At 74.3% G+C, this 54,388-nt stretch carries 55 protein-coding genes, 1 pseudogene and 1 riboswitch (1 of these 57 cut by a window edge); of the genes and pseudogenes, 27 read left to right on the top strand and 29 right to left on the bottom strand.

Features of this window, described 5'->3' with window-relative positions:
- Positions 1–352, bottom strand: partial view of a DUF4231 domain-containing protein gene (locus ABZ449_RS21930; RefSeq protein WP_360348270.1) — the 5' portion only. Its footprint begins 572 nt before the window's first position; 352 of the gene's 924 nt are visible here — the first part of the coding sequence; it begins with the start codon at positions 350–352; its stop codon lies off the left edge, out of view.
- Positions 353–483: 131 nt separating this feature from the next.
- Between ABZ449_RS21930 and ABZ449_RS21925 the strand changes: the two genes are divergently transcribed.
- The gene (locus ABZ449_RS21925; protein WP_360348267.1) at positions 484–933 is read left to right on the top strand and encodes a VOC family protein; all 450 of its coding nucleotides are present in this window, start codon (positions 484–486) and stop codon (positions 931–933) included.
- A gap of 89 nt (positions 934–1,022) precedes the next feature.
- Here ABZ449_RS21925 and ABZ449_RS21920 read toward each other — a convergent pair whose 3' ends face one another.
- Positions 1,023–2,483: an NCS2 family permease gene (locus tag ABZ449_RS21920; protein ID WP_360348264.1), complete on the bottom strand. Its 1,461-nt coding sequence runs from the start codon at positions 2,481–2,483 to the stop codon at positions 1,023–1,025.
- A gap of 176 nt (positions 2,484–2,659) precedes the next feature.
- Between ABZ449_RS21920 and ABZ449_RS21915 the strand changes: the two genes are divergently transcribed.
- From ABZ449_RS21915 to ABZ449_RS21905, 3 genes are all read left to right on the top strand, one after another.
- Entirely contained in the window at positions 2,660–2,986 is a 327-nt protein-coding gene (locus ABZ449_RS21915; protein ID WP_360348261.1) for a DUF2530 domain-containing protein, read from the top strand.
- Between the two features lie 52 nt (positions 2,987–3,038).
- On the top strand, positions 3,039–5,588 hold the full coding sequence (locus tag ABZ449_RS21910) for an HAD-IC family P-type ATPase (RefSeq protein ID WP_360348258.1): 2,550 nt from the start codon (positions 3,039–3,041) through the stop codon (positions 5,586–5,588).
- A 103-nt stretch (positions 5,589–5,691) separates the two neighbouring features.
- A complete protein-coding gene (locus ABZ449_RS21905; RefSeq protein WP_360348255.1) occupies positions 5,692–5,955 on the top strand; it encodes a hypothetical protein in 264 nt (87 codons plus the stop codon).
- Here ABZ449_RS21905 and ABZ449_RS21900 read toward each other — a convergent pair.
- Together ABZ449_RS21900 and ABZ449_RS21895 are read right to left on the bottom strand one after the other, a co-directional pair.
- Complete coding sequence (locus tag ABZ449_RS21900) at positions 5,919–9,215, bottom strand: molecular chaperone Hsp90 (RefSeq protein WP_360348252.1); 3,297 nt, start codon at positions 9,213–9,215, stop codon at positions 5,919–5,921. The two genes, ABZ449_RS21905 and ABZ449_RS21900, sit on opposite strands and share 37 nt — an antisense overlap.
- 197 nt (positions 9,216–9,412) lie before the next feature.
- Positions 9,413–10,294 (bottom strand): DUF3027 domain-containing protein, encoded by an 882-nt coding sequence (locus tag ABZ449_RS21895; protein WP_360348326.1) that lies wholly within the window; start codon positions 10,292–10,294, stop codon positions 9,413–9,415.
- Positions 10,295–10,917: 623 nt separating this feature from the next.
- On the opposite strand from ABZ449_RS21895, the gene ABZ449_RS21890 reads away from it, so the two are divergent.
- The 4 genes from ABZ449_RS21890 to ABZ449_RS21875 all read left to right on the top strand — a co-directional run bounded on the left by ABZ449_RS21890 (position 10,918) and on the right by ABZ449_RS21875 (position 14,505).
- A complete protein-coding gene (locus ABZ449_RS21890; protein ID WP_360348323.1) occupies positions 10,918–12,228 on the top strand; it encodes an MFS transporter in 1,311 nt (436 codons plus the stop codon).
- A 73-nt stretch (positions 12,229–12,301) separates the two neighbouring features.
- On the top strand, positions 12,302–12,850 hold the full coding sequence (locus tag ABZ449_RS21885; protein WP_360348249.1) for a hypothetical protein: 549 nt from the start codon (positions 12,302–12,304) through the stop codon (positions 12,848–12,850).
- A gap of 10 nt (positions 12,851–12,860) precedes the next feature.
- The gene (locus tag ABZ449_RS21880) at positions 12,861–13,661 is read left to right on the top strand and encodes a futalosine hydrolase (RefSeq protein ID WP_360348246.1); all 801 of its coding nucleotides are present in this window, start codon (positions 12,861–12,863) and stop codon (positions 13,659–13,661) included.
- Positions 13,654–14,505, top strand: coding sequence for a 1,4-dihydroxy-6-naphthoate synthase (locus tag ABZ449_RS21875; protein ID WP_360348243.1), 852 nt, complete (start codon positions 13,654–13,656; stop codon positions 14,503–14,505). Before ABZ449_RS21880 ends, ABZ449_RS21875 begins: the two co-directional genes overlap by 8 nt.
- A 49-nt stretch (positions 14,506–14,554) precedes the next feature.
- Here ABZ449_RS21875 and ABZ449_RS21870 read toward each other — a convergent pair whose 3' ends face one another.
- Positions 14,555–14,938 (bottom strand): cold-shock protein, encoded by a 384-nt coding sequence (locus tag ABZ449_RS21870; RefSeq protein ID WP_360348240.1) that lies wholly within the window; start codon positions 14,936–14,938, stop codon positions 14,555–14,557.
- A 470-nt stretch (positions 14,939–15,408) separates the two neighbouring features.
- Between ABZ449_RS21870 and ABZ449_RS21865 the strand changes: the two genes are divergently transcribed.
- Positions 15,409–15,648 carry a hypothetical protein gene (locus ABZ449_RS21865; RefSeq protein WP_360348237.1) on the top strand — a complete coding sequence of 80 codons (240 nt, stop codon included), beginning with the start codon at positions 15,409–15,411 and terminating at the stop codon, positions 15,646–15,648.
- 51 nt (positions 15,649–15,699) lie between these two features.
- On the opposite strand, the gene ABZ449_RS21860 is transcribed toward ABZ449_RS21865, so the two are convergent.
- Entirely contained in the window at positions 15,700–16,329 is a 630-nt protein-coding gene (locus ABZ449_RS21860) for a haloacid dehalogenase-like hydrolase (protein WP_360348234.1), read from the bottom strand.
- 99 nt (positions 16,330–16,428) lie between these two features.
- On the opposite strand from ABZ449_RS21860, the gene ABZ449_RS21855 reads away from it, so the two are divergent.
- The 4 genes from ABZ449_RS21855 to ABZ449_RS21840 all read left to right on the top strand — a co-directional run bounded on the left by ABZ449_RS21855 (position 16,429) and on the right by ABZ449_RS21840 (position 20,394).
- Positions 16,429–17,463 (top strand): iron ABC transporter permease, encoded by a 1,035-nt coding sequence (locus tag ABZ449_RS21855; protein WP_360348231.1) that lies wholly within the window; start codon positions 16,429–16,431, stop codon positions 17,461–17,463.
- On the top strand, positions 17,460–18,518 hold the full coding sequence (locus tag ABZ449_RS21850; RefSeq protein ID WP_360348228.1) for an iron chelate uptake ABC transporter family permease subunit: 1,059 nt from the start codon (positions 17,460–17,462) through the stop codon (positions 18,516–18,518). Before ABZ449_RS21855 ends, ABZ449_RS21850 begins: the two co-directional genes overlap by 4 nt.
- Positions 18,518–19,336 (top strand): ABC transporter ATP-binding protein, encoded by an 819-nt coding sequence (locus tag ABZ449_RS21845; RefSeq protein ID WP_360348226.1) that lies wholly within the window; start codon positions 18,518–18,520, stop codon positions 19,334–19,336. The genes ABZ449_RS21850 and ABZ449_RS21845 overlap by 1 nt, the downstream gene beginning before the upstream one ends.
- Before the next feature lie 71 nt (positions 19,337–19,407).
- Entirely contained in the window at positions 19,408–20,394 is a 987-nt protein-coding gene (locus ABZ449_RS21840) for an iron-siderophore ABC transporter substrate-binding protein (protein WP_360348223.1), read from the top strand.
- A 7-nt stretch (positions 20,395–20,401) separates the two neighbouring features.
- Here ABZ449_RS21840 and ABZ449_RS21835 read toward each other — a convergent pair whose 3' ends face one another.
- A complete protein-coding gene (locus ABZ449_RS21835) occupies positions 20,402–21,250 on the bottom strand; it encodes a helix-turn-helix domain-containing protein (RefSeq protein WP_360348220.1) in 849 nt (282 codons plus the stop codon).
- Positions 21,251–21,315: 65 nt separating this feature from the next.
- Between ABZ449_RS21835 and ABZ449_RS21830 the strand changes: the two genes are divergently transcribed.
- Entirely contained in the window at positions 21,316–21,903 is a 588-nt protein-coding gene (locus tag ABZ449_RS21830) for a TIGR03086 family metal-binding protein (RefSeq protein ID WP_360348218.1), read from the top strand.
- 131 nt (positions 21,904–22,034) lie between these two features.
- Here the strand turns inward: ABZ449_RS21830 and ABZ449_RS21825 are convergent, their stop codons facing one another.
- A complete protein-coding gene (locus tag ABZ449_RS21825) occupies positions 22,035–22,910 on the bottom strand; it encodes a LysR substrate-binding domain-containing protein (RefSeq protein WP_360348215.1) in 876 nt (291 codons plus the stop codon).
- Between the two features lie 136 nt (positions 22,911–23,046).
- On the opposite strand from ABZ449_RS21825, the gene ABZ449_RS21820 reads away from it, so the two are divergent.
- Positions 23,047–23,415, top strand: coding sequence for a nuclear transport factor 2 family protein (locus tag ABZ449_RS21820; RefSeq protein ID WP_360348212.1), 369 nt, complete (start codon positions 23,047–23,049; stop codon positions 23,413–23,415).
- Between the two features lie 133 nt (positions 23,416–23,548).
- Here ABZ449_RS21820 and ABZ449_RS21815 read toward each other — a convergent pair whose 3' ends face one another.
- The 4 genes from ABZ449_RS21815 to ABZ449_RS21800 form a co-directional block, all read right to left on the bottom strand.
- Complete coding sequence (locus ABZ449_RS21815) at positions 23,549–24,349, bottom strand: hypothetical protein (RefSeq protein WP_360348209.1); 801 nt, start codon at positions 24,347–24,349, stop codon at positions 23,549–23,551.
- Positions 24,350–24,479: 130 nt separating this feature from the next.
- A complete protein-coding gene (locus tag ABZ449_RS21810; RefSeq protein WP_360348206.1) occupies positions 24,480–24,893 on the bottom strand; it encodes a VOC family protein in 414 nt (137 codons plus the stop codon).
- A 72-nt stretch (positions 24,894–24,965) separates the two neighbouring features.
- Positions 24,966–26,015 carry an acyl-CoA desaturase gene (locus ABZ449_RS21805; RefSeq protein ID WP_360348320.1) on the bottom strand — a complete coding sequence of 350 codons (1,050 nt, stop codon included), beginning with the start codon at positions 26,013–26,015 and terminating at the stop codon, positions 24,966–24,968.
- A gap of 254 nt (positions 26,016–26,269) precedes the next feature.
- On the bottom strand, positions 26,270–26,875 hold the full coding sequence (locus ABZ449_RS21800) for a TetR/AcrR family transcriptional regulator (protein ID WP_360348203.1): 606 nt from the start codon (positions 26,873–26,875) through the stop codon (positions 26,270–26,272).
- Positions 26,876–26,944: 69 nt separating this feature from the next.
- Between ABZ449_RS21800 and ABZ449_RS21795 the strand changes: the two genes are divergently transcribed.
- The gene (locus ABZ449_RS21795) at positions 26,945–27,817 is read left to right on the top strand and encodes an alpha/beta hydrolase (RefSeq protein ID WP_360348200.1); all 873 of its coding nucleotides are present in this window, start codon (positions 26,945–26,947) and stop codon (positions 27,815–27,817) included.
- 96 nt (positions 27,818–27,913) lie between these two features.
- On the opposite strand, the gene ABZ449_RS21790 is transcribed toward ABZ449_RS21795, so the two are convergent.
- The gene (locus ABZ449_RS21790) at positions 27,914–28,576 is read right to left on the bottom strand and encodes a helix-turn-helix domain-containing protein (protein ID WP_360348198.1); all 663 of its coding nucleotides are present in this window, start codon (positions 28,574–28,576) and stop codon (positions 27,914–27,916) included.
- A 135-nt stretch (positions 28,577–28,711) separates the two neighbouring features.
- Positions 28,712–29,485: an SDR family NAD(P)-dependent oxidoreductase gene (locus ABZ449_RS21785; RefSeq protein WP_360348195.1), complete on the bottom strand. Its 774-nt coding sequence runs from the start codon at positions 29,483–29,485 to the stop codon at positions 28,712–28,714.
- 143 nt (positions 29,486–29,628) lie between these two features.
- Between ABZ449_RS21785 and ABZ449_RS21780 the strand changes: the two genes are divergently transcribed.
- A complete protein-coding gene (locus tag ABZ449_RS21780; RefSeq protein WP_360348192.1) occupies positions 29,629–30,264 on the top strand; it encodes an NAD(P)H-binding protein in 636 nt (211 codons plus the stop codon).
- A 98-nt stretch (positions 30,265–30,362) separates the two neighbouring features.
- On the opposite strand, the gene ABZ449_RS21775 is transcribed toward ABZ449_RS21780, so the two are convergent.
- Complete coding sequence (locus tag ABZ449_RS21775; RefSeq protein WP_360348190.1) at positions 30,363–31,289, bottom strand: hypothetical protein; 927 nt, start codon at positions 31,287–31,289, stop codon at positions 30,363–30,365.
- A 160-nt stretch (positions 31,290–31,449) separates the two neighbouring features.
- On the opposite strand from ABZ449_RS21775, the gene ABZ449_RS21770 reads away from it, so the two are divergent.
- Entirely contained in the window at positions 31,450–33,951 is a 2,502-nt protein-coding gene (locus tag ABZ449_RS21770; RefSeq protein WP_360348187.1) for a helicase C-terminal domain-containing protein, read from the top strand.
- Positions 33,952–33,962: 11 nt separating this feature from the next.
- On the opposite strand, the gene ABZ449_RS21765 is transcribed toward ABZ449_RS21770, so the two are convergent.
- Positions 33,963–34,217, bottom strand: coding sequence for a hypothetical protein (locus ABZ449_RS21765; protein WP_360348185.1), 255 nt, complete (start codon positions 34,215–34,217; stop codon positions 33,963–33,965).
- 108 nt (positions 34,218–34,325) lie between these two features.
- On the opposite strand from ABZ449_RS21765, the gene ABZ449_RS21760 reads away from it, so the two are divergent.
- Both ABZ449_RS21760 and ABZ449_RS21755 read left to right on the top strand, forming a co-directional pair.
- On the top strand, positions 34,326–34,727 hold the full coding sequence (locus tag ABZ449_RS21760) for a hypothetical protein (RefSeq protein ID WP_360348182.1): 402 nt from the start codon (positions 34,326–34,328) through the stop codon (positions 34,725–34,727).
- An 82-nt stretch (positions 34,728–34,809) separates the two neighbouring features.
- Complete coding sequence (locus ABZ449_RS21755; protein WP_360348179.1) at positions 34,810–36,447, top strand: DNA repair helicase XPB; 1,638 nt, start codon at positions 34,810–34,812, stop codon at positions 36,445–36,447.
- A gap of 60 nt (positions 36,448–36,507) precedes the next feature.
- Here the strand turns inward: ABZ449_RS21755 and ABZ449_RS21750 are convergent, their stop codons facing one another.
- On the bottom strand, positions 36,508–36,669 hold the full coding sequence (locus ABZ449_RS21750) for a hypothetical protein (RefSeq protein WP_360348176.1): 162 nt from the start codon (positions 36,667–36,669) through the stop codon (positions 36,508–36,510).
- A gap of 334 nt (positions 36,670–37,003) precedes the next feature.
- Here ABZ449_RS21750 and ABZ449_RS21745 point away from each other — a divergent pair, with 334 nt between their 5' ends.
- A complete protein-coding gene (locus ABZ449_RS21745) occupies positions 37,004–39,055 on the top strand; it encodes an AAA family ATPase (RefSeq protein ID WP_360348173.1) in 2,052 nt (683 codons plus the stop codon).
- A 99-nt stretch (positions 39,056–39,154) separates the two neighbouring features.
- Here ABZ449_RS21745 and ABZ449_RS21740 read toward each other — a convergent pair whose 3' ends face one another.
- The 3 genes from ABZ449_RS21740 to ABZ449_RS21730 form a co-directional block, all read right to left on the bottom strand.
- Positions 39,155–39,841, bottom strand: a complete 687-nt coding sequence (locus ABZ449_RS21740; RefSeq protein WP_360348170.1) for a copper homeostasis protein CutC — start codon at positions 39,839–39,841, stop codon at positions 39,155–39,157.
- A 147-nt stretch (positions 39,842–39,988) separates the two neighbouring features.
- Positions 39,989–40,945, bottom strand: a complete 957-nt coding sequence (locus ABZ449_RS21735) for a hypothetical protein (RefSeq protein WP_360348167.1) — start codon at positions 40,943–40,945, stop codon at positions 39,989–39,991.
- Positions 40,942–41,322, bottom strand: coding sequence for a PadR family transcriptional regulator (locus ABZ449_RS21730; protein WP_360348164.1), 381 nt, complete (start codon positions 41,320–41,322; stop codon positions 40,942–40,944). Before ABZ449_RS21730 ends, ABZ449_RS21735 begins: the two co-directional genes overlap by 4 nt.
- A gap of 66 nt (positions 41,323–41,388) precedes the next feature.
- Here ABZ449_RS21730 and ABZ449_RS21725 point away from each other — a divergent pair, with 66 nt between their 5' ends.
- Positions 41,389–42,102: a hypothetical protein gene (locus tag ABZ449_RS21725; RefSeq protein WP_360348161.1), complete on the top strand. Its 714-nt coding sequence runs from the start codon at positions 41,389–41,391 to the stop codon at positions 42,100–42,102.
- 46 nt (positions 42,103–42,148) lie between these two features.
- Here the strand turns inward: ABZ449_RS21725 and ABZ449_RS21720 are convergent, their stop codons facing one another.
- The 6 genes from ABZ449_RS21720 to thrC all read right to left on the bottom strand — a co-directional run bounded on the left by ABZ449_RS21720 (position 42,149) and on the right by thrC (position 47,116).
- Entirely contained in the window at positions 42,149–42,322 is a 174-nt protein-coding gene (locus tag ABZ449_RS21720; RefSeq protein ID WP_360348158.1) for a hypothetical protein, read from the bottom strand.
- 40 nt (positions 42,323–42,362) lie between these two features.
- Entirely contained in the window at positions 42,363–42,719 is a 357-nt protein-coding gene (locus ABZ449_RS21715; RefSeq protein ID WP_360348155.1) for a hypothetical protein, read from the bottom strand.
- 113 nt (positions 42,720–42,832) lie between these two features.
- Positions 42,833–44,455, bottom strand: a complete 1,623-nt coding sequence (groL, locus tag ABZ449_RS21710) for a chaperonin GroEL (RefSeq protein WP_360348152.1) — start codon at positions 44,453–44,455, stop codon at positions 42,833–42,835.
- 348 nt (positions 44,456–44,803) lie between these two features.
- Positions 44,804–45,007 carry a cold-shock protein gene (locus ABZ449_RS21705; protein ID WP_030289665.1) on the bottom strand — a complete coding sequence of 68 codons (204 nt, stop codon included), beginning with the start codon at positions 45,005–45,007 and terminating at the stop codon, positions 44,804–44,806.
- A gap of 522 nt (positions 45,008–45,529) precedes the next feature.
- Positions 45,530–45,808: a MoaD/ThiS family protein gene (locus tag ABZ449_RS21700; protein WP_360348149.1), complete on the bottom strand. Its 279-nt coding sequence runs from the start codon at positions 45,806–45,808 to the stop codon at positions 45,530–45,532.
- A gap of 27 nt (positions 45,809–45,835) precedes the next feature.
- Positions 45,836–47,116: a threonine synthase gene (thrC, locus tag ABZ449_RS21695; RefSeq protein WP_360348146.1), complete on the bottom strand. Its 1,281-nt coding sequence runs from the start codon at positions 47,114–47,116 to the stop codon at positions 45,836–45,838.
- Between the two features lie 16 nt (positions 47,117–47,132).
- Positions 47,133–47,268, bottom strand: a riboswitch (SAM riboswitch).
- Between the two features lie 111 nt (positions 47,269–47,379).
- On the opposite strand from thrC, the gene ABZ449_RS21690 reads away from it, so the two are divergent.
- Entirely contained in the window at positions 47,380–48,417 is a 1,038-nt protein-coding gene (locus tag ABZ449_RS21690) for a glucosyl-3-phosphoglycerate synthase (protein ID WP_360348143.1), read from the top strand.
- A gap of 62 nt (positions 48,418–48,479) precedes the next feature.
- A complete protein-coding gene (locus ABZ449_RS21685) occupies positions 48,480–49,946 on the top strand; it encodes a trehalose-6-phosphate synthase (RefSeq protein ID WP_360348140.1) in 1,467 nt (488 codons plus the stop codon).
- On the opposite strand, the gene otsB is transcribed toward ABZ449_RS21685, so the two are convergent.
- Positions 49,933–50,772, bottom strand: a complete 840-nt coding sequence (gene otsB / locus ABZ449_RS21680; protein WP_360348137.1) for a trehalose-phosphatase — start codon at positions 50,770–50,772, stop codon at positions 49,933–49,935. The two genes, ABZ449_RS21685 and otsB, sit on opposite strands and share 14 nt — an antisense overlap.
- Positions 50,773–50,823: 51 nt before the next feature.
- On the bottom strand, positions 50,824–51,060 hold the full coding sequence (locus ABZ449_RS21675) for a DUF3263 domain-containing protein (protein ID WP_360348134.1): 237 nt from the start codon (positions 51,058–51,060) through the stop codon (positions 50,824–50,826).
- Positions 51,061–51,162: 102 nt separating this feature from the next.
- On the opposite strand from ABZ449_RS21675, the gene ABZ449_RS21670 reads away from it, so the two are divergent.
- Entirely contained in the window at positions 51,163–51,513 is a 351-nt protein-coding gene (locus ABZ449_RS21670; protein ID WP_360348131.1) for a cupin domain-containing protein, read from the top strand.
- 63 nt (positions 51,514–51,576) lie between these two features.
- On the opposite strand, the gene ABZ449_RS21665 is transcribed toward ABZ449_RS21670, so the two are convergent.
- Positions 51,577–52,857, bottom strand: coding sequence for an extracellular solute-binding protein (locus ABZ449_RS21665; RefSeq protein WP_360348128.1), 1,281 nt, complete (start codon positions 52,855–52,857; stop codon positions 51,577–51,579).
- 368 nt (positions 52,858–53,225) lie between these two features.
- On the opposite strand from ABZ449_RS21665, the gene ABZ449_RS21660 reads away from it, so the two are divergent.
- Both ABZ449_RS21660 and ABZ449_RS21655 read left to right on the top strand, forming a co-directional pair.
- Positions 53,226–54,173, top strand: coding sequence for an ROK family protein (locus tag ABZ449_RS21660; protein ID WP_360348125.1), 948 nt, complete (start codon positions 53,226–53,228; stop codon positions 54,171–54,173).
- A pseudogene (locus ABZ449_RS21655) lies at positions 54,170–54,388 on the top strand (N-acetylglucosamine-6-phosphate deacetylase); the annotation flags it as partial. The gene ABZ449_RS21660 and the pseudogene ABZ449_RS21655, both read left to right, overlap by 4 nt.

Below are 54,388 nucleotides of genomic sequence, written 5' to 3'. Positions count from 1 at the left end.
CGTCGAACGGCCGGGCCCGGACGGTGTACTTCCAGGCCAGCGTCTTGACCGACTCGGCCGCCGCCCGGGCCTGGTACCAGCGGCCCTGCGGGTTGCTGCGGCGAAGCCGGGACCAGAAGTACCCGGCCACCAGGAAGGCGGCCACCGAGAGCATCGGCCAGGCGTCGAACTCTCCCTTGTCGTCCGGGCCCGGGAACGACCCGATCAACGCCGCGACCACCAGCATCGCGATCAGTCCGCGGTACCAGCGCAGTGTCTCGCGCTGCCCGTCCAGCGAGGCCTTGTCCGCCGTCCAGAACAGCTCCGGCAGCAGCTGCGCCTCGACGCCCCCCGGCGGATCCTGTTGCACCATCGGTCGAGTCCCCTCCCCCTTCTCCGTCCAGCCAGTATTCCCACCGCCAACTCGCCTACACGGGTGCCTTTTTGACAACTTCTGACGGTTGATCGTTGCCCGGCCGTCCGGTAACCGGTAGAAACGGTTACATGCCGCTGCACTGGAAGCTCGTCATCGACTGCGCCGACCCGCACCGCCAGGCCGCCTTCTGGGCCGCCGCCCTGGAGTACACGACGGAGGACCACGGCGCGCTGATCACCCGGCTGCTCGCCGCCGGCGCGATCGGCCCGGAGGCCGTCACCGAGCTGGACGGACGCCCGGCCTGGCGCTCCCTGGCCGCCGTCCGCCACCCCGAGGACCCGTTCGACCCGGCCTCGGACACCGGCCTCGGCCGCCGTGTCCTGTTCCAGGCCGTCCCCGAGCCCAAGCAGGGCAAGAACCGCCTGCACCTCGACGTCCACCCCGGCCCGGGCGAGCGCGAGGCCACCGTCGCCCGCCTCGTGGCCCTCGGCGCCACCGTCCTGCGGCAGGTCGAGGAGCCCGGCGGCTCCTGGACGGTCATGCGGGATCCCGAGGGCAACGAGTTCTGCGTCCACTGACCGGAGGACCGCCGCGGGATCCGACCGGGAAACGCCGGAGCCCCGCCCTCCCGGAACCGGGAGGGCGGGGCTCGGTCGACGTCGCGGCGTCAGAGCAGGCCGAAGGCCGGCATCAGGTAGTAGAAGGCGAACACCGCCGCCACCGCGTACATCGGGACGGGGACCTCACGGCCGCGGCCGGCGGCCAGGCGCATCACGCAGAAGGTGATGAAGCCCATGCCGATGCCGTTGGTGATGCTGTAGGTGAACGGCATCATCACGATGGTCACGAAGGCCGGGATCGCGATCGTGTAGTCGGCCCAGTCGATCTCCTTGATCGAGTTGGCCAGGATCAGGAAGCCGACGGTGACCAGGGCCGGGGTGGCGGCCTGGGCCGGGACCATGGTGGCGAGCGGGGTGAGGAAGAGCGCCACCACGAAGAGCAGGCCGGTGACGATCGAGGCGAAGCCGGTGCGGGCGCCCTCGCCGACGCCGGCGGTGGACTCGACGAAGCAGGTGTTGGCGGAGGACGAGGTGGCGCCGCCGGCCGCGGTGGCGATGCCGTCGACCATCAGGACCTTGTTGATGCCGGGCAGGTCGCCCTTGGCGTCCAGCAGGTGGGCCTCGTCGGCCACGCCGAGGATGGTGCCCATCGCGTCGAAGAAGCACGACATCAGCACGGTGAAGACGAAGAGCAGGCCGGTCAGCACGCCGACCTTCTCGAAGCCGCCGAACAGGCTGACCTTGCCGACCAGTCCGAAGTCGGGCGCGGAGACCGGGTTGCCGGGCCAGGTCGGGACGGTGAGGCCCCACTTGGCGGCCGGGACGTCGGCCACCTTGTCGATGAGCACGGCCAGCGCGGTGGAGACCGCGATGCTGATCAGGATGGCGCCGGGCACCTTGCGGATCAGCAGGACCAGGGTGAGCAGCAGGCCGACCACGAAGATCAGCACCGGGAAGCCGAGCAGGTGCCCGTCGCCGCCGAGCTGGAGCGGGACGGTGGTGTGGGCGGCGTCCGGGATGCGGCTGACGAAGCCGGAGTCGACCAGGCCGACGAGGCTGATGAACAGACCGATGCCGATCGCGATGGCCTTGCGCAGGCCGAGCGGGACGGCGTTCATGACCCGCTCGCGCAGCCCGGTGGCGACCAGCAGCATGATCGCGAAACCGGCCAGCACGACCATGCCCATGGCGTCCGGCCAGGTCATCTTGGGGGCCAGCTGGAGCGCCACGATCGTGTTGACGCCGAGGCCGGCGGCCAGGCCGATCGGGACGTTGCCGATGACGCCCATCAGCAGCGTGGTCAGACCCGCGGTCAGGGCGGTGGCGGTGACCAGCTGGGCGCTGTCGAGGTGGGCCCCGGTGACGTCCGTGCCGCTGGCCAGGATGATCGGGTTCAGCACCAGGATGTACGCCATGGTGAAGAAGGTGGCGACACCACCGCGGATCTCGCGCGGCAGGGTGGAGCCTCGCTCGCTGATCCGGAAGAAGCGGTCGACGGCGCTCGTGGGGGGCTTCGGCGCGGCGTCGGCGGGTTCGGGCGACTCGGTGGTCGGCTGGACCACAGGCATGCGTGCGTCCTCTGTGGGGGAGCTGAGGAGAGGGAGGGGGACGCCCAGGGCGACGGTGGCTGGGCGCAGATCTTTAAGTATGGTTTCCCGATCGCACACGCGCTATCTTCGCGCGTAGAGCCAGCAGGCGGTCCGGACACCCCACAACTGCCCCACCGCACCGTACGCTAGGCCCCATGCCCAAGACGCCACTGCACCCCTCGCCCCCTCCGCTGGAGGCCAACGACGTCGCCATCGTCGGCGGCGGCACGGTGCTGTGGTTCGTCGCCTTCCTCGCCCTGCTCCCCTTCCAGGGCACCCTCTCCGCGCACGGCCACGGCACCTGGCCCTGGATCTGCCTCTCCGGCGGCCTGCTCGGCCTGATCGGCCTCTGGTACTGCCGCGCCCGGCGGGACGCCATCGCCCGCGGCCGCGCCGCCGAGGCGGCCGAACCCGCGCCGGGGCACACGGCCGAACGGACGACCGAGGGCAACGGTCAGAACCCGGCCACCCGGTCGGACTGAACAGTCCTTTAGTAGCACGCACCGGACATAAGGCACCCGTAGAGTCGGTGCCATGACGCAGCCTGCCCAGCCAGCGGAAGAGCGGTCGACCGACGCAGACCGCCCGGACGGAGCGCACCCCCTCGGTCTGCTGCCCGGCCGGCGCGGCGGCCTGACGGCCGCGGAAGTGGCCGAGCGGGTCACGAAGGGCCAGGTCAACGACGTTCCGGTCCGGTCCAGTCGGTCCACCAGGGAGATCGTCCGGGCCAACGTCTTCACCCGCTTCAACGCGATCATCGGCGTGATGTTCGGGATCATCCTGATCGTCGGTCCGATCCAGGACGGCCTGTTCGGCCTGGTCATCGTGGCCAACACGGCGATCGGCATCATCCAGGAACTGCGCGCCAAGAAGACCCTGGACAGCCTGGCCCTGATCGGCGAGGCCCGCCCGCAGGTCCGCCGGGACGGCTCCGCCCGGCAGATCGGCGTCTCCGAGATCGTCCTCGACGACACCGTGCTGCTCGGCATCGGCGACAAGGTGATCGTGGACGGCGAGGTCACCGAGGCGGACGGCCTGGAGATCGACGAGTCGCTGCTCACCGGCGAACCCGACCCGGTCCTCAAGCAGCCCGGCGACCAGGTGATGTCCGGCAGCTTCGTGGTGGCCGGGGCCGGCGCGTTCACCGCCACCAAGGTCGGCCGCGAGGCCTACGCGGCCCAGCTCGCCGAGGAGGCCAGCAAGTTCACCCTGGTGAAGTCCGAGCTGCGCTCCGGCATCGACAGCATCCTGCGGATCATCACCTACCTGCTGATCCCCACCGCCCTCGGTCTGATCATCAGCCAGCTGGCCGTCGAGGGCCGGGACTGGAAGGAGGCCGTCCGGCGCATGGTGGCCGGCATCGTGCCGATGGTCCCCGAGGGGCTGGTGCTGCTGACCTCGGTCGCCTTCGCGATCGGCGTGGTCCGGCTCGGCCGCAAGCAGTGCCTGGTCCAGGAGCTCCCGGCGATCGAGGGTCTGGCCCGGGTGGACACCGTCTGCCTGGACAAGACCGGCACCCTCACCGAGGGCGGCATGGACGTGATCGACCTGCGGGTGCTCTCCGACGGGGAGCCCACCGCCGTCGCCCCGGAGACCATCAAGCACGCCCTGGCCGTGATGGCCGGCGCCGACGCCCGCCCCAACCCGTCCATGCAGGCGGTCATCGACGCGTACGGACGCGGCGACGGGCCCGCCGACGGTTCGGCGGACGGTTCCGCGGGCGGTTCGGCGGGCGGTTCCGCGGGCGGTTCCGCGGGCGGTTCCGCGGGCGGTTCCGCGGGCGGTTCCGCGGGCCGCGACGGCTGGCGGGTGATCGAGGCGATGCCCTTCTCCTCCGCCCGCAAGTGGAGCGGCGTGCAACTGCTGGAGCCGCAGGGCGGCGAGGCCAGCTGGCTGCTCGGCGCGCCCGACGTCCTGCTGCCCGCCGGGCACCCGGCGCTGGCCGAGGTGGACGAGCTGGGCGCCCAGGGCCTGCGGGTGCTCCTGCTGGGCCGCACCCCCGTCCCGCTGGACTCCCCCGACCCGGCGGCCGACCTCACCCCGCTCGCCCTGGTGGTGCTCCAGCAGCGGCTGCGCTCGGACGCCGCCGAGACGCTGCGCTACTTCGAGGGCCAGCGGGTCCGGGCCAAGGTCATCTCCGGCGACGCGGCGGTCTCGGTCGGCGCGGTGGCCGGCCACCTGGGCCTGCCCGGCGCCGACCACCCGATGGACGCCCGCGCCCTGCCCGCCGACCCGCAGGAGCTCGCCGAGACCGCCGACCGGACCAGCGTCTTCGGCCGGGTCACCCCGCAGCAGAAGCGCCTGCTGGTCGGGGCGCTGCAGTCCCGCGGCCACACCGTGGCGATGACCGGCGACGGCGTCAACGACGTGCTGGCGCTCAAGGACGCCGACATCGGCGTGGCGATGGGCACCGGCTCCGACGCCACCAAGGCCGTCGCCCAGATCGTGCTGCTGAACGACTCCTTCGCCTCGCTGCCGTCGGTGGTGGCCGAGGGCCGCCGGGTGATCGGCAACATCGAGCGGGTCGCCTCACTCTTCCTGGTGAAGACGGTCTACTCGGTCCTGCTGGCGCTCCTGGTGATCTTCACCCATTCGCCGTACCCGTTCCTGCCCCGGCACTCCACCGTGCTGTCCTCGCTGACCATCGGCATCCCGGCCTTCTTCCTCGCCCTCGCCCCCAACAACGAGCGGGCCCGCACCGGCTTCGTGAAGCGCGTGCTGCGGCTGGCGATCCCCGGCGGGGTGATCGCCGGCACCGGCACCTTCGTCGCCTACTCGCTCGCCCGCGCCAACCACGCCACCGACCTCAAGGCCGACACCAGCGTGGCCACCCTGACGCTCTTCCTGATCGCCATCTGGGTCCTCGCCATCGTCGCCCGCCCGTACAACTGGTGGCGCCTGCTGCTGATCGGCAGCATGGGCGGCGCCTTCGCGCTGGTCCTGCTGGTGCCCCCGCTGAAGAGCTTCTTCGACCTCTCCCTGGTCGGCTACCGCGACCCGCTGGTGGGCGTCGCCATCGCGGTGGTCTGCGGCATCGCCCTGGAGATCGCCTGGCGCTTCATGAAGCGCCGCGGCATGGAGTGACGGCCCGGGCGGTCGGCCGCGCCACGGCGTGACGAGCCCCCTCACACCCCCGCGTGACAAGCCCCCGCGCGCACCCGATGACGGCCCCGGAAGGGGGTGCCGGATGGCACGCGGAGACGGGGACCTGGAGGCGTTCACCGCCTTCCCGGGCGGGCTGCTGGCGGCCGGACCGGCGGCCCTGGCGATGGCGGGGATCGCTCTGGCGGTGCGACCGACACCCACGCTGCGGACCGCCGCGCTGGTGACGCTCGGCACGGTCCGGCTGACCACCACCGTCTACCGGCGGCTGCGGTCGCGCACCGGCCGGGCGGCCGGTGCGCGGCGCGCGGCTCAGCCCTCGAAGTCGCGGGCGGCCGAGAGCTCGTAGGCGCGGTCCGGCTCGCTGAGGGCGGCCAGCACCTCGAAGCGGCGGTGCCACTGCCCGACCGACCAGGCCAGCCCGGCGGCCAGGCCCTCCGGGGTGGCCGCGTGCAGCAGGCCGGGCACCGGCGGGACCTCGAACTCGTCGTCCTCGTCGTCGGCCTCGGCCAGCTCCGGGTCGTACGGCGGCTCCGGGGCGTCCGCCCCGGTGTCCCAGCGCCAGTCCACCGCCGCCTCGCCGCCGTCCGGCCCGACGACCAGCAGCTCCTCGTGCTCCTCGTAGGCGACCGGGCAGCCGGGCAGCAGCTCCCGCACCACCGCCGGGACCCGGTGCAGCACGCCCTCGGAGAGCACCCGGCCGCCCGCCACCTCGCTGGCCAGCGACACGTGCAGCCGCTCGGCGAGGTCGGCGGCCAGCGCCGGGGCGACCGGCAGCAGCGGGTACGGGTGCAGCAGCTGGACCAGGTCGGGGGCGTCGGCGACGACCGCCTCGGTGGCGTCCACCACCACGGTGTGGGCCGGCCGGCGCCCGGTCGCCGGGTCCAGCGGCGGCAGCGCCCGCACGATGTCCAGCGGCTCGATCCGCTCGCGGTCCACCCGGGCCAGCGCCGTGTGGATGCCGTGCAGCTGGCGGTGGCCGACCTCGACGTCCGGGTCGGTCATCCGGTCCAGAACCTCGTCCGGCCCGTGCGGCTCGGCGAGCAGCGCGGCCAGCGTGGTGCGCACCCCGAGCGCGTGCAGGAACTGCTCGTCCAGGGTGGTGCGGGCCTCGTCGTACAGGCCGCGCAGCAGCGGGTCGGCCCCGGCGGCGCGCAGCCCGGCCGGCTCGCGGCCCGCCAGCACCGGGTGGTCGCGCAGCCACCACGCGGTGTACGGCGGCAGGTCGGCGTACGAGCCGTCCGGCAGCAGGGTGCGCACCGGGGCGACCACGGCGTCCCGGTACGGCGGGCGGGCCAGCGCCGCGAGCGCCTGCGGCCAGGCGTCGTCGTCCACCAGGTCGAGGTCGCGCACGGCCAGCAGCTCGGCGGCCACCGGCGGGACGCCGACCGCCTCGTCGGCCTGCAGCGCCTCCAGCGCGTCCTCGGCCCACTCGGCGAGCCCGTCGGGCGCCTCGTCCAGCAGGCCGGTGGGGTGGCCGCCGGCCGCGCGGTCGGCGGAGACGGTGGGGTCCAGCCGCTCCAGGTCGTCCGGGTCGAGCACCACGTCCTCGGCGCGCACCAGCACGAACTCGGCCAGCACGCCGACGGCGGCGAGCACCTCCGGGCCCCAGCGCTCCAGCAGCTCGTCGTCCACCCAGCCGGCGTCCTCCTCGCGGGCGAGCGCGGCGAACGGGCTTCCGGGCAGCACGAGCTCGCCGGCGCGGGCGGGCTCGCCCTCGTCGTCGAGCAGCGCCAGCCGGGCCAGCCAGGGGTGGGCGCCCGGCTCCGGGGCGGCGGCCTTCACCAGGGCGAGGACGGCGTCGGCGAGTTCGAGCGCCGCGTCCAGGTCGTCCTCGGCCAGCTCGTAGGAGCGGGCGACGGCGGCCCGCACCTCGGGGGTGTCCAGCACCCCGGCCGGGGTGGCGGTGCCGGCGCCGAGCTTGGCCAGCAACGGGTGGGCGGCATCGGGGTGGGCCAGGCGCAGGTCGAGCGCGGCGAGCGCGCCCGCCAGCGACTCGGGGTACCCGGGGAAGGCCGCCCAGTCGGCGTCCTCGGAGGGCAGCAGGACGCGCCGCGGCCCGGTGACCGTCCGCCCGTCGGCGAGCGGGACGGGCAGCGCGCCGAGCGCCTCCGGGTCGGCCGCGCCGAGCGACGCGTACAGGTTGCGCCACCAGGCGGGCTCGCGGTCCAGGCCGCCGAGCTGGTCCACCACCTCGGCCAGCGGCACCCGGCGCACGTTCAGCACCCGCAACTCGGTGCGACGCTCCAGGCCGGCCGGCAGCAGCCCCGGGAAGATCGGCGAGAGCGCCTCGACCACCGAGCCGTCCGCGCCCTCCAGCAGCGTCGCGTCGCGGGGCCGCAGCGCGGGCGTGCCCTCCTCGACCGGCGCCGGGTGCGGCAGGAACGGCGTCCCGGGCAGCCGGGAGAGCACCGCGGCGCGCAGCGCGTTGTCCAGCGCGCCCTGGCCGAGCGGGGCCGGGACGAGACCGAGCGAGCCGAGGTCGGCGCCGCGGGCGCGCAGCAGCTCGGCGTAGCTGTCGGCGGCGCGCTCGGTGAGGAAGTCGGCCAGCGGGCCGGGGGCGGCGTGCCGGCGCGTGGAGTCCAGCGGGTAGGAGGCGATCAGCAGCGCGGGCAGGCCGACCGGCTCGTCGCTGGGGGTGGGCGCGTGCAGCACGGAGGCGATCCCGGGCCGCTGCGGGGCACCGTCCGGGCCGACCGGGACGGCCCAGGTCACCGTCCAGTACGGGCGGGCGCGCTCCTCGGTGGGCCGGTCGACCAGCAGCTCGGCCGAGAGCGTGCCGGAGGCCCCGACGGTCTGCCAGACCGTCTGCCGCGGGCGGCCGCCCGCGTCGTCGGTGACGGTGACCTCGGTGACCCCGTCCGGGCGGGCCTCCGCGGCGTCCCGGGTGAGGGTGCGGGTGCCGTCCGGGGTCTCCACCACGACCTCGCGCAGGCCGGGCAGGGTGAGCAGCAGCGCGTCGTCGATCCCGGCCAGCAGACGGCGGGTCAGGTCCTCGGCGGCGGCGTCCCGCAGCGGCAGCACCACCACCGTGTCGTAGCCCGCCGGGGCCGGGCCCTCGGCCGCGAACGGCAGCCGCAGCAGCGGCACGTGGCCGTCCCGGCGGCGCAGCTCGTCGGTCAGCTCGGGCTGGGCCGCGGCCAGCGCCCGCGCCTCGCCGAGCGACCAGCGCACCCCGCCGGTGGCGCTCAGCACGGCCGGCTCGTCGGTGACCGCGAGGACGGCGGCGAAACCGACCCCGAACCGGCCGACGGCGGGCGTCTCGCCGCGCTTGGAGGAGGCACGCAGGGTGGACAGCGACTCGACCGCGGCCGCGTCCAGCGGGGCGCCGGTGTTGGCGGCGGCGAGCACGCCGTCGGCGAGGGTCAGCCGCAGCCGGCCGGGGCCCTGGCCGGCGCGGACCGCGGCGTCGGCCGCGTTCTGCGCCAACTCGACCACCAGGCGGTCGCGGTAGCCGCCGAGCGCCAGCTCCTCCTCGGCGTTGGCGTCCTCCCGGAACCGGGCCGGCGAGGCGGCCCAGGCGGCCAGCACCCGTCGGCGCAGCGCGGCGCTGCCGAAGGGGTCCGCGAGGTGCTCGTCCGTGCCGCTGCCGATGATCCGAGGTTCCACTGGACCTGCCGCCTTCCGCTGCCCTGTTCGTCGTAGGGCATTCTTCCCTGCCCCACTGACTGCTCCCGACCACCGGCCGCGCCGGTGGCGGCCCCGGACGGCCCTTTCCGCAGCCCGCCCGCCGTCCGCGGCCGCCGCCCGGAAAGCACCGCGGCCCGCGCCGGTCGTTGACCGGGCGGGCCGCGGGAGCCCGGGGCTCAGGAGTGGCCGAGCTCCTCGGCCGGGGCGTCGGGCTCGACGGAGCCGGAGGCGCGGTCGGGGTGCAGCGGCAGCGGCTCGACCACCAGCTCGTCCAGGATCAGCTCGGACGGCGCCGGCGGGGCCGGGATGACGGCCGCCTCGGAGTGCCCGCCGCAGCCGTACGCGAAGGAGACGATCTGGCCGTCGGCCGGGCCGAACTCGTTGCCGCACACGCCGAAGGCCTGTCCGAGCGAGCCGCCGATCGGGACCAGGAAGCCGCAGCTCGCGCACGAGGCCGGGGCGGCCTGCGCCATCGGGGTCTGCGGGCCGTGGGTCTTCTCCCAGCGCTCGGCGGCCAGGTGCAGGCCGAGCCGGGAGAGCACCCGGCTGCGGCCGAGGCCCAGCTCCTCGGCGACGGCGTCGATCCGGGCGCGGGCCGGGGCGGGCTGGACGTGCGGGTCGGTGACGACCAGGTCCTCGTCCTGCGCCAGGGCGACCGCGGAGTTCGGCGCGGGCTCGTCCTCGCCGGTCCAGCCCGGCTCCAGCCGCAGGTCGTCGGCGCCGGTGGGCAGCAGGTCGCCCGGGCCCATGTCGCCGGGGCGCAGCCGGTCGCTCCACGGCACCCACTCGGGGGCGAGCACCGCGTCGGGGCCGGGCAGCAGCACGACCTCGTCCAGGGTGACGTTCTTGGCGCGCGGCGCGCGGGCGACGGTGACCGCCCAGTGCCAGCCGCGGTAGGCCGCGTCGAGGCACTCGAAGGTGTGGGTGACGACGCGGTCGGCGTCCGCCTGGACACCCAGGTGCGGCCCGACGGCCTCCGCACCGACGGCCTCCTCGGCGGCCTGACGGGCGAGTTCGACGGCCTCGGCACAGAGCCGGTCGGGGGTACGGCTTCGCATCGCAGCACTCACGGCGTCGATTCTCTCCCAGTTCTTCTGTCGCCCACGGCGTGTTGCCTGTTCCGTCGCGGCTCGGTGTCCCTCGTCCATTCTGCGCGACCCGGAGCCCCCTCGGGTACCGGCCGCGCCGCTCGACCGGCCTGCCGGCGCCCCGGCGCCCCGGCGGGTCGACCCTGGGCAGGCTACCCGTCGGTCGGCACCCCGGCACAGTCCGGGGCGGACACGGCCCTTCCGGGGCCGCGCCGAGCGGAGCCCGGTCCCGCGTCGGTTCGGCGATTCTGGGGCAGGATGGGCTTGTGGCGGACCACGACCCGTCGCAGCACGCACTGCGCGCCCCACAGGCCGGCAGCCCCGACCAGGCGGACTCCGTGCCGCGACAGCAGCCTCCGGTCCCCGGCGCGGGCGAACCGCAGCCGGCGGACGGTCCCGAGGCGCCCGCCGCCCCCGCGGCCCCGTCCACGGCCGAGGCCCCCGAGGCCCCCGATCGGGCCCCGCGGGAGCTTGACGCGGACAAGGGCGCGGACCGGGGCGCGGACGGGGCCGAGGAGGAGGGCGAGGCCCCCGAGCCCCGTCGGCACCTCCTGGTCCGCACCGCCTCCGCCGCCGGCACCCGCACCGGCAAGGTGGTGCACGGCACCGGCCGCCGGATCCGCCGGGCCACAGCCGCCGAGGGCGCGGGCGAGTCCGGCCTCGCCAAGCTGATCGAGCTGCACGCGCTCAACTCCTTCGGCGACATGCTGATCACCATCGCGCTGGCGTCCACCATCTTCTTCTCGGTGCCCACCGGCGAGGCCCGCGGCCGGGTCGCGCTCTACCTGCTGATCACGATGGCCCCGTTCGCCCTCCTGGCCCCGGTGATCGGCCCGCTGCTGGACCGCCTGCCGCACGGCCGCCGGGCGGCCATGGCGATGGCGATGCTGGCCCGGGCGGTGCTGGCCTGGACGATGGCCGGGGTGATCGTCGGCGGCGGCATCGCGCTCTACCCGGAGGCGCTCGGCGTGCTGGTCGCGTCCAAGGCGTACGGCGTGGTGCGCAGCGTGGTGGTGCCCCGGCTGCTGCCGAGCCGGCTGTCCCTGGTGAAGGCGAACTCCCGGGTCACCCTGGCCGGGCTGCTGGCCACCGGCGTGGCGGCCGGGGTGGGCGGGCTGCTGCACCTGATCGGGCCCGGCTGGCCGCTGCGCGGCGCCTTCCTGGTGTTCGTGATCGGCACCCTGATGGCCTTCCACCTGCCGCCCGCGGTGGACTCCGCCAAGGGCGAGCAGCGCGCCGTCCTGCACGCCGAGGTGCACGGCGAGGGCTCGCACCTGATCCACCACAAACCGCCGCCGGTCAAGGCCTCGCTGCGCACGGTCGGCCCCTCGGTGGTCCTGGCGCTGCGGGCGATGTCGGCGATGAAGTGGCTGGTCGGCTTCCTGGTGCTGTTCCTGGCGTTCCTGCTGCGGGAGGAACCGATCGGCGGGCTGCAGCCGACGGTGGCGCTGGGCCTGGTGGCGCTGGCGGCCGGGACGGGCAACGCGCTGGGCTCGGTGCTCGGCTCCTGGCTGCGCACCCGGGGCCCGGAGGCGACCGTCACCGCGATGCTGCTGCTGGCGACCTGCGCGACGGGGGCGGCCGCGCTCTGGTACGGCGTGGTGACGGTGGTTCTGGTCGCCGCGGTGGCCGGGATGGCGGCCTCGCTGGGCAAGCTGGCGCTGGACGCGCTGATCCAGCGGGACGTCCCGGAGGCGGTGCGGACCTCGGCGTTCGCCCGTTCGGAGACGTTGATGCAGCTGTCCTGGGTGGCGGGCGGCGCGGTCGGCATCCTGCTGCCGCTGAACGGGAAGCTGGGCCTGTCGATCGCCGCCGGGGTGGTCGGCCTGGTGCTGCTGTGGACGCTCCGCTCGCTCCTGCGGACGGGCCCGCGGCGGCATCCGGCGGCGCCCCGGGTGGCCTGAGCCGGCCGGTGCGGCAACACGCGGCGCGGACCCCCGCGTCGCGTGATCGGCCAGGCCCGGTAGATTCTGACGCATGAGCCTCAATTCCCGTGCCATCGCCGCCCTCGGCGCCGTCGTCGTGGTCGGCGCCGCCACGGTGGGCACCTCCGTCGCCATCGCCGCCGACCAGACCGAGCACGTCTCCCACCGTGCCACCCTCACGGTCGGCAACTCCTCGATCGTCGCGGACCCGCTGTGCTGGAACGCCGGCAGCCCGCTCACCGAGGACCAGCAGCAGAAGTGCCAGGAGGACGCCACCAAGGCCCTGCACGACGGCACGCTGCCCTCCTCGGACGTCACGGGGAGCGACCGGGTCGGCGTCGGGGTCTCCCCGAACGTCGCCGAGACGGGCTGGTGGGCCTTCACCAACGGCGGCTCGGCCAACCAGGGCGGTCGCTTCAGCCTGTTCTCGGCCGCCAAGGGCCCGACCTGGTCGGGTTCCCAGTCGGCGAACAAGGTGCTGAACTCCAGCGGCAAGACCGTGGTGACCGTGGTCGAGGGCGACCCGAACCAGGAGGCCCCGATCGCCGTCTGGTACTTCCAGCTGAACAGCACGGACACCGCGGCCAAGGACAACGGCTGACGGTCCCGCGATGACCGCGCACGCCGTCACCGACGGCCGGGACGAGCGGTCGGGCCCCGCGCGGGCCCGGCTGCTCGTCGTCGTCGCGGTGGCCGCCGAGGCCGAGGCCGTGCTGCGCGGCCTGCCCGGTGCGGCCGCCGCGCTGCCGCTGCCCGGCGGCACGCTGCACCGGGCCGAGCAGGTGCCGGTGGACGTGCTGGCCGCCGGGGTCGGCCCGGCCGCCGCCGCGGCCGCCGCCTCCTGCGCGCTGGCGGCCCATCCGTACGCCCTGGCCGTCTCGGCCGGGATCGCCGGCGGCTTCGCCCCGCTCGCCCCGGTCGGCTCCACCGTGCTGGCCGACGCGATCGTGGCCGCGGACCTCGGCGCCGAGACCCCCGAGGGCTTCGCCGACGTCACCGAGCTGGGCTTCGGCACCGTCCGCCACACCCCGCCCCCGGCCGCCGTCGCGCTGGTCGCGCGGGCACTGGGCGGCCCGGGCCTCGCGGTCGGCCCGGTGCTGACCGTCTCCACCGTCACCGGCAGCGCCGAGCGGGCCGCCGAACTGGCCGCCCGCCACCCCGGCACCGTCGCCGAGGCGATGGAGGGCTTCGGGGTGGCCGAGGCCGCCGCCCGGTACGGAGTTCCGGCCCTCGAACTGCGCACGGTGTCCAATCCGGTGGGCCCGCGCGACCGGGCCGCCTGGCGGATCGGCGAGGCGCTGGCCGCCCTGGAGCGGGCGTTCGCCGCACTGCCCGTCCACGAACTGGCCACGCGGCACCGACCGGAAACGACCGCGCGGCACGAACCGATCGAGGAGGCCGGCCGTGGCTGAACGGCTGAGCATCGCGTACTCGCCCTGTCCGAACGACACCTTCGTCTTCCACGCCTGGGCGCACGGCCTGGTGCCCGGGGCGGACGCCCCCGAGGTGACCTTCGCCGACATCGACGTCACCAACGGCCAGGCCGAACGCGGCGAGCTGGACGTGCTGAAGATCAGCTACGGCGCGCTGCCCTGGGTCCTGGAGGAGTACGCCCTGCTGCCCTGCGGCGGCGCGCTGGGCCGCGGCTGCGGCCCGCTGGTGCTCACCCTGCCGGGCGTGGCCTCCCCCGCCGACCTGGCCGGGAAGACCGTCGCGGTGCCCTCCGAGCGCTCCACCGCCTACCTGCTGTTCCGGCTCTGGGCCGCGCGGGCGGTGCCGGGCGGCTTCGGCGAGATCGTCGTCCTGCCGTTCCACGAGATCATGCCCGCCGTCCGGGACGGCCGGGTGGACGCCGGCCTGGTGATCCACGAGGCCCGCTTCACGTACCGGCAGTACGGCCTGCACAGCCTGGCCGACATGGGCGAGGCCTGGGAGCAGGAGACCGGACTGCCGATCCCGCTGGGCGCGATCGTCGCCAGGCGCTCGCTCGGCGCCGAGCGGCTGCGGGCGATCGCCGACGCGATCCGCGCCTCCGTCCGACAGGCCTGGGCGGACCCGGCGGCGAGCCGCGAGTACGTGCTGGCGCACGCCCAGGAGATGGACCTGGACGTGGCCGAGCAGCACATCGGGCTGTACGTCACCGAGTTCAGCGAGGACCTCGGCGAGGAGGGCTACGCGGCCGTCCGCGCGCTGCTCACCCGGGCCGCCGCGGAGGGGCTGGTGCCCCCGCTCGACCCGGGTGCGCTCGCGTTCTAGCCGTCGGCCCGTTCCGGCCGGCGGCGCGTTCCGGCCGCCGGCGCGGCGGTCAGACGTCGAACTGGTCGGCCACCGCGCGCAGCAGGCCGGCCAGCTTCTGGCCGGTCGGCTTGGCGGGGTAGCGCCCGCGCTGGAGACCGGGCAGCACCGCGTCCAGCGTGGTGATCAGGTCCTGGACGATCGGTGCCATGTCGTCGGCGCTGCGGCGCTGGGCGGCGGCCACCGAGGGCAGCGCGTCCAGCAGCTGCACGGCCATCGCCTGGTCCCCGCGGTGCCCGGCGACCACGCCGAACTCGACCCGCTGGCCCGGCTTCAGCGACGTGACACCGGCGGGCAGCGCCTTGGTGTGGACGAAGACGTCGCCGCCGTCGTCGCGCGACAGGAAGCCGAAGCCCTTCGTCTCGTTGAACCACTTGACCTGGCCGGTGGGCATCTCGAACAGTCCTCGAATGGGTGTGAGGGATCCCGGCCCGGGCCGGGGATCACTGGGTGGTGGGAAAAGCGACCGGCCTCGGCTCGGCGCCCGTGGGCGCCCACGGCCGGCACGCGGTCAGGAGCAGACTAACCGTCCGTCACTGCCTCATCCGCGTTCCGCGAGGGATCCGCGTTCCGAGGCCCGGTCGGGGCGGCGGGAGCGGGATCTCGCGGTCACGGGAAACCCGGCGCCGGAACGGCCGGGGCGCGGCTCCGCGCGGTCCATCGGCTCACACCCCCCGGGTCTTCGGACGCGGAGCGCACCTGTAGCGCCCCTCGGCACCCCGTGCATACCCCCGCTCAACAGGGATCAAAACGTTCAGCTGCCGGGAAACTGCGCAACGTGACCGGCCCGCTCCGGTGGGAGCCCCCGGCCGCCGCTCTGCCAGACTGGTGGCAGTCCCGACCGGCCCGGAGGAGTGAGCAGACGTGAGCAGCCAGAGCGCCGACCCCGGCGACGTGTACGTCAAGGCCGGGGCGATCGTCTTCGGTCTCGGCGCACTCGCCACCCTGGTCACCTTCGTCCCGCTGTTCCTGCACCTGACGCCGCTGCCGACGGCCGCCTACTGGCTGAGCATGCTGATGCCGGCCGGCTTCCTGGCCGCGCTGACCGGGCTGCTGCTGAACGCCCGGGCCCAGCGCCGGCGGAGCGCACCCGTCGGGTCCTGAGGACGGCCGCGGGCCGCCGAACCGCCGTGGGCCGCTGCCGGCCGCCGGGCTCTAGCGTTCGGCCAGGTGCGCGGCGAGCCAGTCCGGGAAGCCGGTGAGGTCCGCCAGCACCACGTCCGCACCCGCCTCGCGCAGCTCCTGAGCGCTGTACGGGCCGGTGGGCACGCAGACCGCGACGGCGTCCGCGGACCGGGCGCCCCGGATGTCGCCCAGGTGGTCGCCGACGTAGACGCTCGCGCCGTGCTCGCGCAGCGCCTCGCCCTTGGTCTCCGCCCACAGGTCGCCGATCACGGTGTCCGCGGCCAGCCCGGCGTGCTCCAGGTGGAGGCGGGCGTTCGGCTCGTACTTGCCGGTGATCACGGCGACCCGGCCGCCGTGGGCGCGGACCGCCGCGACGGCGGCGTGCGCGCCGGGCAGCGCCACGGTCGGGCCGAAGGCGTGGTCGCGGTAGAGCTCGCGGTAGCGGTCGGCGACCCGCTCCACCTCGTCCTCCGGGAACCAGTTGCGGATCTCGTCCAGCAGCGGCGGGCCGAGCCGGGTGACCACCAGGTCGACGTCGATGTGGGTGCCGGTCTCGGCGGAGAGCGCCAGGTAGGTGGCGCGGATACCCGGCCGGGTGTCCAGCAGCGTCATGTCGAGGTCGAAGCCGACGGTGAGCGGAGCGGGTGGGGTCGCGGGCATGCCGTCAGGCTACCCAATCGGTACCGCGGATCACGAGGCGATTTGCCCGGGCTTCGCAGCTGAACTTAGGTTTGCCTGAGTTGTCTGCGGAGAGGGCCCATGACCGACACCAGCGCACCGCCCCGCGCGCCCCACCGCGCGCCGCGGCGCCGCATACCGTGGCTCGCCGCCGCACTCGCCGTCCTGGCCGCCGCGGTGCTGCTGAGCCTGGCGGTCGGCAGCCGGACCATCCCGTTCGGCGACACGCTCGACGCCCTGCTGCACGGCGGCGACACCGCCAACGCGGTGGTGATCCGCGAGCTGCGGGTGCCGCGCACGGTCGTCGGACTGGCCGTCGGCGCGGCGCTCGGCCTGGCCGGGGCCGTCATGCAGGGCCTGACCCGCAATCCGATCGCCGACCCCGGCATCCTCGGCGTCTCCCAGGGCGCGGCGGCCGGGGTGGTGGTCGCCATCTCCGGCTTCGGCGTCTCCACGCTCACCGGGTACGTCTGGTTCGGCTTCGTCGGCGCCGTGATCGCCACCGTGCTGGTGTACGGGCTCGCCGGGCGCGGCCGGGGCGGAGCCACGCCGATCAAGCTGGCGCTGGCCGGATCGGCGATGTCCGCCTTCATCGCCTCGCTCAACACCCTGGTGCTGACCACCGACGCGGCCACCATGGACCAGTTCCGCTTCTGGCACGTCGGCTCGCTCTCCGGGCGGACCTCGGACGTGGCCTGGCAGCTGCTGCCGTTCCTGGCCGTCGGCACGGTGCTGGTGGTCGCGGTGGCGCGCGGACTGGACGCGCTGGCACTCGGCGACGACACCGCGAAGGGGCTGGGCGCCAAGACCGGCCTGGTCCGGGCGGTCGGCGCGCTCGGCGCCACCGTCCTGACCGGTTCGGCGGTCGCGGCGGCCGGTCCGATCGCCTTCATCGGCCTCGCCGTCCCGCACGCGGCCCGCGCGGTGGCCGGCGCCGACCACCGCTGGATCCTCGCCTTCTCCGCCGTCCTCGGCCCGACGCTGCTGCTGCTCGCCGACACCCTCGGCCGGGTCCTGTTCCCGCCGTCCGAGGTCCCGGCGGGCGTGATGACCGCGCTGGTCGGCGTCCCGGTGCTGGTGGCCCTGGTGCGCCGCCGGAAGGTGGTGGCGGCATGAGCGGGCTCGCGGGTCCGGTCTCCCTGCGCGGCTACTCCGTCCTCCGGGCCGGCCGGGCGTCGTTCCTGGTGCACCGGCGCTCGGTGGCCGCCGCCGTCGGGCTGCTGGTGGCCCTGGCGGCGACCGCGGTGGCCTCGCTCTGCCTGGGCGAGTCCACCGTCCCGCCGGGCGAGGTGGTCAAGGTGGTGCTCGGGCAGCCGAGCCCGCACGAGCTGGTGGTCGGCGAGTTCCGGCTGCCCCGGGTGGTGGTCGGGCTGCTGGTCGGCCTGGCGCTCGGGCTGGCCGGGGCGCTGATCCAGACCGTCGCCCGCAACCCGCTGGCCAGCCCCGACGTGGTGGGCGTGACCTGGGGCGCGACCGCGACCGTGGTCGGCCTGATGGCGTACGGCGTGGTCGGCTCGACCGGCCAGGCACCGTACGCGGCGGTGGCCGGCGGCCTGGTGGCCGGGCTGCTGGTGTACGCGCTGGCCTGGCGGCGCGGCCTGCACGCGCAGCGCTTCGTGCTGATCGGCATCGGCATCAGCGTCGCGCTGTCCTCGCTCACCTCCGTCTTCCTGACCAAGGGCGACGGCTTCCAGGCCCAGGCGGCCAAGGTCTGGATGACCGGCAGCCTGAACGGCGCCGGCTTCGACCAGGCCGGCCGGCTCGCCTGGGTGCTGCTCGCCGCCCTGCCGGTCGCGCTGTGGGCCGCCCGCGCCCAGCGGTCGATCTCCTTCGACGACGCGACCGCCGTCGGCCTCGGGCTGCGCCTGGACCGGATCCGCCTCGGCATGGCGCTGCTGGGCATCGTGCTGGCCTCGTGCGCGGCCGGGGCCGCCGGGCCGGTGGACTTCGTCGCGCTGATGGCCCCGCAGATCGCGCTGCGGCTGGCCCGCTCGGCGCAGATCCCGCTGTTCTGCTCGGCGCTGACCGGCGCGCTGGTGGTGGTCCTCGCCGACCTGATCGCCCGGCGGCTGCTGGCTCCGACGGAGCTGCCGGTGGGCGTGGTGACCGGCATGGTCGGCGCGCCGTACCTGATGTGGCTGCTGATCCGATCCCGCCGTGGAGGTTCCTGATGTCCGATCACCGTCTGGAGGCCCGGGGCCTCACCCTGGCCTACGAGGCGCGCACGGTCGTCGAGGGCCTGGACGTGGCCGTTCCGGACGGGCGGGTGACGGTGATCGTCGGCCCGAACGCGTGCGGCAAGTCGACCCTGCTGCGGGCCCTCGGCCGGCTGCTGAAGCCGGTCCGGGGCGCGGTGCTGCTGGACGGCGAGGAGCTGGCGCGGATCCCGACCAAGCGGATCGCCCAGCGGCTCGGCCTGCTGCCGCAGTCGCCGACGGCCCCCGAGGGCATCTCGGTGGCGGACCTGGTCGCGCGCGGCCGCCAGCCGCACCAGAGCTGGTGGCAGCAGTGGTCGCCGGAGGACGAGGCGGCGGTCGCGGAGGCGCTGGAGCGCACCTCCACCGCCGAGCTGGCCGAGCGGAGCATGGACGAGCTGTCCGGCGGCCAGCGCCAGCGCGCCTGGATCGCGATGGCGCTCGCCCAGGGCACCGACATCCTGCTGCTGGACGAGCCGACCACCTACCTGGACATCGCGCACCAGGTGGAGGTGCTGGACCTGGTCCGCCGGCTGAACGTCGAACGCGGCCGGACGGTCGTCGCGGTGCTGCACGACCTCAACCAGGCCGCCCGGTACGCGGACCACCTGGTGGCGATGCGGGACGGCCGGGTGGTGGCGCAGGGCCCGCCCGGGGACGTGGTGACGGCCGAGCTGGTGCGGGAGGTGTTCGGACTGGACTCGGTGGTGGTGCCGGACCCGGTGACCGGCACGCCGCTGGTCGTCCCGGGCGCCCCGTGGGCGGCGCTCACCCCCGACGGCACCCACGCTTAACGGCACTTTAGCTGCGATTTCGGACATAATCGACGGCGCCCCACCCGCCCCGCGCCGCCAGAGGACCGCCGATGCCCCGGATCTCCCGCCGCACCCTCCTCACCGGACTCGGCGCGGGCGCGCTCGCGGCGGCCACCGGCTGCACCACCCGGCGGTCGGCCCCGGAGACCGCCGACGGCCTCGCCACCGGCTCCTCGCCGTCCCCCGCCCCGGTGCCGCCGGTGACGGTGAACGCCGCCACCGGCCCGGTGGTGGTGCCGGGCGCACCGATGCGGGTGGTCGTGCTGGACACCGACGTGCTCGACTCCGCGCTCACCCTCGGCATCACCCCGGTCGGAGCCGCGCTGCCGGGCCGCGACACCAGCTACCCCGAGTACTGGCCGGCCTCCCGGACGGCCGGAATCCGGCTGGTCGGCCAGGCCGGCGCACCCGACCTGCCGACCGTCCGGGCGCTGCGGCCGGACCTGATCCTCTCCAACCAGACCCGCGACGGCGACCACTACGAGCAGCTGCGGGAGATCGCCCCGACCGTGCTCACCCAGACCGCCGGGGCGCCGTGGAAGACCGACTTCCAGCTGCACGCCCAGGCGCTGAGCCGGGAGGCCGCCGCGGCGGCCTTCGCCGGCGCGTACCAGAAGCACGCCGGGCAGGTGGCGCAGGCGCTGGCGGCGGCGAAGCTGTCGGGCCGCAAGGTGAGCCTGGTGCGGTTCGTGGAGGGCGGCGGCATCCGGCTGTTCGGGCGGCAGAGCTTCCCCGGGACGGTGCTCTCCGACGCCCAGGTCGGCCGGCCCGACGCGCAGAACGTCGACCAGTCCGACTTCGAGATCCCGCCGGACCAGCTCGCCAGGGCCGACGGCGATCTGCTGCTGTACGCGACGTACGGCGATCCGGAGCTGTCGGGCGCCAACGCCGCGCTGGCGAGCCCCGGTTGGCAGGCGCTGGGAGCCGTCAAGGGGCACCGGGCGTTCCCGGTGGACGACCAGCTCTGGTTCCGGGGGATCGGGTACACCGGGGCCAACTACGTGCTGGACGAGCTGCAGCGCTTCCTGGGTGCGTAGCCGGGGTTCAGCGCGACCCCGCGTAGCGGGCCGGGGAGACCCCGACGGCGCCGGTGAAGTCCCGGGTGAGGTGCGCCTGGTCCGCGTAGCCCAGCTCGGCGGCGAGCGCGGCCAGGTCCAACCCGCCGACCGCGGCGGCGCGTTCGGCGGCCTCGTGGAGGCGGGCGCGGCGCAGCACCCACTTCGGGGAGGCGCCGACGTACTCGGCGAACAGCCGCTGCAGCCGGCGAACGGTCAGGCCCAGCTCGGCGGCCAGCTCGTCCACCCGGCACAGGTCCGGCGTGCCCGTGATCCGGTCCACCATGGCGGCGACCTCGGCGGCGACCGGGTCGGGCGCGGGCAGCCGGGGGCGCAGGAAGGCGTCGGCGAGCGCGGCCGGACTGCCGGGCGCCGCGAGGACCTCCGTGTTGACCCGGTCGACCACGGGCCCGAAGTACTCGGCGGCGGGCACGGAACGGTCGGCGAGCCCGCTCACCGGGTGCCCGGCGAGGGCGCGGAAGGCGCCGGGACGGAACCGCGCGCCCAGCACGTGCCCCGCGCCCTCCAGCCGGCGGACGAAGAGCGAGCGGTCCACGCCGTACACCCGCGCTCTCGGCGCCTCGAAGACCAGGTGGACGTTGGGGTGGGCGAGCACCTTCTGTTCGTACGGGGGCAGGCCGCGCAGGTCCCAGCGGACCAGCCAGTAGTACTCGACGAACCTCGCCACGGCCTGGTCGGGCGCGAGCCGGTCCACGGTGATCAGCTCGGCCGCCCGGGCGGGGTGGAGCACGCCGCGGCCGAGGTCGGGAGAGGCGGGTGCGCCCGGGGGGACCGGGGTGACCGGTGCGCCCGGGGAGGCCGGGGAGTCCATGCCCATGCCGCCAGGCTAGTCGTCGCGTTTCTTCAAGACCCGCCGGTGCGGCCCGGCCCAGAATCGGCGCCATGAACGCCCACCCGATGCACCCGTTCCTGACCCGCGCCGCCACCGCCGCGGCCGGTGTCGCCGCCGCCGTCCCGGCCGACCAGCCGCTGGACGCGGCGACGCCCTGCGCGGAGTTCGACACCCGCGCGCTGATCAACCACTGGGTGCTCTACACCTCGCACGGCCTGGAGCACCGGGCCCGGCGGGTCGAGCTGCCCGAGGAGCTCGGCTCGCGGGACTTCGCCGCCGACGCCGACTGGCGCACCGCCTACGCGGCCCAGCTGGAGCGCGCGGTCGCGGCCTGGGCGGACCCGGCCGCCTGGGAGGGGGACGTGGACCTCGGGGGCGCCCCGGTGCCGGCCGTCGGGATCGCCCGGATGCTGATCCTGGAGCTGCTCTTGCACGGCTGGGACGTGGCCCGGGCGACCGGCTGGCGGATCGAGGTCGACGAGGAACTCGCCCTGCTGACCGGGGAGATCGTGGCGGAGAACGCCGAGCTCTACCGCCGGTACGCGGGCTTCGCCGAGTCGGTGGCGCTGCCGGAGGACGCCTGCGCGTGGGACCGCGCGCTGGCCGCCTCCGGCCGCGACCCGCACTGGAAGGCCTGAGCCCCGGCGGACCGTCCGTCGACCGCGACCACCCGGAGCCGGCTCGCCCCCGCGGCGGGGGCCGCCGCGGCCGGCCGAGCCGAACCCGCGCACGGGCGCGGAGCCGGGCGTGCGACCCGCGCCCCGGACGGTCAGTCCGACCGCAGCGCGACGGCGATCCTCGCTCGCAACAGCCGTACGGCCGGGGACTGTTGGTCGCGGCGGGCGACCAGGCCGAGCCGGGCACGGGTGGCGGCGTCGGCCAACGGGACGGCCCGCAGCCCGGCGCCCGCGGCGGAGGACGCGCTGAGGACGGCCACGCCGGCGCCGCGCTCGGCGAGCCGGAGCAGGGCGACCGGGGAGCTGGCCTCGATGTCCACCCGCGGGTCGAGGCCGAGCCGCCGGCAGGAGTCCTGGTAGGCGGCGCGGATGCCGGTGCCCGGGGAGAGGCAGAGGATCTTCTCCCCCCGAAGGTCCGCGAGTCGGAGCCGCGCCCGGTCCAGCGGGTGCCCGGTGGGGACGACGGCGGCGATCGGCTCGTCGACGGCGACGGTGGCCTCCAGACTCGGGGAGACCTCACCCGCGTAGCCGATCAGGGCCAGGTCGAGCGAGCCGGCCAGGACCTGTGCCTGGAGGTCCTCGGAGTGCCCCTCGTGCAGGCTGAGTTCGATGCCGGGATGACTGCGGCCGAGATCGGCGACGGCGTCCAGGAAGGGCGGGATCGAGCATCCCGTGATCATGCCGAGCCGGACCCGGCCGCGGACGGCGTCGGCGAACTCGGCGGCGGTGTGCTGGATGGCGTCGAGGGTGGCCAGGGCGTTCTTCGCCAGCGGCAGGACCGCCTCGCCCACCGCGGTGAGGCGCACCTGTCGGCCGGCCCGGTCGAGCAGCTGCTGGCCCAGTTCGCGCTCCAGCTTGGCCACTTGGGTGCTGATGCCGGACTGGCTCACGTGCAGCCGGGCAGCGGCGGCGGTGAAGGTGCCCTCGTCGACCACGGCGGCGAAGTAGCGCAGCTGGTGCATCTCCATGACCGGTGACGATATTCGACCCGGCGCTCCATCCGCTCGACCGATCACCCAGCGCACTTTTATCATAACCAGTAGAGATGAGAGCCATCTGATTCATCTGTTGGACGGATGACTTCGGCGGCCGGAGGATGGAGGCATGACGACGACGAAGACCGCGCGTGAGCTTGCCGAGACCTACTTCACCGCCTGGGAGGCGGGCGACTTCGAGACCGTCCGGGGACTGCTGGCCGAGGACGTCGACTTCGTCGGCGCACTGGGGACGGCCTCCGGGGTGGAAGAGGCGCTGGCCGGGCTGAAGGGGCTCGGGCAGGTGTTGGAGAAGATCGACGTGAAGGTCCGGGTGGCCGAGGGCGACGAGGTGATCACCTGGTTCGAGCTGTGCACGAGCATCGCTCCGCCGGCGCCCACGGCGAACTGGATGCACGTCGAGGACGGGAGGATCGCGCGGATCCGGGTCACCTTCGACCCGCGCGGCCTGCTGGCCGGCTTCGAGCGGAAGGCCTGAGCACCGACCGGCCTGAGGACCGACCGGCCTTAAGCCCGACCGGGCCTGATCCACACGAGGATCGAGGATCGGCAGGCCGGCGAAAGCACCGGCAGCGGGCAGCGGGCAGCGGGCAGCGGGCAGCGGCGGGGCCCTACCCGCTCTGCCCCTGCGCGTACCTGGTCGTGAAGCACAGCACCGCCACGTACCGGCCCTCGGCCGACTTGGTGACCTCGCCCGGCCGCACGGGCTGCCAGGTCAGGTACTCGGACCGCTGCCCCTCGTCGTTCCGGTAGCGCCGGCGGCCGTACTCCTCGTACCAGTAGTCCTCGCCGAAGGTCAGGAGTTCGGGACCCGGCACCAGCGCGACGCTCACGCCCAGTTCCGTCCGGACCGCCTCGCCGCCCGCCGCCCGCTCGAACTCCACGGACGGGGAGATCGGCCTGGCCGCCGCCTCCGCCACCTCCTCCGGGGTCGGGTCGGCGGGCGGCTGGTGGACGTACTCGTCGGCCGCCACCAGACCCGGCCACCGCTGCGAGCTCCGCCAGCCCTGCCCGTCCAGGTACCGGTCCAGATCGGCCAGCCGGGAGCGGACGTCGCCGCCGTCGAAAGCCAGGTAGACGTTCACGGTCCGCTCGCAGGCCACCGGCAGCCACTTGCCCCGGGCCCACAGGTCACCGCGGTAGTCCGTCCGGCAGACGTCGACCGTCGACCTCCCCAGGCCCTGGGCCCAGGGCAGCAGTTCGGGCAGCCGGTCGATCCGGCCGGCCATCCGCTCCTCGGCCACCCGGCGGGCCTCCCCGGTCGCCGGGTCCTGCGCCAGCCCCGGGACGTCCGGCGGGGCGGGGATGGCCGTGGCACGGTAGAGCCGCCACCCCGCCCAGCCGCCGAACACGACCGCCAACCCCAGGACCGCGATCATCACCCATCGCAGCCAGAACCGAACCACACCCACCTCCGGACTCCGCCCACTCCGTCCGGGCATCGTACGGGCGCGAACGCGGAGCCGGACGGTCGGTGCCGCCGGGCAGCGGGCCCGTACGGGAGCGTCGGCGGCTCCGACCTCCCGTACGGGCCACCGGCGTTCAGGCCTTGCCGTCGCCCTGCCAGGCGGCCCGCTGGCGCAGCGCGATCCGGTTCCCGTCCGGGTCGACCGCCTCGATCCGGACGCCGAAGCCGTAGTCCTCCGGCTCCGGCTGCTCGAACGTCACACCGCGCTCGCGCAGCAGCTCGAAGTCCGCCCGCAGGTCGTCGAATTCGAGGAAGACCGGCCCGGGCACACCGGCCTCGGGCTGCCGACCGGCCGGCAGCCCGGCCGAGGCCGGGTGCGGCCACAGGACGATCTCCAGCGCGCCGCCCGGGACGGCCACGGTGAGGAACCTCCCGTCCGGGCCCGGGTGGTCGATCCGCTTCTCCAGGCCGAGCCCGTCGACGTAGAACCCGAGGGCGCGGTCCTGGTCGGTCACGTAGACCGTCACGTACATGATGTTCTTCAGCACCGTGCTGTTCCTCCGTACCGTCGGTGGTGTCCTGCTGCTCCACCGACGGATGCCGGCGGGCCGATGTGACGGTCACCCGCCGGACCGGATCGGCTCTCCCGCCCGGTGCAGGTGGGCGAAGATCTCCCGGTAGGAGCGGAACAGGCCCACCTCGCAGTACGGGACGCCCTTCTCGGCGCAGAACTCCCGGGTGATCCGGGCGGCCCGCCCGAGCGCCGGGGTCGGCATGCTGGGGAACAGGTGGTGCTCCACCTGGTAGTTGAGGCCGCCCATCACCGCGTCGACGACCGCCCCGCCGCGCACGTTGCGCGAGGTGAGCACCTGGCGGCGCAGGAAGTCGAGCTTCATCCCGGGCGTCACCATCAGCATGCCCTTGTGGTTCGGGGCGAAGACGCAGCCCAGGTAGACGCCGAGCAGCGCCTGGTGGACGGCGAGGAAGGCGACCGCCTTGCCGGCCGGGAGCGCGGCGAACACCAGGCCGAAGTAGCCGACGAAGTGGACCACCAGCAGCACGCCCTCCAGCACCGGGCGCTTCATGACGGGGCCGCGCAGCGCGCGGAAACTGTTGAAGCTGAGGTTGAGGCCCTCCAGCAGGAGCAGCGGGAGGAACAGGTACGCCTGCCGGCGGCCGATGAACCGGGCGAGGCCGCTCGCCTGCCGGGCCTGCCGCCTGGACCACACCAGGAGTTCGGGGGCGACGTCCGGGTCCCGCTCCTCGTGGTTCGGGTTGGCGTGGTGGCGGGTGTGCTTGTTCATCCACCAGCCGTAGCTCATGCCCATCAGCAGGTTGGCGGCGATCCGGCCGCCGATCTCGCTGGGCACGCGCCGGTCGAAGACCTGCCGGTGCGCCAGGTCGTGGGAGAGCAGGCCGATCTGGGCGAAGACGACGGACATCGCGGCCGCCAGTCCGAGCTGCCACCAGGTGTCGCCCAGCGCGAACAGGGCGTACCAGCCGCCGAGGAAGGCGGCGAGCACCAGGCCCGCGCGGACGGCGTAGTAGCCGGGGCGCCGGTCGAGGAGTCCCTCGGCGGCTATCCGGCGGGTCAACTGGGCGAAGTCGCTGCCGCCGCTCCCCGACCGGGGGAAGGGGGCTTCGGGCGCTTCGGGCGCTTCGGTCGTCATCACGGGCTGCGCGGGCATGCCCCGAGTCTGCTGGCGGCCGGCCTGCCGCAGAACGGGGAAAGCACCCGTCCCGTACGGGTGTTAACCCCCCTGCCGCGAGGGGTGCCGGCCCACGGTGCCGGCCCACGGTGACGGCCCACGGTGACGGCCCACGGTGACGGCCCACGGTGACGGCCCCCGCCGATGGGTCGCCGCGACGACCCGCCGCGACGACCCGCGCCGAGTGGGCCGCCGATGGGCCGCCGGGTGGGCCGTCAGCCCGCTTCCGGACGCCCGAACAGCTCGTCCAGGTGGTACGCGAGGACCGCGAGCGCCTGCTCGCCGGTGCGCTGACCGCCCAGGACGCTGGAGCCGAGCCCGTTGACCATCGCCAGCAGCCCGGCCGCGACCACCTCGACGTCCCGCTCCGGCCCGATCTCCCCTGCCTGCTGCGCCGCACGGAGCTGCTTGGCGAGGAAGCCCTCCAGCACGACCGGCGGCTGCGCGGCCTGCTTCTCCAGCACCTCGGGGTCGCCGAGCACCAACGCGTAGTACGCCGCGTACGTCCTGGTGATCCGGCGGCTCTCGGCGTCCGTCGGCAGGATGCAGGACAGGACCGCCGTCACCACCTCCCGGGGGGCGCGCGCCGGGCCGATCCACTGCTCCATCCGGGCCTGGAGCTGGGTGCCGAGCCTGGCCAGGGCGTCCAGCAGCAGCCCCTCCTTGGTCGTGAAGTAGTACTGCACGAGCCGCAGGGAGACGCCGGCCTCCGTCGCGACCGCCCGCATGCTGGCGGACTGCAGGCCCTGGGTGTCGGCGATGCGCAGCAGGGCCTCGGCGATCTGCCGGCGGCGTTCCTCGTGGTCGACCTTCGCGGTCATGTTCCGGCCTCCGTACGTTCGACCCGCTCTCTTGGTACACCCGTATCATGCATGTGATACACATGTACCATGCGAATCAGCGAGTTCAGGAACGGCAAGGCCGAAGCCCGCTTCCGCACCGCCTACGAGCGCGCGCTGACCGACCTGCGGCCCCGGCCGTGGACACCGCTCGACGTCCCCACCGGCTACGGCACCACCCGCGTCTACCGCACCGGCCCCGCCGACGGACGGCCGATCGTGCTGCTGCCCGGCTCCGGCGGCAACGCACTGATGTGGCACGCCCACCTCGACGCCCTCGGCGCGCGGCACCCCGTGATCGCCGTGGACACCGTCGGCGAACCGGGCGCCAGCGTGCAGAGCGCCCCCGTCGCGGACGGCCACGACGCCGCCGCCTGGCTGGAGGAACTGCTCGCCGCCCTCGACCTGCCCGCCGCCCACCTGGTCGGCTGCTCCTACGGCGGCTGGATCGCCCTCAACCACCAGATCCACCACCCCGGCCGGGCCACCGGGCTCACCCTGGTCGACACGGCGGGCCTGGCCGATCCCGGCCGCCGCTTCTACACCTGGCTCGTCCTCGGCGGTCTCGCCGCCACGGCCCCGCGCCCGCTGCGCCCCCGGCTGGCCCGGCTGGTCGGCAACAGCGCCCTCCTGGAGACCGAACTGATGGCCCTGGTCCGCGCCTCGATGGGCTTCCGCCGCCGGCTGCCCCCGGCCACCACCCTCACCGACGAGGAACTCGGCCGTCTCAGCGTCCCCGCCCTCTTCCTCCTCGGCGAACGCAGCGCCCTGCACGACTCCCGGGCCGTCGCCGAGCGCCTGCACCGGCTGGTGCCCGCCGCCCGGGTCGAGATCGTCCCCGGCGCGGGGCACTCGCTGCCCACCGACGACCCGGCGGCGGTGACCGCCGGCATCCTCGGGATGGCCGCGCGGCAGGCCGGCTGACCGGGACGGCACGCCGCCGGCGCCGAGGCCACCGGCACCTGTACGGCCACGCTTCGACGCCCGGGAGCCCGGGCGGCCCGGGCGGCCCGCCGTCCGCTACGGCCGCTCCGCCGGCCCGCCGAGGGCGGCGCGGACCAGGCGGATGACGGCCGGGGTGGCGACGGTCAGATCGCCGCCGCCGTCCGGCGCACCCGCCGGCCCCCTCGTCCCCGTGCCCGTCCCCGTCGTCTCCGTCGTCTCCGCCGTCTCCGCCGCCAAGGCGTCGTAGGTCTCGAAGGCGGTGAGGACGAAGAGCAGGCTCGCCGCGTCCGGCGGGGCGGCGGGCAGGCGCCCGGCCAGGACGGCGGCACCCTCACGGCGGCGGGCGTCGCGGTCGGCGATGACCCGGCCCACCTCCTCGTCGAGCGCGGCGAGGGCCCGCAGCCGCCGGGTGCAGACCCGGTCGACCGCCCAGAAGCCGCCCATCACCTCGACGAAACGGTCCACCGCCGCCCAGGGGTCGGCCAGGGTGAAGGCCTCGGCCAGCCCGGCCATCCCGCCTTGGGCGGCGAGGGCGTCGCAGACCGCCTCCAGCAGGCCCGCCTTGGAACCGAACTGGTAGTAGACGGTCGCCCGGGCGACGTCCGCACGGCGGGCCACGGCGTCCAGCGAGACCCCGCCGGTCTCGGCCAGGTGCGCGCGGGCGGCCGCGACGATCCGGGCGCGGGTCTCGTCGACCTCCGCCTGCCGCTGTCCCATCCGGTAGGACCGGGGGCTCATCCCGCTCGCCTCCACTCGTTCCGCTCGTCCGCGTGAACTGGCAGTATCGCCGATCGGTCCACCCGGGCCGGGCCGGGCGCCGGTGAGCCCGCCGGGGCGGCCCGGAGCCCACCGGGGCCCACCGGGGCCCACCGCTCAGAGCATGATCCGCCCGCCGCTGACGTCCAGGGTCTGCCCGGTGATCCAGGAGGACGCGTCGGAGCCGAGGAACAGCGCGGCCGAGGCGACGTCCACCGGCTCGCCGAGGCGGCCCAGCGGGTGCGCGGCGGCGACCGAGGCCTGCACCTCGGGCGGCATCCGCTCGGCGGTCCGCTCGGTGCGGACGGCACCCGGCGCGATGGCGTTGACCCGCACGCCCTCGCCGGCGACCTCCAGGGCGAGGTGCCGGGTGAACATCAGCACGCCCGCCTTGGCCGTGGCGTACGCGGCGGAGGCGCCGCTGGGCAGCCGGCCCGCCGTGGAGGCCATCGTGACGATCGAACCGCTGCCGCGTTCCAGCAGGCCGGGCAGGAAGGCCCGGACGGTGAGGAAGGTGGCGGTGAGGTTGCCGTCCAGCACGGCCCGCCAGTGCTCCTCGGTCTCGCGGACCGTCGGCACCGGGTAGCCGTCACCGCCCGCGAAGGCGGCCAGGACGTCGACCGGGCCGAGGTCCTGCTCGATCCGGGCGGCGGCGGAACCGAGCGCCGTCGCGTCCGTGCAGTCGGCGACCAGCCCGAGCGACCGGGCGCCCTCCGCCCGCAGTTCCCCGGCCGCCGCCGTGAGCGCCGCCCCGTCGCGGCCGAGGACGGCGACGGCCGCGCCCTGCCGGGCGAAGGCGCGGGCGGTCTCCGCGCCGATGCCACGGCTGCCGCCGGCGACGACGACCACCCGGCCGTCCAGATCGGGGTACCGAGCCTGACGAACTCCCATGTCCCATCGCTCCTTTGGACTTGCACTCGCGGTGTGCTGTGGTTCACTTGATTTCATTCATACAGTCCGTCTGAATGAATGGCAAGCACCACGAGCACCGCGGGCACCGCCCCCGTACCAACGGGAATTCCCAGGAGGAACCGATGAAGATCGCAGTCGTGGGCGCCACCGGACGCACCGGTCGCCTGGTGGTCGACCTCGCGCTGGCGGCCGGGCACACCGTCACCGCCGTCGCCCGTGACCCCGCCCGGCTACCGGCCCACGCGCACGGCACCGCGCTCACCGCGCAGGCCGACGTCAGCGAACCCGGCTCCCTGCACGGCCCGTTGAACGGCCAGGACGTTGTCGTCGCCACCCTCGGCAGCACCGGCCGCGGGCCCACCACCGTCTTCTCCGACGGCGCCCGGGAGCTGACCGCGGCGGTACGGGCCGGCGGCGCCCGGCACCTGGTCACGATGAGCTCGGCCGGCCTGGACACCAGCCGGCTCCCGTTCGCCCAGCGGGCGGTGAGCAGGCTGGTGGTCGACCGGCTGTACCGGGAGATCCACCACGACCTCGCCCGGATGGAGGCGGTGCTCGCCGGCTCCGACACCGCCTGGACGGTCGTCCGGGTGCCGATGCTCAAGGACGGACCGCCGTCCGCGGGCCCGCAGGTCTCGTACGACCGGCCGCTCCCCCGCGCCGGCACCGCCACCCGCGCCACGGTCGCCCACTGGATCGTCGGCCACCTCGGCGACCCGACGACCTTCCGCCACCTCGTCCACCTCGCCGACGACTGAACCGACGAGTGAACGACGCCGACGACCGGACCGGCGGGTGAACCGGCCACCGCGCGCCACCCGCACGCCGCCGTGGACGGCGCGCAACCGCCCCCGGCTCAGCCCTGCTGCTGCGGGCGGCGGCGCATGGCGAGCAGCAGCAGGACCACCGCCGACAGCACCGCGGCCAGCCGCAGCACGGTCGGGGCCGACGACCAGCTGATCTGTCCCAGCGGCGAGCCCGACTGGAGCCCGCCGCCCTGCCCCCCGGCCTGCTTGGCCTGCCGCATGGAGTAGAGGGTGGTCGCGCTCATCGTGATCAGCGGGATGCCGAGGATCACGAACTTCCGCGTCAGGTCGGAGATTTGGCGCGACAGGTAGCCGAGGCCCCAGCCGGCCAGCATGGCCGGGAGGAAGCCGGAGACCGCCCCGCCGACCATCAGGGCGCAGGAGAGCAGGAGCAGTGGAGAGGGCTTGCGGGCGGGCGCGTCCTTCTCCCCCTCCTTGCCCTTGCCCTTGCTCTTGCCCTTCGTCTTCGTCTTCGTCTTGCCCCCGGCCTTCCCCGCCGGGGCCTCGGGCGGCGCGGGAGGAGCGACGGGGGCCGGCTTGAACAAGCCCCTGCGCGGCTTCTTCCGCAGGTCGGCGGCGGGCGCGGCCGGCTCGGGCGCGGGCTCGGCCTCCTCCCCGGTGCGCTGCTCGGGGATCGGCTTCGGCGCGGGCCTCGGCCCGTCCGAGAAGTCGAAGAGCGTCATCGTCCACGGGCCGGTGCTCGACACCGTCGTCGGCGGGGGCGCGTCCGCCCGCTCCTCGACGGCGCTCTCCGGCAGGTGCAGGGGTACGGACGGGATGCCGGCCGCGCTCGGCGCCGGCGGGTCGTACACGCTGTCGGGGTCGGGGTGGGGACCGGGGTCGAAGTCCGGCACGGGCCCCGGGGCGGACGGACCCTGCGCGGCGCCGCCGGAACCGGAGCCCGCGTCGGCCTCCGGGCCGGCGCCCGAGCGCTCGCTCCACGGCCCGCTCTTGCGCCACCACTCGCCGTCCGTCATCACCGACCACCCCGCCTCGCCCGTACCGGCCGCCCACCGAACCGCCCTCGGCGTGACGCTACCCACCCCGCCCCCGCCCGCGCGAGTCCATCCGCGGGTACGGCGATGCGGCGGGACGAGGGACACCCCCTCGTCCCCGCGCCCGACTAACCTAGGTCGAATGACCACACAGCAGGGCCCTCAACGCCGGGGCAGGTCCGCCACCGGCCCGCGCACCCTCGCCGAGGAACTGCGCGCCCGTCCCGACGACGCGCTCGCCGCCCTGCTCCGCTCCCGCCCCGACCTGCTGAACCCCGTCCCCGGCGACCTCACCCAGCTGTCCGCCCGGCTCTCCTCGCGGGCCTCCGCGCTGCGCGCCCTGGAGCGGCTCGACCGCTTCACCCTCCAGGCCGCCGAGGCGCTGGCCACCGCCCCGGACGGCACCTCGCTGAGCACCGTCCGCACCCTGCTGACCGGCCCCACGAAGGTCAAGCCGCACCCCGGCGCGACCCCGCTCACCCCGGCCGACCGCTCCGCCGTCGCCACCGCCCTGCCCCGCGCGATCGCCACCCTGCGCGACCGGGCGCTGCTCTGGGGCCCGGACAACGGGCTGCGGCTGGTCCTCGCCGTACGCGAGGCGCTCGCCCCGACGGCCGGCAACCCGGGCCGCACCGGCCTCGGCCCCACCCTCGCCGACGCCACCGTCGGCATGTCCCCGGCCCGGCTGCAACAGCTGCTCGCCTCGGCCGGGCAGCCCGCCACCCCGGACCCGGTCAGCGCCGTCGCCGCGCTCACCGCGCTGCTCACCGACCGCGCCCGCTGCGCCGCGCTGCTCGACACCGCGCCCGAGGCCGCACTGCGCCTGCTGGAGCGGCTGGTCTGGGGACCGCCCACCGGCACCGTCCCGGACGCCGCCCGCCCGGTCACCGCCGAGGACGCCCAGAGCCCGGTCGAGTGGCTGCTCGCCCGCGGCCTGCTGCTGCCCACCAGCCCCGGCAGCGTCGTGCTGCCCCGCGAACTCGCCCTGCACCTGCGCGGCGGCCGCACCCACCGCACCGTCGAACCGGTCCAGCCCGAGCCCGCGCCCGCCGCCGCCCCGCGCGACCCCCAGGTCGTGGACAGCGCCGCGGCCGGCCAGGCGCACACCGCGGTCAAGACCGTCGAGGAGCTGCTGGACGGCCTGGGCCTCACCCCGCCGCTGACCCTGCGCGCCGGCGGCCTCGGCGTCCGCGACCTCAAGCGCACCGCCCAGGCCCTGGAGAGCACCGAGCAGCAGACCGCCTTCTGGCTCGAACTCGCCCACACCGCGGGACTGCTGGCCCCCGACGGCGAGGTGGACGAACGCTGGGCCCCCACCCCCGGGTACGACACCTGGCTGCACCTGGACACCGCCGAGCGCTGGTCCGTCCTGGCCACCGCCTGGCTCGCCGCCACCCGCGTCCCCGCCCTCAGCGGCACCCAGGACGGCCGCGGCAAGCCCCGCGCCACCCTCGGCCCCGAACTCGACCGCACCCTCGCCCCGTCCGTCCGCCGCGCCGCCCTCGCCCTGCTCGCCGAACTCCCGCCCGGCACCCCGGCCACCGCCGAGGAACTGCTGCCCACCCTGCGCTGGCAGCGCCCGCTGCGCGGCGGCCCCACCGGCCCGGACGGCCGCGACCTGCGCGACGAGCTCACCGCCTGGACCCTCGACGAGGCCGAACTCCTCGGCATCACCGGGCGCGGCGCCCTGGCCGCCCCCGCCCGCGCCCTGCTCACCGCCGAGTCCGACCCGGCCGAGGTGCTCGCCCCGCTGCTCCCGCAGCCGCTGGACCACGTGATCCTCCAGCCGGACCTCACCGCGATCGCCCCGGGCCCGCTGCTCACCCCGCTCGCCCAGGCCCTCGCCCTGTGCGCCGACATCGAGTCCAAGGGCGGCGCCACCGTCTACCGCTTCACCCCGGCCTCGGTGCGCCGCGCCCTCGACGCCGGCCGCACCGCCACCGACCTGCGGTCCTTCCTGGAGCAGCACAGCCGCACGCCCGTCCCGCAGCCGCTCGCCTACCTGATCGACGACGTCGCCCGCCGGCACGGCGTCCTGCGGGTCGGCGCCGCCTCCTCGTACCTGCGCTGCGACGACCCGTCCCTGCTCGGCGAGGTGCTCGCCGACCGCCGCTCCGCCGACCTGCGGCTGCGGCTGCTCGCCCCCACCGTCCTCGCCTCCCAGGCCGCCCCGGACGTCCTGCTCGCCACCCTGCGCAGCATGGGCTACGCCCCGGCCGCCGAATCCGCCGAGGGCGACGTGCTGATCACCCGCCCGGACAGCCACCGCACCCCTCCCCGGGCGGCCCCCGTGCCCGTCCCCGACGGCCCGCCCGCCCCCGACGACACCCTGCTCGCGGCCGCCATCAAGGCCATCCGGGCCGGCGACCGCGCGGCCACCGCCATCCGCCGCGAGCCCGCCCCCGACCCGCGCCGGCTCCCCCGCACCGCCGCCGCCGAGACCCTGGCGGCCCTCCAGACGGCCGTCCTGCTCGGCGAGCGGATGTGGATCGGCTACCTCAACGCCGAGGGCATCGCCAGCCAGCGCATCATCGACCCGGTCAAGGTCGAAGGCGGCTTCGTCACCGCCTTCGACCACCACGCCGACGAACTCCGCACCTTCGCCCTGCACCGCATCACCGGCGTCGCGGAACTCGACGAGTGAGCCCGGGGCCCTCAGTGGCCCTGCTGCGCCTCCTTCATCTTGTCCTGGATCGCCTTGTCCGCCACGCTGCCGATCTGCCCCTGCCCGACCGGCATCGAACCCCCGGTGACGGTCTCCGCCAGCAGGAACCCGGGCGCCGCCAGCAGACCGCCGGGCCCCTCGCCGATGCCCGCGAGGGCGTGGGCGGAACCGGCCGAGGAGGCGGTGGCCGCGAAGGCCGAGCCCATCAGGGCGAGGGCGGTGAGAACACGCTTCGACTTCTTCATGGCCAGCTCAACGAGCGAGCACTCACCGTGGTCACTCGAAGTCATTGACGGGCCCGACCCATCGGCGTAGTCCGGAAGCAGGGGGTTCCCGACAAGGAGGCACCCACCATGCTCGGCGATCGGATAGCGGAACTCACCACCACGGAAACCGGCCGACGGGTCCTCCCCACGGTCGGCGGTCCCGCGCTGGAGGTCTCGATGACCGGCACCGGCCAACTGCTCGGCCACCAGGTCCGGGAGTTCGCCAGCTACGAGTCCGAACTGCGGCCCGACGGCTCGCTGTTCGGCGAGGGCCAGGGCGTCGGCATGACGGACAAGGGCGAGACGTACAGCTGGCACGGCAGCGGCATCGGGCACTTCACCGAGGGCGGCGCGGTCAGCTGGCGCGGCAGCATCTACTTCGAGAGCACCGCCGACGCGTTCCTGCGCCTCAACGACCTGGTCGGCCTGTTCGAGTTCGACAACGACCCCCAGGGCAACGGCAAGGCCGTCCTGTTCGAGTGGAAGTAGCCCGTCCACGTTCCCGGCGGAATGCGCGACACTGGAGGGTCTGCGTCAAACCACCCTGTCAGCCAGTGGAGGGCTTCCCCGCGTGAACGACGGACCGCTCATCGTCCAGAGCGACAAAACTCTTCTCCTGGAGATCGACCACCCCAGGGCCGCCGACTGCCGTCGCGCCATCGCGCCGTTCGCGGAGCTGGAGCGGGCACCCGAGCACGTGCACACGTACCGGGTGACACCGCTCGGGCTGTGGAACGCGCGGGCGGCCGGGCACGACGCCGAGCAGGTGGTGGACGCCCTGGTGACGTACTCGCGCTACCCGGTGCCGCACGCGCTGCTGGTGGACGTGGCCGACACCATGGGCCGGTACGGACGCCTCCAGCTGCTCAAGCACCCGACCCACGGACTGGTGCTCACCACCACCGACCGGCCGGTGCTGGAGGAGGTGCTGCGCTCCAAGAAGATCGTCCCGCTGGTCGGCCCCCGGGTCGACCCCGACACCGTGGTGGTGCACCCCTCGGAGCGCGGGCAGATCAAGCAGGTGCTGCTCAAACTCGGCTGGCCCGCCGAGGACTTCGCCGGGTACGTGGACGGCGAGGCGCACCCGATCCACCTGGAGGAGGACGGCTGGCAGCTGCGCCCGTACCAGGCGCAGGCCGTCGAGGGCTTCTGGCACGGCGGCTCCGGCGTCGTCGTGCTGCCCTGCGGCGCCGGCAAGACGCTGGTCGGCGCGGCCGCGATGGCGCACGCCAAGTCGACCACGCTGATCCTGGTCACCAACACCGTCTCGGCCCGCCAGTGGAAGCACGAGCTGGTCAAGCGCACCTCGCTCACCGAGGACGAGATCGGCGAGTACAGCGGGACGAAGAAGGAGATCCGCCCGGTCACCATCGCCACCTACCAGGTGATGACGACCAAGCGGAAGGGCGTCTACGCCCACCTGGAACTGTTCGACGCCCGCAACTGGGGCCTGGTGGTCTACGACGAGGTGCACCTGCTGCCCGCGCCGGTGTTCAAGTTCACCGCCGACCTCCAGGCCCGCCGCCGGCTCGGCCTGACCGCCACGCTGGTGCGCGAGGACGGCCGCGAGGGCGACGTGTTCAGCCTGATCGGCCCCAAGCGCTTCGACGCTCCGTGGAAGGAGATCGAGGCGCAGGGCTACATCGCGCCCGCCGACTGCTGCGAGGTGCGGGTCACCCTGACCGACTCCGAGCGGCTCGCCTACGCGACCGCCGAGCCGGAGGAGCGCTACCGCTTCTGCGCCACCACGGCGACCAAGCGGCGGGTGGTGGAGGCGCTGGTCCGGAAGCACGAGAAGGACCAGACGCTGATCATCGGCCAGTACATCGACCAGCTGGACGAGCTCGGCGAGGCCCTGGACGCCCCGGTGATCAAGGGCGAGACCAGCAACGCCCAGCGCGAGAAGCTCTTCGACGCCTTCCGGAACAAGGAGATCAGCGTCCTGGTGGTCTCGAAGGTCGCGAACTTCTCGATCGACCTGCCCGAGGCCACCGTGGCCATCCAGGTCTCCGGGACCTTCGGCTCCCGCCAGGAGGAGGCCCAGCGCCTCGGCCGGGTGCTGCGCCCCAAGGCGGACGGCCACGCGGCGCACTTCTACTCGGTGGTCGCCCGGGACACCGTGGACCAGGACTTCGCCGCCCACCGGCAGCGCTTCCTGGCCGAGCAGGGCTACGCGTACCGGATCATCGACGCGGACGACGTGCTGTAGGGCGGTTCGGCATCGGGCACCGTCTCGGTACCGGACACCGTCCCGGTACCGGGCAGCGCCTCAGTACCGGACACCGTCGCGCCCGAGGAAGATCACGCGCGCGGCGGTGTCCAGGGCGATGCCGACGTTGCGGACGGCGGTGCTCAGCGGGTTGCGGTGACGCCCGGAGACGGCGGTGGCGCCGGCCGGGCCGGATCGGGGGTTGCGGTTCGTGGTGCTCATGTCTTCAACGGTAGGCACCCGAGCGGCCGACGGCATCACTCCAAAGGCCGTATCCGCAGGTGCGCGGGTCGTCCTGGGGGTGTACGGCGGCCACCGACGCCCCTCAGGGAGGAACCCCGAGCCCCTCCGGGGCCCACCCCGAGACCCGCCGGGCTGGAACCCCGGGGCGGACGGGTCTAAGATCGTCCGTCTGCCCCCTCCCGAACCGTGGTACCTGCTGAAGTCCCGCAGGCAGCCGGGGGAGGTGCCGACCGCACGGCAACCGGTCGGCGCACCCACCGTGAGCTCCTACGATCCGCTGCGCCCGCCACCGGGACAGCCGGGAAGGTTCGCCGTGCCCGCCACCCCCACCACCGACCCCCTCCAGCGCGAACGCGACCACCTGGCCTCGTCCCGGGCCGCGCTGCGCGCCATGCGCGAGGACGTCGAGTCGCTCGACATCCGCGACGTGACCGGCACCTGGGTCACCGCCCTCGTGCTTCAGAACCAGATCGAGGCCAGGATCGCCGCCCTGGCCGACCTCTCGCACACCCCGCTGTTCTTCGGCCGCCTCGACTACCTCCACGCGATCAGCGAGGAACTGAGCGAGGGCAGCGGCGGGGAGAGCTTCTACATCGGCCGCCGGCACGTCCACGACGCCGACGGCGACCCGATGGTGATCGACTGGCGCGCGCCGGTCTCCCAGCCGTTCTACCGGGCCAGCCGCACCGAGCCGATGGACGTCGAGCGCCGCCGCCGCTTCGGCTACACCGGCGGCGAGCTCACCGCCTACGAGGACGAGCACCTCAGCGATCCGGCCGAGGGCGACACCACTTCCGCCCTGCTGGCCGCCGAGATCGAGAAGCCCCGTGTCGGCCCGATGCGCGACATCGTCGCCACCATCCAGCCCGAGCAGGACGAGATCGTCCGCTCCGACATCACGGGCACCATCTGCGTCCAGGGGGCACCCGGCACCGGGAAGACCGCCGTCGGCCTGCACCGCGTCGCCTACCTGCTGTACGCGCACCGCGAGCGCCTCGCCCGCACCGGCACCCTGGTGATCGGGCCGAACAACGCCTTCCTCTCCTACATCGAGCAGGTGCTCCCCGCCCTCGGCGAGCTGGACGTCGCCCAGGCCACCGTGCAGCAGTTGGTCGGGCACGTCGAGGTGAGGGGCGAGGACGACCCGGAGGCCGCCCGGTTGAAGGGCGACGCCCGGATGGCCGAGGTGCTGCGCCGGGCGGTGCGCTCGGGCATCACGCTGCCCGCCGAGCCCTGCGTGGTGGTCCGCGGTTCCCGCCGCTGGCGCGTGCCGGTGTACGAACTGGTCCAGATCATCGAGGAGTTGAAGGGCCGCGAGGTCCGCTACGGCGCCGCCCGGGACGCCCTGCCGCAGCGCATCGCGCACACCGTGCTGCTGAAGATGGAGCAGGGCGGCGAGGCCCCGGACGACCGGGTGCAGGACGCGGTGGCCCGCAACAGCGCCGTCAAGGCGGTGGTCAAGGAGTGCTGGCCGGCCGTCGATCCGGCGAAGCTGGTCCTGCGGCTGCTCTCCGAGCCGGAGTTCCTCGCCGAGTGCGCCGAGGGCGTGCTGACCCCCGAGGAACAGCGGGCGGTGCTCTGGCCCAAGCCCGGCCGCTCGGTGAAGACCGCCCGCTGGACGGCGGCCGACGCCGTCCTGGTGGACGAGGCGAACGACCTGGTGCAGCGCACCCCCTCGCTCGGGCACGTGGTGCTGGACGAGGCCCAGGACCTCTCCCCGATGCAGTACCGCGCGGTCGGCCGCCGCTGCACCACCGGCTCGGCGACCGTCCTCGGCGACCTCGCCCAGGGCACCACCCCGTGGGCGACGGCGAGTTGGCCGGAGGCGCTGCGCCACCTGGGCAAGCCGGAGGCGCACATCGAGGAGCTGACCAAGGGCTTCCGGGTACCGGAGGAGGTCATCGCGTACGCCTCCCGGCTGCTCCCGGCGATCGCCCCCGGCCTGGCCCCGGCCTCCTCGGTCCGCGAGGCCCCCGGATCGCTGACGATTCGTCACATCGCCGACGGGGAGACCACGGAGGCCGTCCTGGCGGCCTGCCGGGAGGCGCTGGAGCACGAGGGCTCGACCGGCCTGATCGCCGCCGACGCCCGCATCCCGCAGCTCGCCGAGGCGCTGACCGCCGCGGGCCTGCCGCACCTCTCCCCCGGCACCGAGACCAGCGCCCAGGCCCGGCTCACCCTCGTCCCGGCCTCGCTGGCCAAGGGCCTGGAGTACGACTACGTGGTGCTGGACGAGCCGGCCGCGGTGATCGCCGGGGAGCCGGACGAGCGGACCGGCCTGCGACGGCTGTACGTGGCGCTGACCCGCGCCGTCTCCGGGCTGACGGTGCTGCACGGCGAGCCGCTGCCGGAGCAGTTGCGGTAGGGCGCGCAAGGGCCGGCCGGGGGGCCGGCCCTTGCGCACGGGCACGCGGCGCGGGCACCCGTCACCCGACGCGGGCACCCGTCACCCGTCACCCGACGCTCAGGCGTCGATCAGCGCCCGCCACTCGGCGACCTTGGCCGCGTCCACCGGCGTCCGCCAGCCGTCGACCCGCACCGCGCCGCCGACGTGGAAGGCGTCGAAGCCCTCCGCCCGCAGCTCCTTCAGGTGCTCGGCCCGCAGGCCGCCGCCGATCAGGATCCGCTGCCGGTATCCGGGCTCGCCGGCCCGGGCCAGCTCGGCCGACAGCACCTCGCGCCCTGCGTCCACCCCGGCGGCCGCGCCGGAGGTGAGGAAGGTGTCCAGGCCTGGCAGCCCGCCGACGGCGGCCCGCAGGGCGGCCCGGTCGGCGCTGTGGTCGATCGCGCGGTGGAAGGTCCAGCGGCAGCCGGTGATCGCCTCGGCGACGGTCGTGGTGGCGGCCAGGTCGACGGCGCCGTCGGCGTCGAGGAAGCCGAGGACGAACTCCTCGGCCCCCTCGGCCCGCAGGGCGGCGGCCCGGGCGCAGAGCTCGTCCATGTCGCCGGGGGCGAAGCCGTCCCGGATCCGCAGCATGACGCGCAGCGGGATGCCGACGGCGGCCCGGATCCGGCCGAAGTCCTCGACGGAGGGGGTGAGCCCGTCGGCGGCCATGTCGGTGACCAGTTCGAGCCGGTCGGCGCCGCCCGACTCGGCGGCCTGGGCGTCCTGGGGCGTCAGCGCGATGACTTCGAAAATTGGTCTAGACATATTCGACAGCCTGCCACATCCACCGGGCCCCGGCGACTCCCGGGGACGACCAGGGGGCCGATCCGGTCACGCCGGAACGGCCCCCTCGACAACAGCCCCTTCGAGCTCCCGGTCACAGAGGACTTCTGCTCACGGAAGCCCTCCCGGTCACGCGGGCTCGTGGACCCCGGTGACCGCCTCCCGCCGACCGAACCGGTGCACCGCCACCGCCACCAGCACCAGCACCGCCACCGTCGGCATCGCCGCCGGAAGCAGGTGCGAGACCCCGCGGGACTCGCGCCAGATGTTGAACAGGCAGCCGGGCCCGGTCAGCACCAGCGTCGCCACCCCCACGGCCGCCGTCGTCACCCGCCCGCGCAGCCCGGCGAAGGCCAGCAGCAGCGGGCCGATCAGCAGCAGGACGAACCACGGCAGGCCCAGCGGGAAGGTGGTGTCGTCCCAGCTCTGGACCCCCGCCAGCAGCCCGCCCACGGCCACCGAGGCGAGCGCCAGGGCACCCGTGCGCCAGGTCGGCCGGGGCAACAGGTCGGTCGGCGCAGCGACCAGCAGCAGCGCGGCCACCACGAACGGCAGCGAGGCCATCCCGATGTAGCCGATCCACCACACGTCGAAGGAGGAGACCCACACGGCGTCCGCCAGGTCGTAGAGCCCCACGGCCCCCAGGACCAGCGCGGTGCACCGCACCGCCGTCCACCGCCCGAGGAGCACCGCCACCAGGAGCAGCGCGGCGGCCACCGGCCGGCAGAACGCCGCGACGTAGACCTTGTACGGGTCGTCCCAGGAGAGCCAGACGGCGATCCGGTCCGAGGTGACCGTCCAGGCCACCAGCGTGGCACCGGCCACCGCGCCGGCGAGCATCGGCGCCAGCAGCGCCAGCAGCCGCCCGGCCGCCGAGGCCCCGGTCAGCCCGAGCCGCACCCGCAGCCCGTACCCCGCCAGGCCGAGGAGCTCCCGGGCGACCGCCAGCCGGCCGCCCTCCGCGGCCGTGTCGGCGAACACCTCGGCCAGTTCCTCGCCGCGCTCGCGGCGGTAGCGCTCCGGGTAGAGCTGGAGCGCGGCCCGCAGCACCGCCGACGGCGCCGCGCCGATCGCCGGCGTGCTCATGAGAGGCCTCCCGCCGCGGGCCGCCCCTGCGACCCGGCCTTGCGGGGCAGCATCGAGCGGAGCCGGCTCAGCCGGCGCTCGGCCTCGGTGGCCACCGCCCGCAGCCGCTCCGCCTCGGCGGCCAGCGCGTCCCGGCCGGCCTCGGTCAGCGCGTAGCTGCGCCGGGCGCGGCCGTCCACCACCTCCTCGGCGGCGACCTCGATCAGGCCCTGGCCCAGCAGCCGGTCGAGCGCCCCGTAGAGGGTGCCGGTTCGCATCTTGACCCGGCCGTCGGAGATCGCGGCGATCTCCTGGATGAGCGCGTAGCCGTGGCGCGGGGCGTCGGCCAGTGCGGTGAGCAGCAGCAGCGTGGGCTCCTGCATGGAGCGTTCTGTCATACGACTACATATATCGTCAACCTACCTATGGGTCCAGCACCCGGCCGGGGCGCCACAATGGTCGCCATGCCGCCCACCGCACACGACCCGGCCGCCGGACCCGCCTCGAGCGCCGGACACGACCCGGCCACCGGACACGCGCCGGCCACCGAGGATCCGCTCGCGGACCTGCTCGCCGCCTGGACCGCGCTGCTGCACCGCTGCGGCGCCGCCGTCGACCCCGCACCGTACGGCCGGGAGCTGCTGCGCCGCTGGTCGGAGCCCCAGCGCCGCTACCACACCACCACGCACCTGCGCGCCGTCCTGGAACGCGTCGACGAGCTGGCCGGGCACGCCGCCGACCCGGAGGCCGTCCGCCTCGCGGCCTGGTTCCACGACGCCGTCTACCGCCCCGACCGCAGCGAGAACGAGGAACGCAGCGCCGCCCTGGCCGTCCGCGCGCTGACCGCCGCGGGGCTGCCCGCCGAGCGGGTCGCCGAGGTCGAGCGCCTGGTGCTGCTGACCGTCGGCCACGACCCGGCCCCCGGCGACCGCAACGGCGAGGTGCTCTGCGACGCGGACCTCGCCGTCCTCGGCGGCACCCCCGAGGCGTACGGCGCGTACGCGGCCGCCGTCCGCGAGGAGTACGGCTTCGTGCCCGCGCCGGACTTCGCGGCCGGCCGGGCCACCGTCCTGCGCCACCTGCTCGCACTGCCCGCGCTCTACCGCACCCCCGTCGCCCGTGAGCGCTTCACGGCGGCCGCCCACGCCAACCTGACGGCCGAACTCGGCACCCTCTGACGGCCGAGCCCCGGCACCCTCCGACGCCCGCCGGCCCCGCCGCCCGTCAGCCCCGCCGCGCGATCCCCCGGTCCGCGGCGGCCATCCCCGCCAGCACGGCCGGAACGCGCCCGACCACGGCCCACCACGCGTCCTGGCCGGCCCCCGACAGCTCCACCAGGCCCCACCACAGCCCGAGGCCGCAGCAGCCTCCCGCCACACCCCACACCCAGCGCCTCATGCCGGCACCGTACCCGCGGCCCGCGCGAGCCCGCCCCCGGTTACGCGAGCTTCCCCACCGGTGCCACCACCACGCCCCGCGCGCCGCACACCCAGTGCGGGTCCGGCCCCAGCTCGGGTTCCACGCTCAGGGCGTGCGGGTCGTCGTCGGCCGCGCAGTCGGCGCACAGCGGCCAGCGCCCGTACGCCTCCAGCAGCGCGTCCTGGACGTCCTGGGCGACCAGCCCGAGCACGTACTCGGTGCCGTCCGGCCACTGCTCCAGCCACCAGCGGCGGTGCGTCACGGCCTGTTCCACCAGCGAGACGACGGCGGCGTCCGCCACGTCCCGCGCGGTGAGGTCGGCCAGGATCAGTGCCCGCGCGTTGTGCAGGGCGGTCTCGATGTCGTCGGCAGCCATCCGTCCATCCTCTCCTCAAGTCCCCCGAACGCCGAAACGCCGCGTGGGCGGCCCCCCGAAGGGAGCCGCCCACACGGACGGGGAATCAACCGATCCGATCGAAGCGATCAGGATCAGAAGTCCATGTCACCGCCCGGCATGCCGCCGCCGGCGGCCGCAGCGGCCTTCTCCGGCTTGTCGGCGATGACGGCCTCGGTGGTGAGGAACAGCGCCGCGATGGAGGCGGCGTTCTGCAGCGCGGAGCGGGTGACCTTGGCCGGGTCGATGATGCCCTCGGCGATCAGGTCGACGTACTCGTTGGTGGCGGCGTTCAGGCCGTGACCGGCGGGGAGGTTGCGCACCTTCTCCACCACGACGCCACCCTCCAGGCCGGCGTTGGTCGCGATCTGCTTGATCGGGGCCTCCAGCGCGACCTTGACGATGTTGGCACCGGTGGCCTCGTCGCCGTCCAGCTCCAGCTTGTCGAAGGCGACACCGGCCTGCAGCAGGGCGACGCCACCACCGGCGACGATGCCCTCCTCGACGGCGGCCTTGGCGTTGCGGACGGCGTCCTCGATGCGGTGCTTGCGCTCCTTGAGCTCCACCTCGGTGGCCGCGCCGGCCTTGATGACGGCCACGCCGCCGGCCAGCTTGGCGAGGCGCTCCTGGAGCTTCTCGCGGTCGTAGTCCGAGTCGCTGTTCTCGATCTCGGCGCGGATCTGGTTCACGCGGCCCGCGACCTGCTCGCTGTCGCCGCCACCGTCGACGATGGTGGTCTCGTCCTTGGTGATGACCACCTTGCGGGCGGTGCCCAGCAGGTCGACGCCGGCGTTCTCCAGCTTGAGGCCGACCTCCTCGGAGATGACGGTGCCACCGGTGAGGATGGCGATGTCGCCGAGCATGGCCTTGCGGCGGTCACCGAAGCCCGGGGCCTTGACGGCGACGGACTTGAAGACGCCCTTGATCTTGTTGACGATCAGGGTCGACAGGGCCTCGCCCTCGACGTCCTCGGCGATGATGACGAGCGGCTTGCCGCTCTGCATGACCTTCTCCAGCAGCGGGAGCAGGTCCTTGATCGAGCCGATCTTGGAGTTGGCGATGAGGATGTACGGGTCCTCGAAGGTCGCCTCCATGCGCTCCAGGTCGGTGGCGAAGTAGGCGGAGATGTAGCCCTTGTCGAAGCGCATGCCCTCGGTGAGCTCGAGCTCCAGGCCGAAGGTGTTGCTCTCCTCGACGGTGATGACGCCTTCCTTGCCGACCTTGTCCATGGCCTCGGCGATCAGCTCGCCGATCTGGGTGTCGGCGGCCGAGATGGAGGCGGTGGAGGCGATCTGCTCCTTGGTCTCCACGTCGGTGGCCTGGGCCAGCAGCTGGTCCGAGACGGCGACGACGGCCTTCTCGATGCCGCGCTTCAGGGCCATCGGGTTGGCGCCGGCGGCGACGTTGCGCAGACCCTCGCGAACCAGGGCCTGGGCGAGCACGGTGGCGGTGGTGGTGCCGTCACCCGCGACGTCGTCCGTCTTCTTGGCGACCTCCTTGACGAGCTCCGCACCGATCTTCTCGTACGGGTCCTCGAGCTCGATCTCCTTGGCGATGGAGACACCGTCGTTGGTGATCGTGGGGGCGCCCCACTTCTTCTCCAGCACGACGTTGCGACCCTTGGGGCCGAGCGTGACCTTCACTGCGTCGGCGAGCTGGTTCATGCCACGCTCAAGGCCGCGGCGAGCTTCCTCATCAAAGGCGATGATCTTGGCCATCTGAAGTGGTCCTCCGGGACACGGTCGACTGCTCGGACCAAGGGGTGCCCGCGACGGACGGCCCTGGTGTGCGGGGGTCCATTCCCCTACCGCTCCCGGGGGCCTCACCGACCCGGTCCGCTGTCACTCTCACGCTGTGAGTGCTAACGCCAATGATTAGCACTCCCGATGGTCGAGTGCAAGCCCAATCGGCAATCCGCAAGCCGTCGTCGGGGTCCGCCGGGCAGACGCCGACCGGGTGCGCCGGGGAACGCCGACGGGCCCGCGCGACGTGTGTCGCACGGGCCCGTCGAGAAGCGAGAGGTCACCAGCCGAAGGGCCGCGCCGAGCTCCTGGGGTCGGAAGGGGTCAGACCGCCGCGCGGACCATGTCCGCCTGCGGGCCCTTCTGTCCCTGGGAGATCTCGAACTCGACCCGCTGGCCCTCCTCGAGGGTGCGGTAGCCGTCCATCTGGATCGCGCTGTAGTGGACGAAGACGTCCGCACCACCGTCGACCGCGATGAAGCCGTAGCCCTTCTCCGCGTTGAACCACTTGACGGTGCCCTGAGCCATTCCGAACTCCCCTAGTGCTGTGCTGGCCCTTCACGTGCCCGCAGGTCGCGGGCCCGGGTTGGTTGAAGGCCGGCCCGGGGAACCCCCCCTGGGCGCAGCCGTGCACGCCGCAGCCCTCCGTGCAGGACGCCTGGTGGCTTCCGGCGAGCGGGTGATTGCGTCGACCGCCGCTGAATGTATCCGGATCGACGCCCTCTGCAACAGGGCCAGCCGCCGGTAATTCCGTTCGGCCGTCGAGGGACAGGACGGGCTGAATCGGAATAATCTCGGCATTCCACGCCGGACATAGCGGACGAATTACCCAAATGTCTGCGGGAATTCTGACAACTGCCTGACAGGTTTCACGGGGCCGGGCGCTCCCGGGCCGAGCACTGCGGGAGCCGAAAGGGAAACCATGTTCCCAGCCGAGCCACACTCTACTCCGCTCGGGCGGGAAATATTCCCGCCGAAATGCAGCGGTCGCCCGCGCGTACGGAGATCGGAATTCCGTACGCGCGGGCGACCGCGGTTCTCGCAAACTGCTCAGCAGCCGCCGGCCACCGCCGGGATGATCGAGATGCCGGCGCCGTCCTCGATCTCGGTCGCCAGGCCCTCGGCGAAGCGCACGTCGTCGTCGTTCACGTAGACGTTCACGAAGCGGCGCAGCTTGCCGGTGTCGTCCAGGATGCGGGCCGAGATGCCCGCGTGGTTCTTCTCCAGGTCGGCGACGACCTCGGCCAGGGTGGCACCCTCGGCGGTCACCTCGGCGGCGCCGCCGGTGTAGGTGCGCAGGATGGTGGGGATGCGGACGTTGGCGCTCATGACTCTCCTTGCGGGGGCGGGGGTGGTTCAGGCGGACGCGAGGCCGGCGGCGCGGAACGAGTCCAGCGTCGGGCGGATGACGGCGCTCATCCCGGCGTCGGAGACGGCGTCCAGGGTCTTCAGGCCGTCGCCGGTGTTGATCGCGACGGTCTCCTTGGCCGGATCCAGCTGCCCGGTCTCGACCAACTTCTTCAGCACGCCGACGGTCACCCCGCCCGCGGTCTCGGCGAAGACGCCCTCGGTCCGCGCCAGCAGCTTGATCGCCGCCACGACCTCGGCGTCCGTGACGTCCTCCACCGCGCCGCCGGTGCGGCGGGCGATGTCCAGCACGTACGGGCCGTCGGCCGGGTTGCCGATCGCCAGGGACTTGGCGATGGTGTCCGGCTTGACCGGCTTGATCACGTCCCGGCCGGCCTTGAACGCGGCCGACACCGGCGAGCAGCCCTCGGCCTGGGCGCCGAAGACCTTGTACGGCCGGTCCTCGACCAGACCGAGCCTGATCAGCTCCTGGAGGCCCTTGTCGATCTTCGTCAGCTGGGAGCCCGAGGCGATCGGGATCACGATCTGCTCCGGCAGCCGCCAGCCGAGCTGCTCGCAGATCTCGTAGGCCAGCGTCTTGGAACCCTCGCCGTAGTACGGCCGCAGGTTCACGTTGACGAAGCCCCAGCCCTCGCCGGCCGGGTCGCCGATCAGCTCCGAGCAGAAGCGGTTCACGTCGTCGTAGTTGCCCTCGATGCCGACCAGCTCGCCGCCGTACACCCCGGCCATGACGACCTTGCCCTGCTCCAGGTCGTGCGGGATGAACACGCAGGACCGGAACCCGGCCCGGGCCGCCGCCGCACCCACCGCGCCGGCCAGGTTGCCGGTCGAGGAGCAGGACAGCGTGGTGTACCCGAACGCCCGGGCCGCCTCGATCGCGCACGCGACCACCCGGTCCTTGAACGAGTGCGTCGGGTTCCCGGAGTCGTCCTTGATGTGCAGCTGGGCGGTGAACCCGAGCTCCCGGCCCAGGTTGTCCGCCTTCACCAGCGGGGTCCACCCCGGGTTCAGGTTGGGCTTGGAGGCCACGTCGGCCGGAACCGGCAGCAGCGGCGCGTACCGCCAGATGGACGCCGGACCGGCCTCGATCCGCTTGCGCAGCTCCTCGGCGCCCTCGCTGCCGAACTCGTAGGCGATCTCCAGCGGGCCGAAGCACTCCAGGCAGGCGAAGCTGGGGCCGAGCGGGAAGCGGGTGCCGCACTCGCGACAGGACAGCGCGGCGGCCGGGCCGAGGTCGACGGAAACAAGTGCGGCGGTGTCGATAGCCATGATGGCGAGGCCTCTCTCCTCATCTTCCCCGTGGCGCGGTCGCACCACGGGCCGGAATTGGCACCTGTCCCGCCGGGGCCTGTCGACGACAGCCGCGCGAGAAGGTTGCCGGGACGTCAACGGGCCGTTCCCTCAGTCCCTCTGGATGAGCTTGTGAAATTGTGGTGGTGCTCAACGGAGACCCCGGCGTGCAAAGGTCCGACCGCTGTACGAAGACTGTATCCGAAGGCGTCAATCCTGAACGGGACCGTCCGCCAAGCGAGATGGCCCGTCCCACCGTCCCCGCCGAGGAGACCTCCGTGCCCGCCGAACCGAATCCCGAGCTCCTCCCGCAGACGGCGTCCTGGCTGCGCCGCCGCTCCTGGAGCGCGGCCGACCGGCCGGTCCACACCCTCCTCGCCGCCAAGGAACGCACCGGCCGCACCGTCAGCGTGGTCCTCCCGGCCCTGGACGAGGAGGCCACCGTCGGCGACATCGTCCGCACCATCCGCCGCGAACTGATGGAACGCCTCCCGCTCGTCGACGAACTCGTCGTCGTCGACTCCGGCTCCACCGACGCCACCGCCGCCGTCGCCGCCGAGGCCGGTGCCCGGGTCGAGCACCGCGACGCCGTACTGCCCCGGCTGCCCGCCGTCCCCGGCAAGGGCGAGGTGCTCTGGCGCTCCCTGCTGGTCACCCACGGCGACATCGTCTGCTTCGTCGACGCCGACCTGCGCGAATTCGACCCGGCCCTCGTCTCCGGCATCATCGGCCCGCTGCTGACCGACGACTCCATCCAGCTGGTCAAGGCCATGTACGACCGCCCGCTGGAATCGGAGGGCGCCGTCCTGCCCGCCGGCGGCGGCCGGGTCACCGAACTCGTCGCCCGCCCGCTGCTCAACCTCCACTGGCCGGAACTCGCCGGTTTCGTCCAGCCCCTCGGCGGCGAGTACGCGGCCCGCCGCTCACTGCTCGAACGGCTGCCCTTCCCCACCGGCTACGGCGTCGAACTCGGCCTGCTGGTCGACGCCCTGGAACTGGCCGGCCTGGACGCCCTGGCCCAGGTGGACGTCGGCGTCCGGCACCACCGCCACCAGGACGGCCAGGCCCTCGGCCGGATGGCCGCCACCATCTACCGGACCGCTCTGGAACGCCTCGACCGCACCCACCGCCTCAAGGCCTCCGCCGACCTCGTCCACCCCCACCTCACCCAGTTCACCCGCGACCCGGAGACCCGCGCCTTCACCGCCCACACCCACCCGGTGACCGCCCTGGAACGCCCCCCGATGCACACCGTCCCCGAATACGCGACCCGTCACTGAAGGGCCCGTCTTCGCCGCACTCCACGGGTTTGCCACGCCGAACCCCCGGCAACATGCCAACCATGGGCGAAACCACGACCAACCGTTCGAGCGCGACCGGCACCGCTCCCGTCCTGGTGGCCTCCAACCGGGGACCGGTCTCCTTCGGCACCGCCGACGACGGCACGCTGACCCTGCGCCGGGGCGGCGGCGGCCTGGTCTCCGGCCTCTCCGCCATCGCGGACCCGAACGCCGTCTGGGTCTGCGCCGCCCTCAGCGACGCCGACCGCAGAGCCGCCGCCGAGGCGCCCCGGGGCCGCCTCGACCTGGCCGGCCACGCGGTCGGCGGCCAGGCCGTACGGATGCTGGACATCGACCCGCAGACCTTCACCCGCGCCTACAACGGCGTCGCCAACTCCACCCTGTGGTTCGTCCACCATCTGCTCTACGCGACCCCCACGGCACCCGCCTTCGACGCCGGCTTCCGCACCGAGTGGGCCGCCTACCAGGCCTACAACGAGGCCTTCGCCGAGGCCCTGGCCGCCGAAGCCGCCCCGGACGCCGCCGTCCTCGTCCAGGACTACCACCTCTCCCTGGCCCCGGCGCTGCTCCGGGCGGCCCGCCCCGACCTGCGGATCGGCCACTTCTCGCACACCCCCTGGGCCCCTCCCGAGTACTACCGGCTGCTGCCCGACGACGTCGCCCGGGCCGTCCTCACCGGCATCCTCGGCGCCGACCGGGCCGGCTTCCTCACCGAGCGCTGGGCCCGCGCCTTCGCCGCCTGCTGCGCGGACCTCCTGGGCGCGACCGTCGACCACGACGCGCTCACCGTCACCCTCGACGGCCGCACCACCGCCCTCGGCGTCCACGCCCTCGGCGCCGACGCCGACTTCCTGCGCGAGCGCGCCCACCGCCCCGACGTCGACGAACGCCTCGCCGCACTGCGCCGGACCGTCGGCGACCGCCGCACCATCGTCCGGGTCGACCGCACCGAGCTGAGCAAGAACATCGTCCGGGGCCTCCAGGCCTACCGGCACCTGCTCCGCACCCGCCCCGAGTGGCACGACCGGGTAGTGCACATCGCCTTCGCCTACCCCTCCCGCACCGACCTGGCCGAGTACCGCGACTACACGGCCGCCGTCCGGCGCCTCGCCGAGGAGATCGACGCCGAGTTCGCCACCCCCGGCTGGCAGCCCCTGCTGCTCCACGTCGACGACGACTTCCCGCGCTCCCTCGCCGCCTACCGCCTGGCCGACGTCGCCCTGGTCAACCCCATCCGCGACGGCATGAACCTGGTCGCCAAGGAGGTCCCGGTGGTCTCCGACAACGGCTGCGCCCTCGTCCTGTCCCGCGAGGCCGGCGCCCACGCCGAGCTCAAGGACGCCGCCCTCACCGTCAACCCGTACGACGTGATCGCCACCGCCGACGCCCTCCACGCCGGCCTCACCATGAGCGCCGAGGAACGCGCCGACCGCACCGAGCGCCTGACGGCGGCGGCCACCGCGCTCCCCCCGCAGCAGTGGTTCCTGGACCAGCTCAACGCGCTGTGAGCGCCTCCCCCAAGGCCCCCAACAGCTCCACCACGCCCTCCGGCCCGGCGACCACCAGGTCCGCCCGGTCGGCCAGCTCCCGCACCGGCGCGTCCCCCACCGCACCGGCGCACACCAGCACCCCGGCCACGCCCTCGCCCCGCAGCTTCTCCACCGCGGCGAAGGCCGCCACGTCCCCCAGGTCGTCCCCCGCGTAGAGCACCGCGCGGGCCCCCCGCTCCCGCAGGAACCCGGTCAGCGCCGCCCCCTTGTCCACCCCCGGCGGCCGCAGCTCCACCACCAGCCGCCCGGGCTCCACCACCAGCCCGTGCTCGGCCGCCAACTCCCCCACCGGCGCCCGCAGCAGCTCCAACGCCTCCTCCGGCGCCGCCGTCCGCCGGGTGTGCACGGCCACCGACCGCCCCTTGTCCTCCACCCACGTCCCCGCGGGCGCCCCCACCCGCTCCAGCACCCCCGGCAACGCATCCCGCACCCGCGCCACCCCCGGATGCGCCTCCGGCGCCGACAGCTCCCCGTCCTCCCACCGCTCGGCCCCGTAGTGCCCCAGCACCACCACCCCCGGCACCCCCGCGAACCCCCCGTACTCCACCGCCAAGGCGGCCGGCCGCCCCGTCACCACCACCACGGCACCCACCACCGGCCCCAGCCGCCGCAACGCCCCCACCACCCCCGGATGCGCCCGCGCCTGGCCCGGATCCGCCACGATCGGCGCCAGCGTCCCGTCGAAGTCCAACCCGATCACGGCATCCCCGGGCGCCGCCAGGACGGCCCGCACCCCGTCCCGCCCGGCCTCGGTCACCGGCACGAACATCTCTTCAAAGCCCATACCCGGGCCCCTACCCCGGACCACCCCCCGACGCACCCACCGAGCGGTCGGTCACCGAGCCCCCCGCCGGGCCTCCCGAACCCGCCGCAGCCGGTTCACCAGCACCGGCGCATGCGCCAGCGCCGCCTCCCGGTCCAACAACCCGTTCAGCACTTGGTAGTACCGCGTGGAGGAGAGCCCCAACTCCTCCCGGATCGCCCGCTCCTTGGCCCCCGCCGTACGCCACTGCCGCCCCTCCAGCGCCAGCACCGCCCGCTCCCGCTCGCTCAGCCCGCCCGGCTCACCCACCGAAAACACCTCCGCCCACCACTACGGAGTGTCATTCTCCCGCGCGACCCCGACACACACTGCTCGCCCCACCGCACCCCGCCCCCGACTACCGTCGCCCCCATGACCACGCCCAGCTTCGCCGTGCACATCCCCACCGCCGACCTCGACCCCGATCCGCTCGACCCGTCCCAGATCGTCTCCGGCACCCCCGAGGTCACCGGCAAGGTGCTCTCCGAGTCCGCCGACGGCCGCCACCTGCGCGGACTCTGGCAGATCACCCCCGGCGTGGTCACCGACGTCGAGGCCGACGAGATGTTCGTGGTGCTCAGCGGCCGGGCCACCATCGAGATCGAGGGCGGCCCGACCCTGGAGGTCGGCCCCGGCGACTGCGCGGTCCTGCGCGAGGGCGACCGCACCACCTGGACGGTCCACGAGACCCTCCGCAAGGCCTACGCCATCACGCTCCCCTGAGGACCCGCGCCCCGCACCGGGGCCGAGGGCAGTCCCCCACCGCCCCCAGCCCCGGTCCCGGTCCTACTTGCGAACCTTCGCCGCTTCCTTCGCCGCCGCGTCCTGCAACCCGCCGAGCACCTGCTTCGGATCCCCCGTCACCGCCTGCCCGATCCCCGCCTTGATCCCGTTGCTGACCTCACCCCAGGCCGGGTCCCCGAACGGGTAGAAGCTCGCGTTGGTCAGCCCGACCGCGAACTGCTTGAGGTCCTCGTGCTTCGGGTCCGACGACATCTGGCCGAACGCGTCCTGGGTGACCGGCAGGAGGTTGTACTGCTCGTCGAACTTCAGCTGGTTGTCCTTGGTGTAGACGAACGACAGGAACTTCTTGATCTCGTTCTTGTGCCCGTTCGCCTTGAACGCCATCATCCAGTCCGCGACCCCGAGGCTCCCGGTCCGCCCCAGCCCGTCCTTCTTCGGGATCGGCGCCGTCCCGAAGTCGATCTTCCCGGCGGTCGCCATCCGCAGCAGCGTCGGATGCCCGTTCAGCATCGCGACCTTCCCGGCCGCGAAGTCCTGGAACACCGGGGTGCGGTTCATCTTGCCCGGGTCCGGGTACGTCAGCCCGGTGCTCACCAGGTTGTTCTTCAGCCAGCCGAAGGTCGCCTGGTTCTGGGCGCTGTCGATGGTGTAGTTGCCGACGTCGTCGGAGATGCTGCCGCCCCCGCTCAGGGTCCACAGCATCGACTCGGCCGGCGCCTCCTCCGGCCCCAGCGGCAGCCCGTACGGGGTCACCCCCGACACCTTGGCCTTGATCTTCTCCGCGTCCTGCCGCAGTTCGTTCCAGGTGGCGGGCGGCTGGGTGATCCCGGCCTGCCGGAACACCGCCTTGTTGTAGAAGAGCACCCGCGACGAGGAGACGAACGGAATCCCGTACTGCGTGCCGAGCACCTGCCCGGCGTGCGCGAAGGTGTCCAGGAACCTCGCCTGGGTGTCCACCGAGAGCACGTCGGACGCCGGGTACAGCCGGTCCGCCGCGACCTGGTCCGCGAAGCCGCCGGTCTGGAGCAGGTCCGGCGACTTGCCGGCCGCGATCATGTCCTCGACCTTCTTGCCGATCTCGGTCCAGCTGTCCACCTCGACGCTGACCTTGATCCCCGGGTTAGCCGCCTCGAAGTCCCTGGCGACGGCGTTCCAGTAGTGCTGGGAGTTGGTCTCGGGGCTCTCCCCGTAGTCGGCCGCGACCAGCCTGAGGGTGACCGGCCCGCCGTCCTGCCCGCCGCAGGCACTGACCGCGGTGAGGACCAGTGCTCCGGCCAGCGCACCGCCGAGCACACGGGTGGGAACGTGGACGCGCCTGTTCAACGCGGGTACCGCCTTCGGGGGGATGAACATGGGTGAACGTGGACGAACATCGGCCGGATCGGGGGAAATCCGGCGGAGGAGGCGCAACACTGCCAAACCCGCCGACCACCGGTCCACACCACCGCCCGGTCCCGTCCCAGTGGTTATCGAAGTGCGCAGAGTCATTGCACAATGCGCAACAAAACCCCCGCCCCCGCCCCGCTCCGCCCGCCCGATCCCCGCTCGATCCCCGCCCGGCCCCCGGCCCGGCGCCCCGGCGCAAAGCCCCGCACACCCCCGCAGCTGCGACAAAGCTCACCCAGTATGGACCAGACCAATCCGACAACTGGACTAGACCTCTTCGACCCACCCAAGGGAAACTGTCCCCCGTGAAGCACGTCATCGCACTCGATGTAGGCGGCACCGGCATGAAGGCCGCGCTGCTCGCCCAGGACGGCTCCGTGCTGTTCGAGGCACGCCGACCGACCGGGCGGGAGCACGGCACGGACGCCGTCGTCGCCGCCATCCTCGACTTCGCCACCGACCTGGCGGACGAGGGCCGCCGCCGCTTCGGCGTCGCCCCGCTCGCGGCCGGCGTCGCCGTCCCGGGCACGATCGACGAGAAGAACGGCATCGCGGTCTTCTCCGCCAACCTCGGCTGGCGCGAACTCCCGCTGCGGGGGCTCCTCGGCGATCGCCTGGCCGGACCGGACGGCGGGCCGATGCCGGTGGCCCTGGGCCACGACGTGCGCTCCGGCGGCCTGGCCGAGGGCCGGCTCGGAGCCGGCCGCGGCGTCGACCGCTTCCTGTTCGTCGCCCTCGGCACCGGCATCGCCGGCGCCATCGGCATCGGCGGCCGGATCGAGGCCGGCGCGCACGGCTACGGCGGCGAGATCGGCCACGTCGTGGTCCGCCCGGGCGGCCCCCGGTGCGGCTGCGGCGCCCGCGGCTGCCTGGAGACGCTGGCCTCCGCCTCCGCCGTCTCCCGCGCCTGGGCCGAGGCCAGCGGCGACCCCGACGCCGACGCGGCATCCTGCGCCGCCGCGGTGGACGCCGGGGACGACCGCGCCCTCGCGGTCTGGCAGCGGGCCGTCGACGCCCTGGCGGACGGCATCGTGCTGGCCCAGAGCCTGCTCGACCCGTCCACGGTGATCGTCGGCGGCGGCCTGGCCGAGGCCGGCGACACGCTCTTCACTCCGCTGCGCACGGCGGTCACCGGGCGACTGACCTTCCAGATGCCCCCGAAGGTCGTACCCGCCATGCTCAAAGACACCGCCGCTTCCCTGGGCGCGGGCCTGCTCGCCTGGGATCTGCTCTCGATGGAGGTGACCGCGTGACCACCGCGGACCGTGACCGTACTGCCCTGGCCGGCGCCCGACTGGTCCTGCCCGGCGGCGTCGTCGAGGGCGACCGCCTCGCCGTCGAGGGCGAGCGCATCGCCGCCCTCGGTGGCGACGCCGAGCCCGGCGACCTCGACCTGACCGGGTACACCGTCGTCCCCGGCTTCGTCGACCTGCACGTCCACGGCGGCGGCGGCGCCTCCTACACCTCC

This window comes from Kitasatospora sp. NPDC005856, assembly GCF_040629945.1.
Classification (GTDB): Bacteria; Actinomycetota; Actinomycetes; order Streptomycetales; family Streptomycetaceae; genus Kitasatospora.
This window is presented reverse-complemented; position numbering and strand designations above follow the sequence as displayed.

What these genes read in the sequence shown, in the direction of transcription:
- ABZ449_RS21925 (WP_360348267.1), top strand. Translation starts at nt 484, where the DNA reads ATGCCGCTGCACTGGAAGCTCGTCATCGACTGCGCCGACCCGCACCGC.
- ABZ449_RS21920 (WP_360348264.1), bottom strand. Translation starts at nt 2,483, where the DNA reads ATGCCTGTGGTCCAGCCGACCACCGAGTCGCCCGAACCCGCCGACGCC.
- ABZ449_RS21915 (WP_360348261.1), top strand. Translation starts at nt 2,660, where the DNA reads ATGCCCAAGACGCCACTGCACCCCTCGCCCCCTCCGCTGGAGGCCAAC.
- ABZ449_RS21910 (WP_360348258.1), top strand. Translation starts at nt 3,039, where the DNA reads ATGACGCAGCCTGCCCAGCCAGCGGAAGAGCGGTCGACCGACGCAGAC.
- ABZ449_RS21905 (WP_360348255.1), top strand. Translation starts at nt 5,692, where the DNA reads ATGGCACGCGGAGACGGGGACCTGGAGGCGTTCACCGCCTTCCCGGGC.
- ABZ449_RS21895 (WP_360348326.1), bottom strand. Translation starts at nt 10,294, where the DNA reads ATGCGAAGCCGTACCCCCGACCGGCTCTGTGCCGAGGCCGTCGAACTC.
- ABZ449_RS21885 (WP_360348249.1), top strand. Translation starts at nt 12,302, where the DNA reads ATGAGCCTCAATTCCCGTGCCATCGCCGCCCTCGGCGCCGTCGTCGTG.
- ABZ449_RS21880 (WP_360348246.1), top strand. Translation starts at nt 12,861, where the DNA reads ATGACCGCGCACGCCGTCACCGACGGCCGGGACGAGCGGTCGGGCCCC.
- ABZ449_RS21870 (WP_360348240.1), bottom strand. Translation starts at nt 14,938, where the DNA reads ATGCCCACCGGCCAGGTCAAGTGGTTCAACGAGACGAAGGGCTTCGGC.
- ABZ449_RS21860 (WP_360348234.1), bottom strand. Translation starts at nt 16,329, where the DNA reads ATGCCCGCGACCCCACCCGCTCCGCTCACCGTCGGCTTCGACCTCGAC.
- ABZ449_RS21855 (WP_360348231.1), top strand. Translation starts at nt 16,429, where the DNA reads ATGACCGACACCAGCGCACCGCCCCGCGCGCCCCACCGCGCGCCGCGG.
- ABZ449_RS21850 (WP_360348228.1), top strand. Translation starts at nt 17,460, where the DNA reads ATGAGCGGGCTCGCGGGTCCGGTCTCCCTGCGCGGCTACTCCGTCCTC.
- ABZ449_RS21845 (WP_360348226.1), top strand. Translation starts at nt 18,518, where the DNA reads ATGTCCGATCACCGTCTGGAGGCCCGGGGCCTCACCCTGGCCTACGAG.
- ABZ449_RS21840 (WP_360348223.1), top strand. Translation starts at nt 19,408, where the DNA reads ATGCCCCGGATCTCCCGCCGCACCCTCCTCACCGGACTCGGCGCGGGC.
- ABZ449_RS21835 (WP_360348220.1), bottom strand. Translation starts at nt 21,250, where the DNA reads ATGGGCATGGACTCCCCGGCCTCCCCGGGCGCACCGGTCACCCCGGTC.
- ABZ449_RS21830 (WP_360348218.1), top strand. Translation starts at nt 21,316, where the DNA reads ATGAACGCCCACCCGATGCACCCGTTCCTGACCCGCGCCGCCACCGCC.
- ABZ449_RS21825 (WP_360348215.1), bottom strand. Translation starts at nt 22,910, where the DNA reads ATGGAGATGCACCAGCTGCGCTACTTCGCCGCCGTGGTCGACGAGGGC.
- ABZ449_RS21820 (WP_360348212.1), top strand. Translation starts at nt 23,047, where the DNA reads ATGACGACGACGAAGACCGCGCGTGAGCTTGCCGAGACCTACTTCACC.
- ABZ449_RS21805 (WP_360348320.1), bottom strand. Translation starts at nt 26,015, where the DNA reads ATGACGACCGAAGCGCCCGAAGCGCCCGAAGCCCCCTTCCCCCGGTCG.
- ABZ449_RS21800 (WP_360348203.1), bottom strand. Translation starts at nt 26,875, where the DNA reads ATGACCGCGAAGGTCGACCACGAGGAACGCCGCCGGCAGATCGCCGAG.
- ABZ449_RS21795 (WP_360348200.1), top strand. Translation starts at nt 26,945, where the DNA reads ATGCGAATCAGCGAGTTCAGGAACGGCAAGGCCGAAGCCCGCTTCCGC.
- ABZ449_RS21790 (WP_360348198.1), bottom strand. Translation starts at nt 28,576, where the DNA reads ATGAGCCCCCGGTCCTACCGGATGGGACAGCGGCAGGCGGAGGTCGAC.
- ABZ449_RS21785 (WP_360348195.1), bottom strand. Translation starts at nt 29,485, where the DNA reads ATGGGAGTTCGTCAGGCTCGGTACCCCGATCTGGACGGCCGGGTGGTC.
- ABZ449_RS21780 (WP_360348192.1), top strand. Translation starts at nt 29,629, where the DNA reads ATGAAGATCGCAGTCGTGGGCGCCACCGGACGCACCGGTCGCCTGGTG.
- ABZ449_RS21775 (WP_360348190.1), bottom strand. Translation starts at nt 31,289, where the DNA reads ATGACGGACGGCGAGTGGTGGCGCAAGAGCGGGCCGTGGAGCGAGCGC.
- ABZ449_RS21770 (WP_360348187.1), top strand. Translation starts at nt 31,450, where the DNA reads ATGACCACACAGCAGGGCCCTCAACGCCGGGGCAGGTCCGCCACCGGC.
- ABZ449_RS21765 (WP_360348185.1), bottom strand. Translation starts at nt 34,217, where the DNA reads ATGAAGAAGTCGAAGCGTGTTCTCACCGCCCTCGCCCTGATGGGCTCG.
- ABZ449_RS21760 (WP_360348182.1), top strand. Translation starts at nt 34,326, where the DNA reads ATGCTCGGCGATCGGATAGCGGAACTCACCACCACGGAAACCGGCCGA.
- ABZ449_RS21750 (WP_360348176.1), bottom strand. Translation starts at nt 36,669, where the DNA reads ATGAGCACCACGAACCGCAACCCCCGATCCGGCCCGGCCGGCGCCACC.
- ABZ449_RS21740 (WP_360348170.1), bottom strand. Translation starts at nt 39,841, where the DNA reads ATGTCTAGACCAATTTTCGAAGTCATCGCGCTGACGCCCCAGGACGCC.
- ABZ449_RS21735 (WP_360348167.1), bottom strand. Translation starts at nt 40,945, where the DNA reads ATGAGCACGCCGGCGATCGGCGCGGCGCCGTCGGCGGTGCTGCGGGCC.
- ABZ449_RS21730 (WP_360348164.1), bottom strand. Translation starts at nt 41,322, where the DNA reads ATGACAGAACGCTCCATGCAGGAGCCCACGCTGCTGCTGCTCACCGCA.
- ABZ449_RS21725 (WP_360348161.1), top strand. Translation starts at nt 41,389, where the DNA reads ATGCCGCCCACCGCACACGACCCGGCCGCCGGACCCGCCTCGAGCGCC.
- ABZ449_RS21720 (WP_360348158.1), bottom strand. Translation starts at nt 42,322, where the DNA reads ATGAGGCGCTGGGTGTGGGGTGTGGCGGGAGGCTGCTGCGGCCTCGGG.
- ABZ449_RS21715 (WP_360348155.1), bottom strand. Translation starts at nt 42,719, where the DNA reads ATGGCTGCCGACGACATCGAGACCGCCCTGCACAACGCGCGGGCACTG.
- groL (WP_360348152.1), bottom strand. Translation starts at nt 44,455, where the DNA reads ATGGCCAAGATCATCGCCTTTGATGAGGAAGCTCGCCGCGGCCTTGAG.
- ABZ449_RS21705 (WP_030289665.1), bottom strand. Translation starts at nt 45,007, where the DNA reads ATGGCTCAGGGCACCGTCAAGTGGTTCAACGCGGAGAAGGGCTACGGC.
- ABZ449_RS21700 (WP_360348149.1), bottom strand. Translation starts at nt 45,808, where the DNA reads ATGAGCGCCAACGTCCGCATCCCCACCATCCTGCGCACCTACACCGGC.
- thrC (WP_360348146.1), bottom strand. Translation starts at nt 47,116, where the DNA reads ATGGCTATCGACACCGCCGCACTTGTTTCCGTCGACCTCGGCCCGGCC.
- ABZ449_RS21690 (WP_360348143.1), top strand. Translation starts at nt 47,380, where the DNA reads ATGGCCCGTCCCACCGTCCCCGCCGAGGAGACCTCCGTGCCCGCCGAA.
- ABZ449_RS21685 (WP_360348140.1), top strand. Translation starts at nt 48,480, where the DNA reads ATGGGCGAAACCACGACCAACCGTTCGAGCGCGACCGGCACCGCTCCC.
- otsB (WP_360348137.1), bottom strand. Translation starts at nt 50,772, where the DNA reads ATGGGCTTTGAAGAGATGTTCGTGCCGGTGACCGAGGCCGGGCGGGAC.
- ABZ449_RS21670 (WP_360348131.1), top strand. Translation starts at nt 51,163, where the DNA reads ATGACCACGCCCAGCTTCGCCGTGCACATCCCCACCGCCGACCTCGAC.